Here is a 56,428-nt window from a genome sequence, read left to right as displayed (position 1 = left end):
ATCAATCCGAAAGGCTACGTGCCGACGCTGCAACTGGACAGTGGCGAGATATTGACCGAAGGCCCGGCGATCGTGCAGTACCTGGCCGACCAGAAGCCGGAAAGCGCCCTGGCACCGGCCAACGGCACGCTGCCGCGCTACCACCTGCAGGAAATGCTGGGCTACATCAACTCGGAGCTGCACAAGACCTACAGTCCATTGTTCAACCCGGCCACCTCCGCCGAAACGCGCGAGGAACGCAAGCAGTACCTGCGCAAGCGCTACGCGATGCTCGATGCCCTGCTGGCAAGACAGGACTGGCTGCTGGGCGGGAACTTCACCGCCGCCGATGCCTATCTGTTCACGGTCACCAACTGGGCGAAGCACGTGGATCTCGATCTGTCCGGGTTCACGTCGCTGGCAGCGTTCCAGCAACGCGTCGCGGCGCGGCCGATGGTGCAGGCGGCCTTGTCCGCCGAAGGCCTGCTCAAGAGTTAGTCATGATTTGCGCAAACCGTTCGAAGAAGCCGGCACCGCGAGGTGTCGGCTTCTCGTTTTCGGAGGACGCGTCTGTCGGGTGGCTGGATCGGGCAGTGACACGTCCCGGATACGGGGTGCCGACAAGCCCGGCGGGGCGGAGATCCTGAATCGCTTACCATGGCTTGTGCTACAACGTCGCGCAACCGTAAAATGGTCCGCTTTCGTATAAGGGAATCATCAACTTAGACGATCACACCGGCGGGGTGCGAGAGGTCGTGGCGGATTTGCTCAGGCAGTCCATGTTGGCCTTGCATATCAGTGGGTTGGGATCGTTTGACAAGGGTGGCAAGGCGAGAGTGGCGGAATTGGTAGACGCACCAGATTTAGGTTCTGGCGGTTAACCCCGTGCGGGTTCGAGTCCCGCCTTTCGCACCATGCCCCGTTGATTTCTTTAGTTTTCCGGGCGGCACGGCCGCCATGGCGCCTGTGCGGGCCCACAACAATCAGGTAGTACCAGGAGACGTCATGCAGGTTTCGGTTGAGAACATCGGCTCGCTCGAGCGCAAGCTCACGGTGAAATTTCCGGCTGAGCGGTTTGAGACGCAGGTCAGCGCCCGCATCGCGGAAATGGGCCGCACCGTTCGTCTGAAGGGTTTCCGTCCGGGCAAGGTGCCCACCACGGTGATCAAGCAGCGTTTCGGCGAGCAGGTGCGCGGTGAAGTGTTGTCGGATCTGATCGGCAGCACGCTGCGTGAGGCGGTGCAGCAGGAGAAGCTGCAGCCGATCGCGAATCCGGCCATCGACACCACCGGCAGGCCGGAAAACGGCGAGATCGCCTACACCGCCACGTTCGAGATCATGCCGGAGTTTCCGCAAGTCGACGTTGCCGCGCTCGAGATCAACCGCCCGGTTGCCGAGGTCAGCGACGCGGACATCGACAAGATGCTGGAGACCCTGCGGCAGCAGCGTCGCAGCTTCGACGAAGTCGACCGCGCTTCGGCCGAAGGCGATTTCGTGATGTTCGAATATGCAGCCAGCGCAGGCGACTATCGCTTCCCGGCCGAGGGCCTGGAGCGCGCCGGCAGCGTGCTCGGCTCGGGCACCCTGTTCAAGGCCCTGGATGAGGCCCTGACCGGCCGCAAGAGCACCGACAGCTTCGAGACCGAGGTGCTGTTTCCGGAGGATTTCCGCAACGAGCAGCTGGCCGGCAAGAACGCCAGGGTCAGCTTCAGCATCCTCAAGGTGCAGGCACCGAAGTTGCCCGACATCGACGCCGAATTCGCCAAGTTGTTCGGCATTGCCGACGGTGACCTGGAGACTTTCCGCAAGGAAGTGCGTGCGAATCTCGAGCGCGAACTGAAGGCTGCCTTGATGGGCCGGCTGAAGTCCGAAGTGGCCGAGAAGCTTGCCGTGACGCATGCCGAGCTTGATGTGCCGAAGCTGATGGTCCAGTCCGAAGCCCGCAACATGGCTGCCGGCAGCGTGCCGCAGGGCCAGCAGCCGCCGCCGCAGCTGATCGAGGCTGCCACGCCGGTGGCCCGCCAGCGCGTGATCGCCGGTCTGCTGATGGGCGAGATCGCCCGCAAGCAGGAGATCAAGATCGATCGCAAGCGCGTGGCTGAGCAGCTGGCCGCGATTGCCTCGACCTATGAAGAGCCGGAAAAGGTCATTGAACTGTACAACGGCGACCCCCAACTGATGTCAGGGTTGCAGAACCGCGTGATGGAAGACCAGGTGGCAGAGTGGGTGGCCGAGCACGCCAGGACCACGCAGCTGGATCTGACGTTCGACGAGGTGATGCGTCCGGCCGGGGCTTAAGCCCTTGGCCCGAGCCATCTGCCTGAGCAATTGCGCCAGGTTCATCAACGGAGAGCTGCAAACATGGCCATGGATCAGATCCAGAACCTCAATTTGGTGCCGATGGTCGTCGAGCAGACCGCTCGCGGCGAGCGCTCCTACGACATTTATTCACGCTTGTTGAAAGAGCGCGTGATCTTCCTGGTCGGCGAGGTCAATGACCAGGTCGCGAACCTGATCGTGGCGCAGATGCTGTTCCTCGAGTCGGAGAATCCGGACAAGGACATCAATTTCTACATCAACAGCCCGGGCGGTGCCGTCACCGCCGGCCTGGCGATCTACGACACGATGCAGTTCATCAAGCCCAACGTCAGCACCATGTGCATCGGCCAGGCTTGCAGCATGGGCTCGTTCCTGCTGATGGCCGGCGCCAAGGGCAAGCGTTTCGCGCTGCCCAACTCGCGCATCATGATCCACCAGCCCTCGGGCGGTGCGCAGGGTCAGGCCACCGACATCGAGATCCAGGCACGGGAGATCCTTTACATCCGTGAGCGACTGAACAAGTTGTATGCGGAACACACCGGCCAGTCAGTCGAGAAGATCGAGCTGGACATGGAGCGCGACCGCTTCATGAACGCGGTGGATGCCAAGGCGTATGGCCTGATCGATGAAGTGCTCGACAAACGTGCTGGCGAGACGGTGAAATCGGCCTGAGTTCCGTTTTCCAAACCACGGTCACGAGAGCGGCCCCGCGCCCGCAGGCAGAGGCGGGGCCCTGTGTTATTCTCGCGGCGCATCCAGATTCACCAGCGGGACCGACAGTATGAGTGACGACCGGCAAGGGCGTTCCAGCGACAGCGGCAAGATTCTCTATTGCTCTTTCTGTGGCAAGAGCCAGCATGAAGTGCGCAAGCTGATCGCGGGTCCTTCCGTGTTCATTTGCGACGAATGCGTGGAACTCTGCAACGACATCATCCGCGAGGAGCTGGAAGAAAAGGCGGCCTCCGGTCGCACCCAGTTGCCGAAGCCGCGCGAGATCCGTGAATCGCTGGATCAGTACGTGGTAGGCCAGAGCCGCGCCAAGAAGGCGCTGGCGGTGGCGGTGTACAACCATTACAAGCGGATCGAGTCGCGCCAGAAGAGCGACGACATCGAACTGGGCAAATCGAACATCCTGCTGATCGGGCCGACCGGTTCGGGCAAGACGCTGCTGGCCGAAACGTTGGCGCGGTTGCTCAACGTGCCGTTCACGATCGCCGACGCCACCACGCTGACCGAGGCGGGTTACGTCGGCGAGGATGTCGAGAACATCATCCAGAAGCTGCTGCAGAAGTGCGACTACGACGTGGAGAAGGCCCAGTCGGGCATCGTCTACATCGACGAGATCGACAAGATCTCGCGCAAGAGCGAGAACCCGTCGATCACGCGCGACGTGTCCGGCGAGGGTGTGCAGCAGGCCCTGCTGAAGCTGATCGAGGGCACCCTGGCATCGGTGCCGCCGCAGGGCGGGCGCAAGCATCCGCAGCAGGAATTCCTGCAGGTGGACACCAAGAACATCCTGTTCATCTGCGGTGGCGCGTTTGCCGGTCTGGAGAAAGTCATCCAGCAGCGCTCCGAGAACACCAGCATCGGCTTCTCGGCTGAGGTCCGTTCCAAGGAACGCACCGAGAACCTGGGCAAGGTGCTGTCCGATGTCGAGCCGGCCGATCTGGTGCGCTTCGGACTGATCCCGGAGTTCGTCGGGCGCCTGCCCGTGGTGGCCACGCTGGACGAGCTGGACGAAGCGGCGCTGGTGAAGATCCTCACCGAACCGAAGAACGCGGTGACCAAGCAGTTCAAGAAGCTGTTCGAGATGGAAGAGGTCGAGCTTGAGTTCCGCCCGGAGGCATTGCAGGCGATTGCCAAGAAGGCGCTCAAGCGCAAGACCGGCGCCCGCGGCCTGCGCACCATTCTGGAGCAGGTGCTGCTGGACACCATGTACGAGCTGCCTTCACTGGAACACGTCAGCAAGGTGGTGGTGGATGACGCGGTGATCGAGGGCCAGGCCGAGCCTTACCTGATCTACCGCGGCAACCTGCAGCAGCGTGTGGCGGGCGAGGCCGGCGACGCCGCCTGATCATCTGCTGTGCCAGCGGCATCGACGACGGCTCCGGTGATTTCGCCGGAGCCGTTTCCGTTTTGGCGACCGGTCGACCTTGACTAGGTTGACGCGCGCCTCCACTTGACGAGTTGGGATGCCCGGCGCAGTGTCGGGTTGAACGCACAACCGACCGAGGGACCCCTCTTTCATGGCCAAGAACTCCCCCCTTCCTGCTGCGCTGGACGCTTTGCCGGTATTGCCGTTGCGCGATGTCGTGGTCTATCCGCATATGGTGATTCCGCTGTTTGTCGGTCGCGACAAGTCCATGCGTGCGCTGGAACGCGCCATGGAGGGCGAGCGGCAGATCCTGCTGGTTGCGCAGAAGAGCCCGGACATCGACGATCCGGAGATTGCCGACCTGCACCAGATCGGCACGCTGGCTGGCGTGTTGCAGCTGTTGAAACTGCCCGATGGCACGGTCAAGGTGCTGGTGGAGGGCCAGTCGCGCGTCTCGGTCGAGGATTTCAGGGAGGAAGGCGGCATGCTGACCGCGCGCTCGCGCGTGATCGAGCCGGTCTACAACGCCAAGGAGCGTGAGCTCGACGTGGTTTCGCGCACGCTCATTTCGCTGTTCGAGCAACTGGTCAAGCAAAGCCGCAAATTGCCGCCGGAAGTGCTCGCCAGCCTGTCCGGTGTAGACGACCCCTCGCGCGTCGCCGATTCCATCGCCGCGCACCTTTCCGTGCGCATGGCGGACAAGCAGAAGGTGCTGGAGACCGCCGATGTCGGCCAGCGCCTCGAGCTGCTGATTGGCCTGGTTGATGGCGAGATGGACCTGCAGCAGGTGGAAAAGCGCATCCGCGGACGGGTCAAGTCGCAGATGGAGAAGAGCCAGCGCGAGTACTACCTCAACGAACAGATGAAGGCGATCCAGAAGGAACTGGGCGACAACGAAGAGGGCCCGAACGAAACCGAGGAACTGCAGAAGAAGATCGAGGGCTCGGGCATGCCCAAGCCGGTACTGACCAAGGCGCGGCAGGAGTTCAACAAGCTCAAGCAGATGTCGCCGATGTCCGCCGAGGCGACCGTGGTGCGCAACTATCTCGACTGGCTGGTCGGCGTGCCCTGGAAGAAACGCAGCAAGGTGCGCAAGGACCTGCAGCTGGCCCAGGAAGTGCTGGATGCCGACCATTTCGGGCTGGAGAAGGTGAAGGAGCGGATCCTCGAATACCTCGCCGTGCAGCAGCGCGTCTCCGTGATGAAGGGGCCGATCCTGTGCCTGGTCGGGCCGCCGGGCGTGGGCAAGACCTCGCTGGGCCAGTCGATTGCCAAGGCGACCAACCGGAAGTTCGTCCGGATGAGCCTGGGCGGCGTCCGTGACGAGGCCGAGATCCGCGGCCATCGGCGCACCTATATCGGCTCCATGCCCGGTCGCATCGTGCAGAACATCAACAAGGTGGGCGCGAAGAATCCGTTGTTCGTTCTCGATGAAATCGACAAGATGTCGATGGATTTCCGCGGCGACCCGTCGTCGGCGCTGCTTGAGGTGCTTGATCCCGAACAGAATCACGCATTCAACGATCACTATCTCGAGGTCGACCTCGATCTATCCGAGGTGATGTGGATCGCCACGGCCAACTCGCTGAACATTCCCGGTCCGTTGCTGGACCGCATGGAGGTCATCCGCATCCCCGGTTACACCGAGGACGAGAAGCTCGGCATCGCGCAGAAATATCTGCTGGCCAAGCAACTCAAGGCGAATGGCCTGAAGGTGGAGGAACTCAGTGTCACCGAGGAGGCATTGCGCGACATCGTGCGCTACTACACGCGCGAGTCCGGTGTGCGCAACCTGGAGCGGGAGATTTCCAAAATCTGCCGCAAGGTGGTCAAGGAGCTGACTCTGGGGCAGGTGAGGAAGGGCAGGAACAAGGTGCCGGCGAAGGCCGGAAAGGGCAAGGCGAAGTCCGCGCCAGACAAGGTCAGGGTGAACTCGGACAATCTCGATCACTACCTGGGCGTGCGGCGTTTCGATTTTGGTCGCAAGGAATTGCAGAACGAGGTGGGTCTGGTCACTGGTCTGGCCTGGACCCAGGTCGGCGGAGAGCTCCTGAGCATCGAAGCGTCAGTGGTGGCGGGCAAGGGCCGGCTGGTGCACACCGGCCAGCTTGGTGACGTCATGAAGGAATCCATCCAGGCCGCGTTGTCGGTGGTGCGCGCACGTGCCGACCAGCTCGGCATCGATCCCGAATTCCACCAGAAGCTCGATGTGCACATCCACGTGCCGGAAGGTGCCACGCCGAAGGATGGTCCCAGCGCGGGCATTGCGATGTGCACCGCGCTGGTGTCGGTGTTGACCAAGGTACCGGTACGCTCCGAAGTGGCAATGACCGGCGAGATCACGCTGCGCGGCCGGGTGCTGCCGATCGGCGGGCTGAAGGAGAAGCTGCTCGCGGCGCATCGTGGCGGGATCACCACGGTGATCATTCCGGAGGACAACAAGAAAGACCTCGCCGACATGCCTGCCAACATCACCTCGTCCATGCAGATTCATCCGGTGCGCTGGATTGATGAGGTGCTGGACATCGCGCTGGAGCGACCGTTGCTGCCGAACGCGGCGAAGAACGAGACTCCTGCAGCGATTTCCGAAGACTCGACGGAAGCGCCTTCGCTGACCCACTAGACAGGCGCGATCCGCACTGTCGGTGCCTGACCGCCAACGACGCCACGCACAAGCGTGGCGTCGTTGGTTGCACGTTATCGTCGGGCTGATTGTGCCTGGTCGTTCGACACTTGTTTTGCGAACGGATCGGCAAGTGCCGGATCTTGCGGAAACGTTGCTGTGACTTGTGTTGCGCCTTCCGGCAACGCACTGGTATAAAGGCGCTACCGCAGTCCCGGCGTTGCATCCCAGCGCAGCGTTGCGGGTTGCGTGATGGCATCCTGCGAGCCAACCATCCATGTCGACGCTGTCCCGTCTTCCGGCTGACCGCGTCGACGAAATCCGAACGAGGGAGTTTTCTCAATGAATAAAACCGATCTGATCAATGCCATTGCCGAGAAGGCCGAGCTGACCAAGGCTGACGCTGGCCGTGCTCTGGAAGCTTTTTTCGAGACCGTGCAGAAGTCGTTGAAGAGCGGTGAGGATGTCTCGGTTGTCGGCTTCGGCACGTTCACCGTGCGCAAGCGCGCTGCCCGTACCGGTCGCAACCCGCGCACCAACGAAGCGATCAAGATCAAGGCCTCGAAAGTGCCTGCTTTCAAGGCTGGCAAGACTTTGAAGGATGCCCTAAACTAAGCGGCTGACGCTTGGTTTCGGGTGCTTAGCTCAGCGGTAGAGCGTCGCCCTTACAAGGCGGTGGTCGTAGGTTCGATCCCTACAGCACCCACCAGATAGTGCGGAGTGGTAGTTCAGTTGGTTAGAATGCTGGCCTGTCACGCCGGAGGTCGCGGGTTCGAGTCCCGTCCACTCCGCCACAGTTCGCAAGGGCGCCCGTGTGGCGCCCTTGTCATTTGAGCGGTTCGCGTGCGTCCGGGATGGCTATTGCTGGACGGTGTGAGTCGGTTTGCTGACTTGAGCCATTCGCGCGCCATGCGCTTTCACCATCTTGCGGGAAGATTTCGATGCTGCAGGCAATGCGTAACAAGATGCATGGATGGCCGTCCATCATCCTTCTCGGGGTTTGCGTTTTCGCGATGTCGCTGTTTGGCATGGAGAGCTACTTCATGTCCCACGACGATGCCTACATTGCCAAGGTCGGCAAGCACGAGATCGATCAGCGTGCGTTCCAGGATCGGGTGAACCAGGTGCGGCAGCAGCAGGTCGCCGAGCAGGGCGAGCAGTTCGATTCCAGCGCATTCGAGAAGACCGAAACCAAGCTGCGTATTCTTGATGGCATGGTCGACGAACAAGTGCTGCGGCAGGCGAACGCGGATTGGGGCCTGCGGGTTTCCGATCTGGCGATGCGCAATTACATCGCGTCAATTCCCGCGTTCCAGGTCAACGGCCAGTTCGATGGAACCAGCTATCGCGCCTGGCTGACCAGTCAGTACAAGACCGCGGGCACGTTCGAAAACGAAGTCCGTTCGTCGCTGGCGATCCAGTTGCTGCCCTCGGCGATCACCGCCAGCACCATCGTCAGCGATGCCAGGCTCGACCAGTTCCTGAAGCTGCAAGCTCAGCGTCGCGACCTGCGCTACTTCGTGCTGCAGCAGCCGACGCTTCAGAACAGCGTGGTGAGCGACGCCGAGATCGAAGCCTGGTACAAGGCGCACCAGGCCGACTACATGAAGCCCGAAATGGTTTCGGTGAAATACATCGAAGTGGTCGGCGCGGACCTGCCCCTGGTGGCGCAGCCGAGCGACGATGATTTGCGCAAGCGCTATGCGAGCGAGAAACAGCGGTTCGTGCAGCCGGAACAGCGGCTTGTTTCGCACATCCTGATCAACGTTCCCGCCAACGCCACGCCGGAACAGCAGAAGGCCGCGCTGGCGAAGGCCGACAAGATCGCCGCTGAGGCCAGTCCCGCCGATTTTGCCAAGCTGGCCCAGCAGGATTCGCAGGATCTGGGTTCGCGCCGCCTGGGCGGTGATCTGGGCTGGCTGGAGAAGGGCGTCACCAACGAGGCTTTCGATTCGGCCCTGTTCGCGTTGAAGAAGGGCGAGATTTCCAAGCCGGTGCTGTCGACCGATGGTTACCACATCATCTGGTTGCGCGATATTCGCAGCGGCGAGTCCAAGCCGTTCGAGGAAGTGCGTGATCAGCTGGCCAAGGAAGCTACCGCGGCCGATCGCGACCGCAACTACAACGATGTCGCGGGCAAGATGTCCGACAACACCTATCAGAACCCCAGCTCGCTTGAGCCTGCTTCGGTGGCGTTGAAGCTGCCGATCAAGACCACTGGGCTGTTCTCGCGCCAGGGTGGTGAGGGTGTGGCAGCCAATCCCAAGCTTGTTGCCGCGGCTTTCAGTGACGACGTGCTGGTTCAGGGCAACAATTCCGCACTGATCGATCTGGGCAACAACCATTCGGTGGTGATTCACCTCGACCAGCACATCCCGGCCGCTGCCAAGCCGCTGGCCGAGGTGCGCGCCGACGTGAAGCAGAAGATCCTCGACCAGCGCATGGCCGTCGTCGAGAAGAAGCAGGCCGACGATGCCCTGGCGCGTCTGCGCAAGGGTGAATCGATGGACGAGGTGGCCAAGTCGCTGGGCGTCACGGTCACCACGGTGAGCGAGGCGGTCCGTCACGCCCAGGTACCGGCACCGTTGCTGACCCAGGCGTTCCTGCTGCCGCACCCGGTGGGCAACAAGCCGCAGTTTGCCGCGGTGGACATGTTGAACGGTGGTTACGCCTTGCTGGCGGTCGACAAGGTGCAGGAAGGCGATCTTTCCAAGCTGTTGCCGGAGCAGCGCGAAGCATTGCGCCAGCAGATGGCGCAGGCCTATGGCTACGAGGCGACTCGCGAGCTGATCGACCATCTGAAGTCCAAGGTCGAGATCAAGATCAACAAGCAACGCTTGTAGACATCGGCTGGTTCATGTCGCCGATTGAAAAGAAGGACGGCCGAGGCCGTCCTTCCTTTTCGTGATGAGGGATGGACGCTTCCGGACCGTCCTCGATCGCCAGTCACGAGGCTGGACACTCGCCACTTCCCGCGGTCAGTCGGGCGCGCTGATCAGCAAGACCTGGCCAAGCTTCAGCGGGTGTCCGCCCAGGTGATTCCAGCGCTTGAGCTGATCCACCTTGATCGAATGCGTGCGGGCAATCTGCCACAGGCTGTCGCCAGGTTTGACGACATGGGTCTTGCGTGAAACTCGTCGAGCCGAAGTATCGGCGGTTGACGGGTTCGTCGTGACAGCCGCCTGCAGCAAGTCGCCACTGTCACTGGCCACTCCCGGTCGGGCCTGGTTGAACTGACGTGCGTGCCCGGCCGGCATCATCAGGTAGGAAGCGGCTGCCGTGTCGATCACCTCGCCACCAAAGGCACCGTTCAATCGCCTCAAGGCATCAACGTTCATGCCGGCACGATCGGCCGCCTGCCTCATCGACATCGAATGGGGGACGTCGGTCTGGACCAGATGCTGCTCCCCGGGCAGGGATGGGAGATTGACGCTGAAGCGCGCCGGCTCGCGTACCACGCAGGCGATCGCCAGCAACTTGGTGAGGTGCTCGCGAGTCACCTTGCGCACGGGCAGCTCCGGTATGGCCGGTTGCCGAGGCGGCATGCCGTGTTTGGCGATGATCCGACGGACGGCGAACTCTCCGGCGTTGTAGGCGTAATCAGTGACGCGCCAGTCGCCGAACTGCTTGTGATACTGCTCCAGCAATTTCATGACGGCATTGGCCGAGGCCGGCACGTCGAGGCGGCCGTCATAGTGACGATCCACGCGCAGTCCGAGCGCTCCGGCGGTGACGGGCATGAGTTGCCACATGCCGGCAGGGCGGTGCTTGCGCGCCGCAATCGGGCGGAAGTGGCTCTCCACCCAGGGCAGCAGCACGAATTCTCCGGCCACGTCGTAGCTCTCAGCCACTTTCTGCACATAGACCAAACGCGGCAACACCGCCTGCAACTGGCTCTCGAACTGCTGCGGATGGCGGGTAAAGCGGCCGGCCCACTTCAGTACAGCCGGGTCGGCGTCGCAGCCTGGCATCGCAAAGCTTGCTCGCAGCCGCGTCCACACATCGGTCTGGGCCGCTTGTGCAGGGGCTTCGATGTCCGGCAGCGGGGCTTCCAGGGTGGGAACTGGCGCAGGGGGAGGCGTTCCGGCGGATCGAGAGGGTCGCTGCGCAGGCACGCTGGCGCATGCCGCCAACAGCGCAGACAGGACGGCCGGGAGGAGTCTGCTTGTCGGTCTCATCCGCGGAAATCATCCTTGGCGCGGCGCAGGGTGGCAAAGCGTTCGACGCGATCTTCGGCGCAGCCTTGTTGCCGCGCCCAGGCGACGACGCCGGCAGTGTCGATCCGCAGGAAGGGATTGCAGGCCAGTTCGCTGCGAAGCTGCACCGGCAGGCTTGGCTGGAGTTCTTCGCGCAAGCTGGTCACTTCCCGCATTCGCTTCGCCAGGTCGGCATTGGCGGGTTCGACCGTCAGCGCGAATCGTGCGTTTGCAGCGGTGTACTCGTGTCCGGCGCATACCAGCGTGTCGGCAGGCAATTGACGCAGACGATCCAGTGAAGCAAGCATCTGCGCGGGTGTGCCTTCGAACAGCCGGCCGCAGCCGAGACTGAACAGGGTGTCGCCGCAAAACAGCAGTCCGCTGCCCACGAAGGCGATGTGGCTGAGGGTGTGGCCAGGCACGGCGAGGACGTCGAAACCAATGGCCGGCGCGGTCAATGTGATTCGATCGCCGTGGCGTACCTGCTCGACGGGTGGCTCGATGTCCGGATGGGCCGGCCCGTAGACCGCCACGTGGTGGCGTTCCCGCAAGGCGGGCATGCCGCCGACGTGATCGGGGTGATGATGCGTCAGCAGGATGGCGCGCAAGCGCAGGCCGAGCGTCGCCAGGGCGTGCTCCACCACGCCGGCATCGCCCGGGTCGACCACCAGGGCATTGCCGTCGTCGTCATGCAACAGCCAGATGTAGTTGTCGGCCAGGGCCGGTAACGGAAGAAGATGCACGATGGGATCCGCTGCGTTGTGAAAGCCCCGCGGACACGGAAGCTTGCTGTGGAACAACAGACGCAGCCATCCCGGGCGCGCATGAGGCGGTCGACTATAACCGGCGGTGCGCCGGGCTCGTTAGAAGGACGTTAATGGCTGGAGCCACCATTCAGCTGTGTGCGGCAGTTCCGTCTGGATGGCGATCTGCGGAGCCATCGCATCAACCGTTACACTGTGCGGAGCGATCGAGGCCGGACCGGTTTTCATGCAACAACCCGACGACGAGGTCTACTCCAGTGCGCCCATGCTTCGCCTGCTGGACGAACAAATCCGGCTGCTGAAACCCGGCCTGCAGCGCTGTGTCGGCACGCATGGACTGTTGCTGGATGCCTCCTGCCAGCGCGCCGCTCCGGGGTTGCCGATGCTGGGTTGCTGGACTTCGCTGGCTCTGCGCAGCGATGGCTACCGGGGCGATCTGCTGGGCCTGGCGGACGAACCGCTGCCCTTTGTCGACGACGCGTTCGAACTGGTGCTGGTACGCCATGCGCTGGAGTTGGCCCCGCAGCCCGTAGCCTTGCTCGATGAAATCGTTCGCGTGCTGGCGCCCGGCGGTACCCTGGCACTGACCGGCATCCATCCAGTGGGGGGCTGGTCGGCATGGTTGCACTGGCACGCGCGCGGCAGAACGCCGGCGCTGCAGATGCCCTGGCGATTGCGACGTCAGCTGCAACGAGCCGGACTGATGGTGGAGCAGGTCCAGCGCTTCAGCAGCGTGTGGCCCGGTGCGGGAGCCGCACGGGAAAATCCTGCCAGCCTGCTGGGTGGCGGCTACCTGCTGGTGGCACGCAAGCGCCAGCGACCGGTGACCCTGCTGCGATCACGCCCGCCGCAGATGCGCGTGACGGCAGGCGGCCACCTGTCCCCGACGGCGCGCCGCGGTGCGTCGCTTTGATTTTTCCAAGGACCTGCAAAAGACGATGAGTGAAGTGGAAGCGTTTACCGATGGTGCATGCCTGGGCAATCCCGGGCCCGGTGGCTGGGCTGCGCTGTTGCGTGCCCAGGGCAGCGAGCGGATGGTCGCCGGCGGCGACCCTGCCACGACCAACAACCGGATGGAATTGATGGCGGCGATCGGCGCACTGGAGACATTGAAACGACCCTGTCAGGTCGTTCTCACCACCGATTCGCGTTACGTCATGCAAGGCATCGAGCAATGGATGCCGAAATGGCGCGCCAATGGCTGGCGTACCGCGGACAGGAAGCCGGTAAAGAACCAGGACTTGTGGCAACGCCTGTCGGACGCCGTCGCCGGCCATCAGGTGCGCTGGAAGTGGGTCAGGGGGCACAACGGCCACGCCGAGAACGAGCGCGTCGATCAGGCTGCGCGCGAGCAGGCCGAAGCACTCCGGGGCGGGGCATGAGGCAGATCGTCCTCGACACCGAAACCACCGGCCTTGAGGTACGCCAGGGACACCGGCTGGTGGAAATTGCCTGTGTCGAAATGGTCGAGCGCAGACTCACCGGCCGGCACTACCAGACCTACCTCAACCCCGATCGGGCGATCGACGAGGGCGCCCGCCTGGTAACCGGCATCGAGGATGAATTCCTGCTCGACAAGCCGCGTTTTCCCGACGTGGTGGACGACTTCCTCGCTTTCATCGATGGGGCGGAACTGATCATCCACAACGCCAGCTTCGATATCGGCTTCCTCGACGCCGAGCTGGCTCGACTGGGTCAGCGTGCTGGCAGGATCGGCGACCGTTGCACCGTGCTCGATACCCTGGCGATGGCACGCGAGCGCTATCCCGGCCAGCGCAACAGCCTCGACGCGCTGTGCAAGCGCCTGGGCGTCGACAATTCGCGGCGGGACCTGCATGGCGGCCTGATCGACGCCCAGTTGCTGGCAGACGTCTATCTGGCGATGACATCCGGGCAGGTAGCCTTCGATCTGGGTTTCGAGGGCGCCGCCGAGCAGCATGACGTGATGATTGTGGCGCCGATGGTGTTGCATGCGCGCCCACGGGTTCTGCATGCATCCCGGGAAGAGCTGGCCTTGCACGAGCAGCGGCTGGATGCGCTGGACAAGAGTGCGGGTGGGGTGAGTGTCTGGCGGACGGTTTGACTGTTGATGACAGCGGCGGAGCAGTAGTTGCGTTGTTGGTGCTGGTGGGAAAAGCAAAGCGGCTGCGAAGGATGGAGTGCTGTGAGTTAAGGGTGGGATTGTTCGGCCATCCTTGGGCCGAACCCCTTCGCTTCGCTGCGGGGCCAGCCTGCGGATGTCCAAATTCGCTCCCGGCGAATTTGTCGACGATGAAGGCAGGATGCCGTAGTCGAACATCGGCGCAGCCGATGGCCCGCAGGGCGAGGCACAGGATGTGCCGAGTAACCCGGGCGGTTTCTCACCCAGCCGTCACCAACAGAAAAGCAAAACGCCCCACATGGGGGCGTTTTGCTTTTCTGGCGGAGAGGGTGGGATTCGAACCCACGGTTGGCTTTCACCAACGCCTGATTTCGAGTCAGGTACATTCGACCACTCTGCCACCTCTCCGGTGCATTGCATGGTGGCTCATGCGAGCCGGGAATCATACGCGAGCGAACTTGCCGTGACAACAACCCGGTCTTCCGGCATGCTGCCGCGGCCAGCTGCCATTGAGTACCCATGATCGAATTCGGACACGGAACGCACGTCGGCCTGCGTCGCACGCGCAATGAGGACACCTACTACGCCGATGCTTCGCTGGGCCTGTTCCTGGTGGCCGACGGCATGGGCGGGCACCAGCACGGTGAAGTCGCCTCGGCGCTGGTGCGTGACGAGGTCGTGCGCCTGGTCAGGGAGGGACACAGCCTGATGGAGGCGGTGCGCGGTGCTGCCGAACGCCTGCTCAGTCGTGCCCGCGACAGCTTCGACATCCTGCCGATGGGCACCACCATTGCGGCGCTGAAGGTGGAAGGCGACAGCCATGAGGTGGCCTGGGTGGGTGACAGCCGGGTCTATCAGTGGACCCAGGGGCTGCGCCAGGTCAGTCATGATCATTCCCTCGTTCAGGCGCTGGTCGAAGCAGGTCAGCTGGACCCCGCGCAGGCCGCCGAGCATCCGCAGCGCAATGTGCTGACCCAGGCCCTGGGTGTCACCGCCATCGAGCAACTGCATATCGGCATGGCGCGCGGTCGACTCGAGCCCGGCATGGGCTTCCTGCTGTGCAGCGATGGCTTGACCGAAGGCGTCGGCGACACCGCCATCGCGCGCAAGATGGCGCGCACCGATCTGGCTGCGCAGGAATGCGTCGACCAGTTGCTTCTGTGCGCGCTGGACAGTGGGGGCGATGACAACATCACGGTCTTGATCGTGCGTTCGCGTTGAGTCGGTCCGACTGTCGGGCTACGCCGCAATGAATGAGGGCCGCTTTCGCGGCCCTCATTCATTCAACTGCCACAACCTTGATCAGAAACGATACGTACCGGTGAGGCTGACCACGTCGCCGTGGTCCTTGAATTTGCCGTCCATGGTGCCGTAACCGAGAGCCGCCGGGTTGGTCAGCTTGACCCGGGCGTCGCTGACGAACTGATGCTGGTAGCCGAGGTCGACGGCCAACTTGTCGGTGGCCTGGTAGCCCAGACCGAAGCCCAACAGGCGACGGGAGCCGTCGGGGATGCGGGGATCGCGGCTGATGATGTTGGACGGGGTTTCGTCGTAACCCACGCCGGCACGCAGCGTCCACTGCGAGTCCAGCTTGTAGTCGCCGCCGATCGAGTAGACCCAGGCATCCTTGTACGCTTGCGGCAGACTGACGAGGGTGGCTCCATTCGAGGTCAGCGTGAGCTTCTTGAAGTTGGACCAGTCAGTCCACTTCACGCCCGCTGCGATACTGAGGTTGTCACTGAATGCGTGCAGCCAGTCCAGGCTGGCGAATGCCGGCATGTTGAATTCCGCGCTGGCCTTGTCACCATCAGGATTCAGCGTGGGAAGGCCCGCGTTCGGGAAAACCACCGGAGCGAGGGCGAGCAGGTTCTTGCTGGACTGGCTGCCGTACAAGGCATACCTGCCGCTGAGGGTCTGCTTGATTTCCGAGTGGTAGCTGAAGCCGATGCTGTCACGCGTCGTCGGCTTGAATTCGAAGCCGGCAAAGTAGCCGAACGCGAATTTCTTCTTCACGTCCACATTGAGCTGCAGGTCGCCGCTCTGCGGCGCGCCAAGAATCGGGGCGCCCAGCAAGCCGGCGGCCGAGCCATAGGGATCAAGCATGCTGTTGAGCTGTGCCTTGGTGCGCTGACCGACCAGCCCTGCGCCGATCGAGAACTGGTCGTTGACCTTGAAGCCGGCTGAGAGGCTCACCGCGATCGACTGCACGCTGGTCTTGCTGCCGAAGTAGCGTCCCTGCCAGGTCGGGTTGTATTTGCTGACCAGACCGTAAGGTACGGTGATGCTGGCGCCGAGCGCCAGGCGATCGTTGACCTTGGTGGCGAAGGCCATGTTCGGGAAGGGAATGAACTTGCCGAAACCGTCCGGATTGTCACCGGTGGTGGGGTGGCCCTGCTGGTCGCGGAACGACCCTTCGAACTTGGCGCTGGGGCGAATGCCGGTGCCGGTCAGCTGAACCAGCGTACCGTCGAAGAATGCCATCGCGGCCGGGTTGTTGTAGACCGCGGTCGGATCGTTGGCGAACAGCGAGCCGCCGGCGTTGGCGCGTGCCCAGCCCGCGGCGTTGTCGGTGGGAAGCTGGAAGGAACCTGCCTGTGCACCCAGCGGCATGGCGAGCGCGCCGGCGACGGCCAGGGCGAGGCTGGCCTTGGTGCCGCGACGGGAGAGAGTTTGCAAAGTTTGACGGTCCACGTGGGTTCTCCTGTGACAAAAGATCCGGGATGGGTTACATCCGCAGCGATGACTTTCTGGTTTTGTGCGGTAACGATTGGGGCAGCATGTATCGGAAGATTGCACGGTGTTGCTTGATCAGGACACAGGTCTCCCATCCTGAATCCATAGAGGAGATGGCGGGGCGCCGCCAAGCCGGGAATCCGGATCGGCGGCGTGCGGTGTCGCGCTGGCGTCGGCGGTCACCCGGTCCTGGCGCAACACTTGTTCGATCACTTCGACTTGCTCCGGGCTTCCATGCGGCGCGGTGAGGATGGGGGAGACCAGCGAGATCAGTCGCGCCAGCAGCTCGGCATCGTTGATCGCCTCGCCCTTGCTGATGCTGGCGATCAGTTGCTGCATGTCTTCTCCGGCCAGCATGCCGGAGAGCGCCTTCAAGGCGAAATGCAGGCGCAGTCCGAGTTCGCCGCGTGGCAGTTCGGGCAGGGCGCGCGCGAACGCCTCGAAGAATCGCCCGGAAATCGATCGGTAATGCTGCTGCAGGTAATCCTGGATGAAGGGTGACGGGTCGCTGTAGACCCGTCCAAGCAGGCGCATGAAGGCCGGCCCCGATGCACTTCCGTGACCGAGCCTGAAAGCCGGCACAAACAGCATGGCCAGCACCGCGCGCGCGTCCAGGCCGTCGGGTTGCTGCCGTTCGCAGGCGGTCAGCAACTGCAGGCGCTCGCGGTTGAGTCGGTCCAGTCGCTGTGACAGCAGTTCCTGGACCAGCGCCTCCTTGCTGCCGAAGTGGTAATTCACGGCAGCAAGGTTGGCACCGGCCCGCGCGGTGATATGGCGCAGCGACATGGCCTCATAGCCACCCTCGATGAACAGCCACTCGGTCGCCTCGAGCAGTCGCTTGCGGGTATCACTGGGATTGGTGCGCTGCGTCGGACTCAAGAAGTCTGCCCCATGACGGCGCCGCTCCTGGAGCTGACGCCTGCTTCAAATCAAGGATTGAAACACGTGTATGGAAGCTAGCGTCGCGCCCGAAACCGGGCAAGCTGCAGTGCAAGGTGATCATGGGGTGCGGGCCTGGCCAGCTGGCCGGAGCCCGCAAACCCTGCTGGCCCATGATCCGGCTTGAATCGAAGCATGAAATGGAGAGCGTCAAACAGCAAAAGGGCCAGACGAATCCGGCCCTTTTGCTGCGGTGCATGGTGATTCTTGGCTGGTGCTTGACGGCAACGCCGTCAATTCGCCTTCTTTTTCGCCAGGCGCAGCCAGGTGTCGACCACGGTGTCGGGGTTCAGCGACAGCGATTCGATGCCCTGTTCCATCAGCCATTCGGCCAAGTCCGGATGGTCGCTGGGTCCCTGGCCGCAGATGCCGATGTACTTGCCCTTGGCGCGGGCGGTCTTGATCGCCATCGACAGCAGCTTCTTCACCGCCGGGTCGCGCTCGTCGAACAGGCTGGCCACGATGCTGGAGTCGCGGTCCAGGCCCAGGGTGAGCTGGGTGAGGTCGTTGGAGCCGATCGAGAAGCCGTCGAAGATGTCGAGGAATTCATCGGCGAGCAGGGCGTTCGAGGGCACCTCGCACATCATGATGACTTTCAGGTCGTGCTCACCCTGCTTGAGGCCGTTCTTCGCCAGCACCTCGATCACCTTGCGGCCTTCGCCGAGCGTGCGCACGAACGGGATCATCACCCAGACGTTGTCCAGGCCCATCACCTCGCGCACGCGCTTGACCGCCTTGCACTCCAGTCCGAAGGCCTCGGCAAAGCTGGGGTCGACGTAGCGGCTGGCGCCGCGGAAACCGATCATCGGGTTTTCTTCATGCGGCTCGTAGCGCGAACCACCGAGCAGGCCGGCGTATTCGTTCGACTTGAAGTCGGACAGCCGCACGATCACCGGCTTCGGATACACCGACGCGGCGATGGTGGCGATGCCTTCGGCCAGACGGTCGACGTAGAACTCGACCGGACCGGCGTAGCCGGCAATGCGCTCGTCGATCTTCGCCTTCGTCTCGGCGTCCTGCTTGGCGTATTCCAGCAACGCCTTCGGATGCACGCCTATGTGACTGGCGATGATCATTTCCAGGCGTGCCAGGCCGATGCCGGCATTCGGCAGCATGCCGAAATCGAACGCGCGCTCGGGGTTGGCCACGTTCATCATGATTTTCAGCGGTGCGTCGGGCATGTCACCGAGGTCGGCGGTAATCCGCTCGAACTTCAGGATGCCCTCGTAAATCGTGCCGGTGTCGCCCTCGGCGCACGACACGGTCACCTCGGCGCCATCGGGGATCAGCTCCAGTGCATTGCCGGTGCCGACCACGGCGGGCACGCCCAGCTCGCGCGCAATGATCGCCGCATGGCAGGTACGCCCGCCGCGGTTGGTGACGATGGCAGAGGCGCGCTTCATCACCGGCTCCCAATCGGGATCGGTCATGTCGGCGATCAGCACGTCACCGGCCTGCACCTTGTTCATGTCCGACAGCGAGCGGATCACGCGCGCCTTGCCCGCGCCGATCTTCTGGCCGATGGAACGGCCCTCGGCCAGCACCTTGCCCTTTTCGCTGAGGTGGAAGCGCTCGAGCTGGGTGGCGTGCGAGCGTGACTTCACCGTTTCCGGGCGTGCCTGCACGATGTAGATCTTGCCGGTGTGGCCGTCCTTCGCCCACTCGATGTCCATCGGGCGGTCGTAATGCTTTTCGATGATCAGCGACTGCCGCGCCAGCTCCTGCACATCCTCGTCGTTGATGCAGAACTTGTTGCGCAGGTCCGCCGGAGTGTCCTCGGTCCTGACGCGCTCGCCCGGTGCGCTGGAATAGACCATGCGCAACTGCTTGGCGCCGAGATTGCGACGCAGCACGGCCGGCTTGCCCTGACGCAGCGTGGGCTTGAATACGTAGAACTCGTCCGGGTTGACCGCACCCTGCACGACCATCTCGCCCAAGCCGTAGGAGCCGGTGACGAACACCACGTCGCGGAAACCCGATTCGGTGTCCAGCGTGAACAGCACGCCGGAGGCACCCACGTCCGAGCGCACCATCAGCTGCACGCCGGCGGAAAGGAACACCTCCTCGTGCTTGAAGCCCTGGTGTACGCGATAGGCGATGGCGCGGTCGTTGTACAACGAAGCGAAGACTTCCTTGACCTTGTGCAGTACGTCATCGATGCCGATCACGTTGAGGAAGGTTTCCTGCTGACCGGCGAACGAGGCGTCGGGCAGGTCCTCGGCGGTGGCCGACGAGCGCACCGCGACGGCGATGTCGGGATATTTTTGCGATCGTCCCTGATCGCCAGAATCAAAAACCGGTGATCCATCGCCGGACTTTTCAACAGGAGCGGCGTCCTTGCACAGCTTGATGTAGGCATCGCGGATCGCCTGCTCGAGTTCGCCGGGCAGGGCGGTGTCGACGATCCAGCCACGGATTTCCTTGCCGGCCGCGACCAGGGTGTCGACGTCGTCGACATCGAGGTGCTCCAGTCGATCCTGGATGCGCCTGGCCAGCCCGCTCTTCTGCAGATACTGCTGGAACGCGTCGGCGGTGGTGGCGAAACCACCCGGCACGGAGACACCCAGTTTGGCCAGGTTGCCGATCATCTCGCCCAGCGAGGCGTTCTTGCCGCCAACCTTGCCCAGGTCAGTCATGCGCAGTTGGTCGAGCCAAAGCACCAGATCGTTCAAGGGTGTCTCCTTTTGGGGAAGCGTTGCGGATAGTGGAATGGGCGCGACATGCAAGCCCGAAGCGGTTTGCAAAGAACTGGTATTGTCCGCTGCGGATGGTGCGCAGCACAAGAAGACCATTGCAGGCAGATGCCATTCCAACGGGATACCAGTCAGCTGGCAGTACATTTTGACCGCCGGATTTCCGACCTGTTTCCGGCCGGGTTGGCCCGCTTCATCGCGCACCTGAGGCGGCAGGATGGATCTCGCAACCTGCTAAGGTTTGGCCAGACGCCATCCGCCATCAGGGCCTCGCATGCAACGAACCGTATTCTTCATCTCGGACTCCACCGGCATCACGGCCGAGACCATCGGCAACAGCATTCTTGCCCAGTTCGAAGGCGTGCAATTCGACAAGCACCGGTTGCCGTTCACCGACAATGCGCACAAGGCGGAGACTGCCGCTCTGCGCATCAAGACCAACTACGCGCAGAGCGGCCAGCGCCCGATCGTGGTCAATACCATGGCCGATCGTGCCTTGTGCGACATCGTTGCCGCCAGTGGTGCACTGATGCTGGACGTGTTTGCGCCCTTCATCGGCCGGCTCGAGGACGAGCTGTCCACCAAGCGCTCGGGTGCGGTCAACCGCTCGCACGGCATGGTCGATTTCGACAAGTACGAGGCGCGCATCAACGCCACCAACTACGCGTTGTCGCATGACGACGGCATCGATGTGAACTACGCCGAAGCTGACCTGATCCTGGTTGGCGTGTCCCGCTCGGGCAAGACGCCCACCTGCCTCTACATGGCCTTGCATTACGGCGTCAGCGCCGCCAACTATCCGCTGACCGACGATGACCTCGAAAAGCTCGAACTGCCGGCCCGCCTGCGCCCGTACAAGGATCGGCTGTTTGGCCTCACCATTGATCCGGTGCGTCTTGCGCAGATCCGCGAACAGCGCCGTGCCGGCAGCCGTTACGCCACCCTGCAGCAATGTCGCTGGGAGCTGGAGCAGGCCGATCGACTGATGCGTCAGGCCGGCATTCCCAGCCTCAACACCACGCATGTATCGATCGAGGAGATTGCCAGCAAGATCTTCGACCGCTTCGGCATCGAACGCACCATGTTCTGACACCTTGGATCACCGAATGGAGTTCTCCTGCCCCCGATGAGCGCCGTACTGGACAATCGCCGCAACCTGCTGCCGGGACGATTCGAGTTCCTGATGGGGTTGTATGCGGAGAACTATCATCGCCTGACCCGGCTGTTCCAGCCGCAGCAACTGGCGCCTGGCCGCTACATATCGAACGTCGACGATGGCCTCGACGTACACCTGTCCGTGCAGGAGCGCCATCCGTACACGCTGGAGCTGGAACTCACCTACGATTTCGTCGACGCCGACACCGGCCAGCGCTCGCCCTCGGCGCAATTGCGCATGTATACCGACGCCCATGTGGCCGAAGCCCTGCATTGCCATCCCGGGCGGCATCTGTGGCAAGTGCTGGGGCCGTTCTCGCCAGCGCATACCGTGTTTCAGCATCGCCTGCGTATGAATGGCTTCCTGTCGCGCTGGCTGGAATACCTGGCCGAACAGGGACACTCCGCGGGCACGCTGACGCCGCAATCGCAGTTGTGCGAGGGTGGTCGGGAATAGGGGTTCCATTGAAGAGTGCAGCCATGGATCGCTGCTTGTTGATCTTTGCGCAGATGGAAGGGCGCACAAGGTCATGCCAACAAAAAGCCCGCGCAAGGCGGGCTTCTTGTTGGAATAGTGGCGGAGTGGACGGGACTCGAACCCGCGACCTCCGGCGTGACAGGCCAGCATTCTAACCAACTGAACTACCACTCCGCATTTTGTTGCATCTTCCAGCTTTGCGAGCCAACTTGGCGTCCCCACGGGGATTCGAACCCCGGTGTCCACCGTGAAAGGGTGGTGTCCTAGGCCTCTAGACGATGGGGACAATTCAAGTTGGTGGAGCCAGGCGGGATCGAACCGCCGACCTCCTGCATGCCATGCAGGCGCTCTCCCAGCTGAGCTATGGCCCCGCCGCTGGAAGCCGAGAAGAATAGGTGCGAGCCGGATATCCGTCAAGCTTTTTTTCACATTCTTGATCGGTAGTGTTTCATTCCCAACGCGGTGTTCAGCGAGCGGGCGAGTGCCGCGTGTCATTCGTTTAAGCTGGAGCGATCCATCGCGTTCCAGAAGAGTTGTCGAATGCACGAAATCGGCTTCATTCGCGATCTTGCCATCGTCATGATCGTGGCGGGCGCCACCACGGTGGTGTTCCAGCGGATGCGGCAACCGGTGCTGCTGGGATACATCCTGGCCGGTGTGCTGATCGGCCCCCATACGCCCGGCGTACTGGTGGGCGACGCGCGCGCCATCGACGACATTTCCAATCTTGGCGTGGTGTTGCTGATGTTCACGCTGGGTCTGGAGTTCAGCGTGCGCAAGCTGCGCGAAGTGGGCATCGGCGTGCTTGCGGTGGCAGTCGCCGAAGTCGCGCTGATGCTGTGGATCGGCTACGGCATCGGCGGCCTGTTCGGCTGGTCCGGCACGGATGCGCTGTTCCTCGGTGCGATCATCTCGCTGTCTTCGACCATGGTCGCCACCCGCACGCTGTCCGAGTCGGGCCAGCGCGAGCAGAAATTTGCGCAGCTGGTGACGGGCCTGCTGGTGGCCGAAGACATGCTGGCGATCGTGATGCTTACCCTGCTTACGGCGGTGGCGATCGGCGGCTCGGTGGAGGCCGAGACGGCGTTCACCCTGATCGGGCACCTGGGGTTGTTCGTGATCGTGGGCATGATCCTGGGACTGCTCCTGCTGCCGCGCCTGGTGGACTACGTCGCCAGCTTCGAGCGCGACGAGACGCTGCTGGTCAGCGTGCTCGGCATCTGTTTTGGTGCCAGCCTGTTTGCCGCGTGGATGGGTTTCAGCGTGGCTCTGGGTGCCTTCCTGGCAGGCGCCATCGTGGCCGAGTCGCGTAGCGTGAACCGCGTGCTGCATCTGGTGGAGCCGTTGCGTGACATGTTCGCCGCACTGTTTTTCGTGGCGATCGGATTGAAGATTGACCCCGCCATGCTGCTGCAATATGCATTGCCCGCCTTGCTCATTGCCGCGGTCGTCATCGTCGGCAAGACCGTGGCTTGCAGCCTTGGCGTATTCATCGTGGGTCACGACACGCGCACCGCACTGCGCTCGGGACTGGGCATGGCGCAGATCGGCGAATTCTCGTTCGTGATCGCCGCGCTGGGTCTTTCGCTCGGGGTGCTCAGTGACTTCATCTACCCGATCGCGGTGGCGGTTTCCGTGCTGTGCATGGCGGCATCGCCCTATCTGAACCGCTCCTCCGACCGGTTGGCCAACGGTTTGCGTCGAGTGACGCCGCGCTCATTGAGGCTGCTGGCGAGCAGCTACAGCGGCTGGCTGGAAAACCTCAAGCCGGTCAACGAGAACGCAGCCATCGCGGCCATTTTCCGGCGCCTGCTCTGGCACATCGGCATCAACATCCTGCTGGTGGTGGCGCTGTTCATCGTGGGCGCCTATATCAATGCGCACAACTGGAGCTGGTTCTCGATGCTGGGCATCGACCGGGACCTGCGTCATACCCTGATCTGGGCCTGCGCGCTGTTTCTTTCGCTGCCGATGCTCATCGCCGTGTACCGCAAGGCGGAGGCGCTGGGCATGGTGCTGGCTGAACTCGGCATCGGCGAGCGATTGGCCGGTTCCTATACACAGGCCATTCGCAACGTGCTGGCCAGGATCATCCCGCTGGCCACGCTGCTGGCGCTGGCGCTGCTGGTCAGTGCGCTCAGTTCGGCGATCCTGCCGCCGCGAGGAATTGCGCTGTCGCTGGTGGCGCTGGTCGTGGTGGTGGCGGTGGTGTTGTGGCGAGGACTGGTGAGGATGCATGCCCGGCTGCAGGCGGCGCTGAAGGAAACCCTCGAGAAGCCTGATCCATGAGCTTGCGCGCACCATCGTCAACGGGCGTGGCGGGCGGGGTGATCGACCCTCCGCCGTGGTGCCGGAATGAACCTTTATCGCAAATGACGGTCTGATCGCCGGATCGTTGCCAAGATCCGACAAGCACCGCACAATGCGAGGCCTGCCTCCATCGGGGGGGCCCGGCCGGCAACGTCGGCACATCCATACATGAGGGAGTTACGAATGAAGCACTTTCTGCGTCCCACGCTGACAGCGGTCGCGATGGCCGTTGCGCTGGGCATGACGGCCGGCGTTGCCGCTCAGACGGCTGGCGCTGCCGCCCCCGTCGACAAGGCCAAGGCCAGCTACGTTGTGGGTTGGGAGATTGCTTCCCAGGTGCCACCGATCATGCGCGACGAGCTGGATCCGACGGCCGTGGCGAATGCCGTGAAGGCGGCCCTGTCCGGCCAGAAGCCGACCATGACCGACGCTGAAGCCAAGCAGGTGCACGACGCCTTCATGGCCAAGATCCAGGCCAAGTACCAGGCCGAGATGGCCAAGCTGGCGGCCAAGAACAAGGCCGAAGGCGATGCTTTCCTGGCCAAGAACAAGTCCGCACCGGGCGTGAAGACGACCGCTTCGGGCCTGCAGTATCAGGTGATCAGCCAGGGCACCGGTGCCCGTCCGGGTCCGAACGACACGGTCGAGATCAACTACACCGGCACCTTCGTCGACGGTCAGGTGTTCGACGCGTCGGCCAAGCACAACCCGCCGGGCCCGGCGAAGATTCCGCTGGCCGGCGTGATTCCGGGCTTTCGCGAAGGTCTGCAGTTGATGCAGGTGGGCGGTCACTACAAGCTGTTCATTCCGTCGTCCATTGCCTACGGTGCCGAACCGCAGCCGCCGATGCCGCCGAATGCCACGTTGATCTTCGACGTGACCCTGGTGAAGACGGGTCCGACCCCGGCAGGTGCCGCTCCGGGCGGCAAGTAATCGTCACCGGGTAATCGCCAGGGACAAACTGGCGCAGGTTTTCCGAAGGGGCGCGAAGCGATTCGCGCCCCTTCGCGTTTGCAGAATTCGCGATGACCGATTCGAAGCGGTCGCGCCGGCGGTTAGAATGGACGTCCAACTTTTGCGGGAATCGTCACGACGATGATGAATGTCACTATCTTCGGTACCGGTTATGTCGGCCTGGTCACCGGTGCCTGCCTGGCGGAAATGGGCAACAAGGTGGTTTGCGTCGACATCGACGCGGGCAAGGTCGAGCGTCTGAAGCGCGGCGAGATCCCGATCTTCGAGCCCGGGCTCGAAGCGATCGTGCAACGCAATCACGCCGGGGGCCGGCTCGATTTCACCACCGACGCTGCACCGGCGATCGCGCACGCCGAATTGATCTTCATCGCCGTCGGCACGCCACCGGACGAGGACGGCAGCGCCGACCTGCAATACGTGCAGGCGGTGGCGCGAACCATCGGCCGCCATCTCGATCGCTACGCGGTGGTGGTGAACAAGTCGACCGTGCCGGTGGGCACCGCCGACCGCGTGCGTGAGGCCATCGATGGCGAATTGAAGGCGCGCAACGCGGCGGTGGAGTTCGACGTGGTTTCCAACCCGGAGTTCCTCAAGGAAGGCGCGGCGGTGGAAGACTGCCTGCGCCCCGATCGCATCGTCGTGGGAGCTTCCAGCGCGCGCGCGGTGGCGCTGCTGCGCAAGCTGTATGCGCCGTTCAACCGCAACCACGACCGCATGGTGGTGATGGACGAGCGTTCGGCCGAGCTGACCAAGTACGCCGCCAACGCGATGCTGGCGACCAAGATCAGTTTCATGAACGAGATCGCGAACATTGCCGAGCGGGTAGGCGCCGACGTGGAACTGGTGCGGCAGGGCATCGGCTCGGATCCGCGCATCGGCTACAGCTTCATCTACCCGGGCGCCGGTTACGGCGGTTCATGTTTTCCCAAGGACGTGCAGGCGCTGGAACGCACCGCTCACGCGCACGGTTATGACGCCCGCCTGCTCGGTGCGGTCGAGGCGGTCAATCGGCAGCAGAAGGGCAAGTTGTTCGAGCTGATCTCGCGGCACTTCAACGGTCACCTGGCGGGCCGCACGATCGCGCTGTGGGGCCTGGCGTTCAAGCCGAACACCGACGACATGCGCGAGGCCTCCAGTCGACGGTTGATGGAATTGCTGTGGGAAGCCGGCGCCAAGGTGCGTGCCTTCGATCCGGAGGCACGCGAGGAAACACAGCGGCTGTATGGCGCGCGCGCGGATCTGGTCCTGTGCGAGAACGCCATGGAAGCCCTGCAAGGTGCCGACGTGCTGGCGGTGGTCACCGAATGGAAGGCGTTCCGCAGCCCTGACTTTGCCGCCATCCATGCCGCCTTGAGCGAACCGGCGATCTTCGACGGCCGCAATCTGTATGATCCTGCCGTGGTGGAGGAGGCTGGCCTGGCCTATTACGGCATCGGGCGCGGGCGCAGCCTGCAGACGGCGCGATGAACGGAACGGACGACATGCTCGGGCAGCGGCTGGACGAGATGGAGGTCAAACTGACCTTCATCGACGAGGCCGTGCAGGCGCTGACCCACGCGGATGCCGACCAGTCGCAGCGGATCGCGGCATTGGAGCGTGCATTGCGCGACCTGCGGGGAGAGATGGCCTCGATGCGCGTCGCGCAAGGCAGCGACGCGCATGACGAGCCACCGCCGCCCCACTACTGATTTGAACTTGCGTCCCACGAATACGGAATACCCGCATGGCCGATTCCCTGCGCGATCAGCTGCTCAAGAGCGGCATCGTCAAACAGGTTCAACCCGAGCGTCCCCGCGAGCCGCGGCGCGCGCCGCCGCCCGGCCAGCCGGCGCGACGTGGCGGCAAGGCGTCCGCGCCTCCCGCGGCGGGCCGCAGCCAGCAGGATATCGACCTGGCCAAGGCGTATGCGCTGCGCGCGCAAACCGAGACGCGCGAACGCAAGCAAGTCGAACAGGAGGCGGCGGAGCAAGCCCGGCTGCGTCGTGAACGCAAACAGAAAATCCAGAAATTGCTCGAAGGCAAGGCGCTGAACAAGGCCGAGGCCGATCAGGCGCGCAATTTCGAATACGGCGGCAAGATCCGGCGCGTGCACGTCGATGCGGCACAGCTGGTAGCACTCAACGCCGGCGAACTGGGTGTGGTGCAGCACGCGGGTCGCTACCTGCTGGTAAGCGGCGAGACGGCCCGGCAGATTCGCGACATCGACCCGCAGCAGCTGGCCTTGCTGGTCGATCCGAATGCCTCCGGCATCGGTGACGACGGCGTGCCGGATGACCTGATGTGGTGATGCGCACACGGACGAAGGACCCGGCGGGCCGGGCGCTTCGTCCATGTCATTTGCCGGTGCTCAGCTGGCCGGGGCGGGCGGGAATTCGAAGCCGCTTTTTGCCAGCGCCGGATCGTCCCAGCCGTTCTTCGGCTTGAAGCGCTCGCCGTAGCGTTGCGCGAGCTCTTCGAGCCTGGCCTTGAGCTTGTCCACGCCCTCGCTGCGCACGTACTGGATCGGGCCGCCGCGGAACGGGGCGAAGCCGGTACCGAAGATCACCCCGGCGTCGAGCAGGTCGGCGTCGTCCACCACGCCGTCGGCAAGGCAGGCCATCGCCTCGTTGACCATCGGCAGGATCATCCGGTCGGCCAGATCGGGCGGCGTCACGTAATCGTCAGGGACCTGCGGCTTCTGCGGCTTGCCATCCTGCCACACGTACAAGCCCTGGCCGTCCTTCTTGCCGCGCTTGCCCGCCTCCAGCTTGTCGTCCAGGCCCGGCGGCAGTTCCAGGCCAAGGAACGGCGCCAGCTCGCGACCGACCGAAGCGCATACGTCCAGCCCCACGGTGTCGGCCAGTTCGATCGGGCCCATCGGCATGCCGAATTTCTTCGCCTCGCGATCCAGCACTGGGCCGGGAACGCCCTCGCTGTAAAGGCGCAGGGCTTCCAGCAGGTAGGGCATCAGGATGCGATTGACCAGGAAGCCCGGCGTGCCCTTGACCGCCACCGGCAACTTGCCGATGGCCTTGCAGAACGCCAGCGCGCGCTTCTCGATCAGCGGGTCGAGCCGGTCGTGCCGCACCACCTCCACCAGCGGCATCTGCGCCACCGGATTGAAGAAGTGCAGACCAAGGAAGCGCTGCGGTGCCGCGAGGTTCTTGCGCAGCTCGTCCAGCGGAATGCTCGAGGTATTGCTGGCCAGGATCTGCTCGGCCTGGAACTGCGGCTCGATGCTGGCGTAGAGCGCTTCCTTCGCCTCGGCGTTCTCGTAGATCGCCTCGATCGCCAGGTCGGCGGTGGCCACGCCGCTGCCACTGACGTCCGCGCGCAGCCGAAGCATCGCCGCTTCCACCTTCTCCGGCACCTTCAGTTTTTTCTCGTAGAGCGTGCGGGCGCGATCCAGCGCAGGCTGGATGAATTTCATCTCGCGATCCTGCAGGGTCACGTCGAACCCCTTGAACGCGGCCCAGGCAGCGATGTCGCCACCCATCACGCCGGCGCCCACCACGTGCACATGCCTGATCTGCGCGTCGGTGCCGCTGCCCTGGCTTTTCAGTCGCTCCTGCAGGAAGAAGATCCGGATCAGGTTCTGCGCGGTCGGCGTGTTCGCCAGCTTCGCCACCGAGCGGGCCTCGAGCTTCAGGCGCTGGCCGATGCCCGAGCCACCGCGCTTCCACACCTCGATCATCGCGAATGGCGCGGGGTAATGTTCCTTGCGCACCTTCGCGGCGGTCTGTTTCAGCATGATCGGTGCCAGGATCTGCCGTGCCAGCCAGGTGTTGCCGGCCCAGGCCTTGGCGCGGCGGGCGAACGGGCGGACCGCCGGACGGCGCAGCAACACCCGCGCCTCGCTCAGCAACTCCTCGGCGCGCGCCAGCCGGTCGACCACGCCCAGGCCCAGCGCGCGCTTCGCCGACAGCGACTTCCCGGTCAGCATCACCGGCAGCGCCTCGGTGGCGCCGATCAGCCGCGGCAGGCGCGCCGTGCCACCCCAGCCCGGATGGATGCCGAGCATCACTTCCGGCAGGGCGATCCGCGTTTTCTCGTCGTCGACGGCGATACGCTGGCGACAGGCCAGGATCAGTTCGGTGCCGCCGCCCATGCAGGCGCCGTGCACCGCCGCAACGGTGGGGCAGGGCAGGCGTGCCAGCGCCTCGTAGACGCGCTGGCCGTGCTCGATGTTCTCCAGCACCGTGTCATGTCTGGCGTACTCGATGAATTCCTTGACGTCGGCACCCACCGCAAACCCCGCAGGCTTGGCCGAATGGATGATGACCCCGGCGGGTTTCTCGATGGCCAGCCGTTCGACGATCTGCTCGAGTTCGTCCAGCACCGCACGGGAGATCGCATTGACGCTGCTGCCGGCACGGTCGAGAGTCAGCGTGACGACGCCATCCTCGCCCTCGCTGGTCTTCCAGTGGTTGAAGCGCAATCCTTCGAACATGGGGAGATACGGTGTGATGGAGGAGGCCTGAACCATACCGTCCTGACGCCATGATTGCGAGATGTGATACATCTGCTTGACCCTGCGTCGGCGCCGGTGTGAAATCGGGGACGCTTGCGTGGAAACGCTTGTCGCAGAGGGTCTGCCACCCCCGGCGTGCAAACAGGCGGCGTCACCGGACGGGCGATCGCAGGGACAGGGAATGATCCATCGAGCTTCAACGAACGCCGCCACCGCTGCACTTGACCCCGCTTGCCATCCGGGCAGTCGTGTCCGGGTGAGCTCCACCGTTTCATCGCCGCTGCACGGGGACGCAATGATTTCAACAATGGCCTCGGTCCCAGCGCAAGCCGGCAATGAGATCTTCGAACGTATCCTGGCCGCGCCCGGTGGACTGGTCGTGCTGGACAGCAAGGACGTCCATGCGCTGATCGAGCAGTTTCGGGCGATTGCGCGGCACACCGGCCAGGCGGTCTATCTCTGGCAGCCCGATACCGGTCTGGGCAGCCTGCGCGATGCCCACGTGCGCGTGCCGGATTGCCAGCGGCTGGGCAATGCCCTGCGATACATGCAGCAAAGCATGCATTTCGGCGTCTACTTCCTGCTTGGGCTGGAGCTGCCGCTGTCGGCGATGGATGCCACCTTGCTGCGCCAGCTCGCGCGCGCACCCAAGGGACACTTGCGACGGGTGGTGCTGATTGATGCACCCGCCGCCTTGGCCGAACACCTGGGTGATCTGGCGATGCACATCGGCAGCGAAGACAGTCAGCCGCGGCGGTTGCGCCTGCGTGACGGTCGCTGGCTGGTCTGAGGCAGGTATCACGATGAATTCCGGCATTCTGGTCGTCGCCGCGCAGCGTGAATTGCGCCGCAACCTGTTCGATGCGCTCGACCAGGCGGGCTACCCGCAGATTTACAGCGCTCGCGATGTTCCGCATGCGGCCATCCTGCTGGAGGGGCGGCCGCCGTTGCCGCCCCTGCAGTTGATGGTGCTGGTGCTGGCGGGCGACAAGCAGCAGGCGCGTCAAGCCTGTGAGCAGATGCGGCACCTGCCGGGCGCCACCGAGACACCGTTGATCGTCGTGCTGGCGGACGAGGCCACCTTCGGTCCCGACGACCTTCCGGGCGGAATCGCCGACTGGCTTTCCGCGTGGAACATCTCCGACGAACTCATTCCGCGCTGGCGGCGTTCGCAGGCCAACGATCGTTCGGCTTCACGAGCCGCGGGTCCCGTGGCGGAGCTTTCGGCTCAGCGCGACGATTATCAGTTCATCTTCGAGGAGGGCGACAGTGAATGGTTGATCGCCGACCTCGCGAGTGGACGTCTGCTGGAAGTCAGCCCCACGGTGGCCCGGCACAGCCGGATTCATGCCGAGCAGTGGAAGGGCCTGCCCCTGACGCAGGTGTTGCGCTTCGAGGGCATCACGATCAGCCAGGTGCTGGCCGAGGCCAACCGCAACTGGTATCCGTGCCAGCGCAAATCGGCGCAGGGCGCGGATACCGGCCAGGCCAGCGTGCGGCGCATCCGGCACGCCGGTCGCGACGCGCTGGCCCTGATCTTCCGCAGCGACCGTGCCGACCTGCGGGCCGAAGCAGCGCTGTCGCTGCTTTCGCGCATCTTTGCCTCGACCAGTGGTGTCGACGCGCAGACCGCGGCAAGCCGGTTGTTGTTCGACGAGCTCGGGCTGGATTATCTGGCGGTCTGGTCGGCGCGGCACGAAGGCGTCGACGCGCCCAGCCAGCTGCTGCAGTTGTGGAGCGGCGAAGAGCTGACATGGCCGCCGGTACAGTTGCAGACCTCGCTGCAACTGGTGCTTGCCGGCAAGCCGATCCTGTATCGCGCCGATGCCAAGCGGCTGGCGCCGATCGACCCCTTGCTGCAGCAGCTTGAGCTGGCCGGTTTTGCCGGTATTCCGCTGTACGACGAACGCCACACCGTGCTGGGCGCGATGCTGGCTGGCAGCCGCCGCGGATTCGGCGAGATGAGCATCATCGAGCCGGTATTGCGCTGCGCTGCCGCGCGCTTTGCGCAGATCCTGGAACTGGGCCGCACGCGCGAGCAGGGTCGTGCCGAGGGCCTGGTCGATGCGCTGACCGGACTGCCGAACCGTCTGCTGTTCAATGATCGACTCGACACGATCATCCGCGAGGCGACCCGCAACGGCGAATGCTTTGCGGTGCTGTTCGTCGACCTCGACCGTTTCAAGGCGATCAACGACACCTACGGCCATGACGCCGGCGACCAGGTGTTGCGCACGGTCACCCAGCGCCTGTGCGGAAGCGTCCGCGCTTCCGATACGGTGGCGCGCTATGCCGGCGACGAATTCACCGTGGTGCTGCGCCACATCGTCAAGAACGACGACGTGATGCGCGTGGCCGAAAAGATCGTGCAGGTGATGGAGACGCCACTGTACCTGGAGGACGGCACCGAGCTGCAGGTGACCGCTTCGATGGGACTGAGCTTCTTCCCGGATGACGCCGGTGACACGGCGACCCTGCTCAAGCATGCCGACGAGGCGATGTACGCGGCCAAGCACCAGGGTCGCAATACCTTCCAGATCTATGAAATCAGCCCGGAGTACGCCCAGCAACATGGCATGGCGCTGAAGACCCGGCTGCGCCACGCCGAAGGCAATGGCGAGCTGCGCGTGGTCTATCAGCCGCAGGTCAACACCGAGACCGAGGACATCGTGGGGATGGAGGCGCTGGTGCGCTGGGAGCATCCCGAGCTGGGCATGATCAGCCCGGCGGTATTCATCCCGCTGGCCGAGGAGTCCGGACTGATCGTCTCGATCGGCGAATGGGTGATGCGTACCGCCTGCCGCCAGGCGAAGGAATGGGAGCAGCGCTACGGCCTGCGCCTGCGGCTCGGGGTGAACCTGTCCGCGGTGCAGTTGATGGAACCGCAATTGCTGGAGACGGTGGCCGCGGTGCTGCGCGATACCGGGCTGGATCCCACCTTGCTGGAGATGGAAGTCACCGAGAGCATCAGCATCAAGGAGGCGCCCAACCTGGTCGAAAATCTGCATGCCCTGCACAGACTCGGCTGCCGCATCGCGATCGACGATTTCGGCACCGGCGCGGCCTCGCTGGATTACCTGCGGCGGTTGCCGGCCGACCGCATCAAGATCGACCAGAGCTTCGTGCGCAACATCGGCGTGGACCCCGACGACGAGGCGATCGTGCGCGCCACCATCGAAATGGCGCACCGGCTGAATCGGGAGGTGGTCGCCGAAGGCGTGGAAATCGAGCAACACCTGCAGTTCCTGCGCACCCACGGCTGCGATGAACTGCAGGGTTATCTGTTCTGTCGCCCCTTGCAGCCCGTCAGCTTCGACAAGCTGCTGGCCGAACGGAAGCGGCTGCTGGAAGGGCGCGCGGCCGAACTGGCTTGAGCGGGCGCGCGGCGCCCCCATGAATGGCCAGAGCGCATCGCTGCTGCAGGGGAACTGGTTCGGCGTGACAACCAGCCAACGCGTGGTGCGCTAAGGTTGAGGCAGTACTCTGGTTCCAGGTGAACTTGGGCGCCGGATCATGGTCTGAGCGCCGCGTTCAGTTCAAAACAAAGCTCCCGCAGTGGAAGACGGCATTGACGACGGATACGGCCCGCATGGGCGAAAACGAACTGGATCGCGCGCTGGTCGAGCGGGTCCAGCAGGGAGACCGGCGGGCCTTCGACCTGTTGGTGCGCAAGTACCAGCACAAGGTGATCGGGCTGGTTTCGCGCTATGTGCGCAGCCATGCCGAATGCGAGGACATCGCCCAGGAGGCCTTCATCCGCGCATGGCGTGCGATCGGCTCCTTCCGTGGCGACAGCGCCTTCTATACCTGGCTGTACAAGATCGCGGTGAACACGGCCAAGAATCACCTGGTGGCGATGGGGCGGCGGCCGCCCGCCGGCGATATCGACGTCGATGACGCGGAATTCATGGCTGGCGGCGAGCGCATGCATGACAGCGCCACCCCCGAGCGCGAGCTGATGCGCCAGGAAATTGAACAATCCGTGTTTTCCACTGTCCAAGCACTGCCCGAAGAGCTGCGGACTGCCATTACGCTGCGCGAAGTGGATGGCCTCAGCTACGATGAAATCGCCGAAGCGATGGGCTGTCCGATCGGTACGGTGCGTTCGCGCATCTTCCGGGCGCGCGAGGCGATTGATGAAAAGCTGCGGCCGCTTTTGTCGGACCGCGAGGATCAGACATGAATCAGGCAGACATGAATCAGGCTGGCACGGATCAGCAATTTCGGGAAAATCTTTCCGCGGGCATTGATGGCGAATTGTCGAAGGAGCAGCTGCGGTTCCTGCTGCGTCGACTCGACCACGACGCATCGCTGCAAGGCGCCTGGTCCCGTTATCACGTCGTCGGCGACAGCTTGCGCCGTGAATTTCCGGCGGTGGCCAGCGCGGGTTTCACCGCTCGCGTCATGCTTGCGATCGAGCAGGAAGCCGCCGCGGCGGTGGTGGTGCCCGCGCGGCGCAGCCACTGGCTGCGCTGGTCCGCCGGGGGCGCCATCGCGGCCAGCGTCGCCGCTGCTGCCTTGATGGTCGGCCAGCCTCGGCCCGGCACCGATCTCGACCAGGTCACGGCCTCGGCCAACACCCGTGAAGCCAGTACCGTCAGCAGCCTTGCGCTGACCGACAAGCCGGCGGCACCGGCGGCCGTGCCGCCGTGGCTCAGCGGCAATTCGGCCGGCTTGCTCAGCCAGCAGGCGTCGGCCACGCTGGGTTCGCCGTTCAGTCAGAACCCAGCCAGCTATTCGCGCCGGCTGTCGGCTTATCCATCGATGCCGCGCTACCGCACTTTGGAAAACAACGACGGCAGCTACCTGCTGCTGCTTGAGCCGGATCAGCGGGCGTTGCCGGATTCGTCGCGCAGGGCGTCCGCCGTCCCGCAGTAAGACCAGTCCGCGTGGAACCCCCGCGGACCACTCCATCAATGCCAAGGCCGCTTCCCAAATCGCCGGAGCGGCCGGGATGTGCGCGATGCCTTCGGGCGAGCTTGCGCCGCCCATTGCTTGATCTGCGTGATTACCCTTTCCGGGCCAGTTCGGCTTGAGTCAACCTGAGGAGGAGCCATGAATCATTCCATCCTGCGCAGCCTGGCGTGTTGCGCCTTGCTGGGCGTTGCCAGTGTCGGCGTGGTGCAGGCACAGACCCCGCCCAGCGTGGCCTTGCCGGATTTCACCGGCATCGTGCAGCAGAACGCGCCGGCGGTCGTCCATGTCGAAGCGAAATACAGCGGCGAACCGATGGCTGGCGGTGGCCGTGCCGGTTCCCAGATGATGCCCGGTCAGGGCGCGCCCGACGATCCGCAGGCCGAGATCCTGCGCCGTTTCTTCGGCATGCCGATGATGCCTTCGCCGCAACAGCAGAAGCACACCTCGCTGGGTTCGGGCTTCATCATTTCGCCTGATGGCTACATCCTTACCAACAACCATGTGGTCGACCACGCCGACAAGGTCACCGTGCGCCTGCAGGATCGACGCACGCTGACGGCCAAGGTGGTCGGCACCGATCCGACCTATGACATCGCCCTGCTCAAGGTCGATGCCGGCAGCGATCTGCCGGCGGTGACCCTGGGCAATTCGCGCAGCCTGAAGCCAGGCCAGTGGGTGCTGGCGATCGGCTCGCCGTTCGGCTTCGACTACACCGTGACCCAGGGCATCGTCAGTGCGGTGGGGCGCAACCTGGGCCAGCGCGACCAGCCGTACACCTCGTTCATCCAGACCGACGTGCCGATCAACCGCGGCAATTCCGGCGGCCCGCTGTTCGACTTGCAAGGTCGCGTGGTGGGCGTCAATTCGCAGATCTATTCCAACACCGGCGATTACCTCGGCGTGTCGTTCTCGATCCCGATCGATGTGGCGATGAGCGCGGTGCAGCAGTTGAAGACCAAGGGCTACGTATCGCGTGGCCAGCTCGGCGTGATGATGGGGCCGGTCAGCGACGATATGGTCAAGGCGTTCAATCTCGACAACGGCGCGGGTGCGGCGGTGGTCGAGGTCACCCCGGACAGCGGCGCGGCCAGGGCCGGCATCCAGCCCGGTGACATCATCCTCAGCTACAACGGCCAGCCGTTGCAGCAGGCTTCGGATCTGCCGCCGCTGGTCGGCATGACCAAGCCGGGCAGCAAGGTGCCGGTGGAAATCCTGCGCAACGGCAAGAAGCAGACGCTGGAGGTCGCCATCAGCGAGGCAAAACGCGATCACAACGCGGTCAACAACCTCGCTTCGTCGCCTGCGGCCAGCCAGGGCGGCTCGAGCGCCCTGGGCCTGACCGTGCAGTCGATCGACAGCGACACGCGCAGCCAGCTGGGCCTGCAGGCCGGGCAGGGCGTGGTGATCGATGAAATCACCGGTCCGGTGGCGGCGCAGGCCGGCCTGCGTGCCGGCGACGTGATCACCATGGTCAACCAGCAGAAGGTCGGCAGCGTGGCTGCGTTCGAGGCCGCCACCAAGAACGTGAAGGCCGGCAGCACCGTGCTGCTGCTGGTGCGTCGTGGCGATCAAAGCAATTTCGTGGGTTTGACCGTGCCGGCGGCTCGATGAATCATCGTTTCCCGGCTGGCTGAACCGGCCTTGCGGCGCCATCCTTCCGGGGGTGGCGCCGCTTTCCTCCACGCGCCCTGATGGCACCTGTTTTCCATGCGATAATGCCGGGTTAGCGTTGCCTCACGGCAGCGCCGCCGCGCCGGTGCGTGGTGCCCAGCCCCAGCCCGACCACAGGCCGCCAGCGCTCCATGGAATTGATCCGCAACTTCTCCATCATTGCCCATATCGACCACGGCAAGTCCACCCTGGCCGATCGCATCATCCAGATCTGTGGCGGCCTGGCCGATCGCGAGATGGAAGCGCAGGTGCTGGACAACAACCCGATCGAGCGCGAGCGCGGCATCACCATCAAGGCGCAGTCGGTGTCGCTGCCGTACACCGCGCGTGACGGCAAGACCTATCAGCTCAACTTCATCGACACGCCCGGTCACGTCGACTTCTCCTATGAGGTCAGTCGTTCGCTGGCGGCCTGCGAGGGCGCGCTGCTGGTGGTCGACGCGGCGCAGGGCGTCGAGGCGCAGTCGGTGGCCAATTGCTACACCGCCGTGGAGATGGGCCTGGAAGTGGTGCCGGTGATCAACAAGATCGACCTGCCCACCGCCGATGTGGAAAAGGTGAAGCTTGAGATCGAGGCCGTGATCGGCGTCGATGCCACCGACGCGGTGGCGATCAGCGCCAAGACCGGGCTGAACGTGGTCGAGGTGCTGGAGGCGATCGTCGCCCGCATCCCGCCGCCGCAGCCGCGCGATACCGATCGCCTGCAGGCGCTGATCATCGATTCCTGGTTTGACAACTACCTTGGCGTCGTGTCTCTCGTGCGCGTGATGCAGGGCGAGATCAAGTCGGGCGACAAGCTGCTGGTGATGTCGACCGGGCGTACCCACGAAGTGGGCGATGTCGGCGTGTTCACGCCCAAGCGCAAGAAGCTGGACAAGCTTGGTGCCGGCGAAGTGGGCTGGATCAACGCCTCGATCAAGGACGTGCACGGCGCGCCGGTCGGCGACACGCTGACTCACGCCGGCAAGCCCGCCGACAAGGCCTTGCCCGGCTTCCAGACCATGCAGCCGCGCGTGTTCGCCGGCCTGTTTCCGGTGTCCTCGGACGATTACCCGGCGATGCGCGAGGCGCTGGACAAATTGCGCCTCAACGACGCGGCGCTGTTCTTCGAGCCGGAGTCATCGGAGGCGATGGGCTTCGGCTTCCGCTGCGGCTTCCTCGGCATGCTGCACATGGAGATCGTGCAGGAACGGCTGGAGCGCGAATACGACCTGAACCTGATCACCACCGCGCCGACCGTGGTGTACGAGGTGCTCAAGACCGACGGCTCGATCCTGATGCTGGACAACCCGGCCAAGCTGCCGACGAACTCCAGTCTGATACAGGAAATCCGCGAGCCGATCATCATCGCCAACATCCTCACGCCGCCGGAATACATCGGCAACGTGATCACCTTGTGCGAGGAAAAGCGCGGCATCCAGCGCTCGATCCAGTACCTGGCCAGTCAGGTGCAGATCAGCTACGAGATGCCGCTGGCCGAAGTGGTGATGGATTTCTTCGATCGCCTGAAATCCGTCTCGCGCGGCTACGCCTCGATGGATTACCACTTCGATCGTTTCGAGGCCGGTCCGTTCGTGCGTACCGATGTGCTGATCAACGGCGAGCGCGTCGATGCGCTGAGCCTGATCATGCACCGCACGCACGCCGAACGCCGGGGCCGTGAACTGGTCGAGCGGATGAAGGATCTGATTCCGCGCCAGCAGTTCGACGTGGCGATCCAGGCGGCCATCGGCGCGCAGATCGTCGCGCGCTCCACGGTGAAAGCCCTGCGCAAGAATGTGCTTGCCAAATGCTACGGTGGCGACGTCAGCCGCAAGAAGAAGTTGCTGGAGAAGCAGAAGGAAGGCAAGAAACGCATGAAGCAGGTGGGCCGGGTGGAAATTCCGCAGGAAGCCTTCCTCGCCGTACTCAGAGTGGATAAATAACCCGCGATTTGGAATGCGGGATTCGAGATTCGGAAAAGCGGCAGATCGCCCTTCGAATCCCCAATCCCGAATCTCGAATCCCGGCTCCGAAGGAGCAACACATGGATTTTGATTTTTCGGCGATTCTGCTTGGCCTGACCGTGCTGTTCGGCGTGGTCTGGGGCCTGGACCGCCTGTTCCTCTACAAGAAGCGCAAGGCGCGGCTGGATGCGGCGGGCGAGGACTACCACGAGCCAGTCGCCGTCGACTGGTCGCGTTCGCTGTTTCCGGTGGTACTGGTGGTGCTGTTGCTGCGCTCGTTCGTGGCAGAACCCTTCCGGATTCCCTCCGGTTCGATGATGCCGACGCTGGACGTGGGCGACTTCATCCTGGTCAACAAGTTTGCCTACGGCCTGCGCCTGCCCGCGTTCAACAACAAGTTCGTCGACCTGGGCGAGCCCGAACGTGGCGACGTGGTGGTGTTCCGCTTCCCCGGTTATCTGTGCCGGGACGGCGGCAGGCTGGTGCGCAGCGGCGACATGAGCTGCAACGATCCGCATGCGGCGGTGCCGTCGCAGAACTGGATCAAGCGGGTGATCGGCCTGCCCGGCGACAGCATCGAAGTGCATGGCGACGAGTTGCTGATCAACGGCAAGCCGGTGACCGCCGACGTGATCGGTCCCTACGTGGGCAATCCCCGCCGCACGGTGGACGAGACCATGCTCAACATGGGTGCCACGGTGTGGACCGAGCATCTGGGCAAGGTCAACCACATGATCGCGCGCATGCCCGCCTACAACACGCCAAACTCGATCCCCAATGACCGGGTGCCGTCCAAGGTGCCGGCAGGCTGCTATCTGGTGATGGGCGACAATCGCTACGACAGCCTGGACAGCCGCTGGTGGGGCTGCATGCCGGAGCAGAACCTGGCCGGCAAGGCGTTCCTGATCTGGATGAGCTGGAAGGGCTGGGGTACCGGCGGCGTGGACTTCTCGCGGATCGGTACGGTCATCCACTGAAGGCCGGCGGGTCAAAGCGTGACCGGATCGAACCCTCGCACATGCAGGCGTCAACAGTGCGAGAATCCGCAGGCATAATCGGCACGCCGGCGCGGGGACACCGGGCGCTGCACAGGTCATCATCATCCATGCAAGGCACGCCGTTTGAAGCGGCATAGCGAGGGGACTATGAAATCGAAACAGACGGGCGTCACCCTGGTCGGGTTCCTGTTCATCCTGGCGGTGTTCGGCTTCTTTGCCTACATGGCGATGAAGCTGGTGCCGTCGTATTCCGAGTACGGTGGCGTGGTCAAGGCGATGGAGCAGCTCGCCAGCGAGGGAACCACCGGCAAGTCGCTGGACGAGATCCGTCGCGATCTGCTGCGCAAGATGGATTTCCAGTACGTGGATGACGCGGTGGTCCGTCCGGAAGACATCACCATCAAGAAGGACGCTGGTGGCGCCAGCCAGCTGCAGGTGGCCTACGACAAGGACATCCCGTTCATGTACAACATCGACCTGCTGCTGCACTTCTCGAAAAGCATTCCGCTGCAGGGCAACGTGGGCGAGTAACTTTTGGAACTGAATTACCGCTTCCAGGATCCGGCGCTGGCCCGACTGGCGCTGACCCACCGCAGTATCGGCAAGCCGAACAACGAGCGGCTGGAATTTCTCGGTGACGCGCTGCTCGGCGCGATCATCGCCGAGATGCTGTACGAGGCTCACCCCAAGGCCAGCGAGGGCGAGTTGTCGCGGTTGCGCGCGCAGCTGGTCAACGGCCAGGCGCTGGCCGTGGTGGCGCGTGAACTGGAGCTGGGCGACGAACTCCAGCTCGGCCCGGGCGAGTTGAAAAGCGGCGGCTTCCGCCGCGAATCAATCCTCGCCGACGCGTTCGAGGCCACGATCGCCGCGGTCTATCTCGACGGCGGTTTCGACGCCTGCCGCGATACCGTGCGCGGGCTGTTCGCCGAGCGGATCACCGCGCTGCGGCGTTCATCGAAAGACGCCAAGACGCGGCTGCAGGAGTGGCTGCAGGCCAAGGGCTGGCCGTTGCCCCAGTACGAGCTGGTGGCCAGTCACGGCGAAGACCATGCCAAGACCTTCGACGTCAGCTGCACCATCGTCGAGCCGATGGCGTTCATCGCCGAGGCCCACGGCGGCAACCGGCGCGCGGCCGAGCAGGACGCCGCCGAGATGGTGCTGAACCAGCTGCTGGAGCAGCAGCGCTCCGCCTGACGCCGTTTTCCCGCTGCAGACGCGGTCCCGACCCAGCCATGCGGCGGGTTCGGCGTCGTCACCCGCTTGCCGTTTGCGGCGAAGCACTACACTTGCCATCCGACTTGTCGAGACCATCAGTCATGAAGCACGAACTGGACCCCGCCGGCGGCATCCTGCCGCACGAGAATTTCCGCTGCGGCATGGTCGCGCTGGCCGGACGCCCCAACGTGGGCAAATCGACCCTGCTCAACGCGCTGATCGGCTTCCGCCTGTCGATCATCAGTCCGCGCCCGCAGACCACCCGCCATCGCATCCTGGGGATCAACACCAGCGAGGCCGGGCAGATCATGTATGTCGACACGCCCGGCCTGCACCGCGGCGCCAAGCGTGCGATGAATCGCAGCCTGAATCGCGCCGCACGCTCGGCGATCAGCGACGTCGACCTGGTGGTGCAGGTGATCGAGGCCGGTCGCTTCACCGATGAGGACGAGGCGCTGTACGCCGCCCTGGTCGAGCAGTCCTCGCCGCGCCTGCTGGTGATCAACAAGGTCGACCTCAACAAGGACAAGACGGTGATGCTGCCGTTCGTGTCCGAACTGGTGGCCACGCACAGCTACGACGAGATCCACTACGTCAGCGCGCTGAAGAAGCAGGGCCTGAAGGAACTGGAGCAGGCGATCCTCAAGCGCCTGCCGGTGCAGCCGCCGGTGTACGGCGAAGACGAGGTCACCGATCGCAGCGAGCGTTTCCTGGCTGCCGAAATGGTGCGCGAGCAGTTGATGCTGCGGCTCGACCAGGAACTGCCGTACGCCACCACCGTGGAAATCGAGCAGTTCAGCGACCGCCCCGACGGAATCGCCGAGATCCACGCCATCATCTGGGTCGAGCGCGATGGCCAGAAGGCGATCGTGATCGGCAACGGCGGCGTCCAGCTCAAGGCGATCGGCAGTGCGGCCCGGCGGCACATGGAACGCATGTTTGAACGCAAGGTGTTCCTGAAGCTGTGGGTGAAGGTGCGCGAAGGCTGGGTCGACGACGAGAACATGCTGAAGAAGTTCGGCTATACGGATTAGAGCGAGGAGTGAGAAAGGAGGAGTGAGAAGTGAGAGAAAGGCTAACGACCGCTGTTACCTTCCCGCTTTTCTCTCACTTCTCACTCCTCTCACCTCACTTCTGATTTTCCATGCGCATCGAACAGCAGCCCGCTTACGTCCTGCACGCGCGTCCTTATCGCGAGACGTCGCTGCTGCTGGAATGCCTGAGCCGCGAGCATGGCCGGCTCGGCGTGGTGGCGCGCGGTGTGCGCGGCGAACGGGCGCGGCTCAAGCGAGCCCAACTGGAGCCGTTCCAGCCGTTGCGCATGGACCTGCTGCTGCGCGGCGAGATGGCCACCTTGACGGCGGTCGAGTCCGTCGGCACGCCCACGCGCCTGAGCGGCGATGCCGGGCTCGCCGGGCTGTATCTCAACGAGCTGGTGGTCCGTCTTACCGGACGGCAGGACCCTTCGCCAGCGCTGTTCGATGCCTACGCGCTGACCCTGCAACGGCTGGCCACGGATCCGTCGCTGGCCTGGACCCTGCGCCGGTTCGAGCGCGATCTGCTGGAGTCCACCGGTTACGGCCTGCAGCTGCAGTACGACGCGGTCTCCGGCGAGCCGCTGGACGCGCAGGCGAGCTATCGCTACGAGGTCGAGCAGGGTGCGGTGCGCTGCGCTGCCGGCAGTCCGCATGCGATTCGCGGCGGCGACCTGCTGGCGCTGGAAGAGGACCGCATGCCCGATGCCAGCGGACTGAAGGCGCTGCGCGACATGGTTCGCGGGGTCGTCCGCTTCCATCTGGGTGGCGGCGAACTGCGCGCCTGGCGGGTGCTGGCGATGGCGGTGTCCCGACGCCCGTCGGGCTCCGAGCCGGCGCCGGCGGAGCCGCTGCCTCCGCTTCCGGCCGACTAGCCGAGTGCCTGCAAGGTGGCCAGCAAGGTCTGGCGAAACCGGGTCAGCGCGGCGGCACTGGCCTGGCGTTGCAGCAGTTGCTGCTGCAGCAGCATCGTCTGTCGCGACAGCGCGCTGGCGCCACAGAAACCGCAGGAAGAACGCAGGCGATGCAGGCGGTCGCTGAAGTTGACCCGATCGAGGCTCAGCGTGTCGAGGTCCTGCTGCAGCAACACCAGCTCCTCGCGCAGCAGCGAGCGCAAGGCGCGCATGGTGGTGGCGTCGCCGGTGGTGTTCAGCGCGGCCTGGTCATCCAGCACGCTGGCGCCGCGCTCGTCCATCGGCACCAGCGCCAGCACCCGACGCAGCTCGGTCAGCCCGCAGGGTTTGAGCAACACCTCGCTGAAGCCGGCGTCGAGCAGCGCCCGGCGATCGCTGGGTGCCAGTTCGGCGCTGGTGGCCACCGCGATGCTGTCGGCCGAGCGTGCCTGCACGTCGTCGCGCAGCGCCTGCAGGATCTGCAGCGCGCCGGCACCGGGCATGCGGCAGTCCAGCAGCAGCAGGTCGAACGATTCGCTGCCGGCCCGCGCCAGCGCGGCCTGGCCGTCCATGCACGCTTCCGCATCGGCGCCCATCGAGGCCAGTCCATCGCACAGGAATCGGCAGCTGCCCGGGTCATCATCGGCCACCAGTACGCGCGGGCGGGGCAGGTTGTCGGGTTCGGAGGCGGCGCTGGCGAGGTCGCTGATCATGACGAATTCCATATCGTTCATCTTGATTTGGCAGAATGGCCTGACATGCGCCCGACTTCAAGCCATCTGCTGCTCTGTTGCTGCCTGCTGCTGTGCATCGGCTGGGCGCTGCCTGCACGGGCAGACGTGCTGTTGACGGCCAAGTCGATCAAGGCGCCAGGCATCCACCTGCAGACGGTGACGCTGCGCATCGGCGAGGACGCCGGCGGCGGGCTGCACCTGCAGATGAACGCGGCCCAGGCGGATATTCCGGCAATGGGCTGGCGACGGCTGGGCCTGAGCGTCGATGGCAACCTGCAACGCGATGTCCACCTGCGCTGGACGCTGGACGGCAAGGTGCGTCTGGCCGATGCCCCCGGCGGCGCGCTGAGCGATGCCCACGTGAACGTGCAGGTCAGTGCAGCGGCCAATACCCTGCTGGTCGACATCCAGCAAGGCAAGGCGAAGGCGAGCGCCTGGCTGCCGCTGGACCAGCCCACCCACGCGCAGATCAGCGTGGACAATCTGCCCACCGGCTGGCTCCACGGCCTGCTTGGCACGGTGTGGTCAGGACGCCCCACCGCGGGCAAGCTCACCGCCGAACTGGCGCTGGACCTGCGCGACCAGGGCCTGCAGTCCTCGGGCGAGTTCACCCTGACCGATACCGGCTTCGACACGCCTGCCGGCACCCTGGCCGGGCAAGGCCTGAATGGCAGCGGCCGCTACAGTCTGGATACCACCAGCGGCCCGGCCAGCATCGACCTTGATGCCAGCCTGCGCGGCGGCGAACTGCTGCTGGGTCCGCTCTACGCCAAGCTGCCGGATCATCCGGTGCAGATCGGTCTGCATGCGAATGCCCAGCACGGCGCGTTCGAACTGAGCCGCTTGCGGGTGAACGATGCCGATGCCCTGCAACTCGATGGCGCGCTCGCGTTCGATGCCAAGGGTGAGCTCAACAGCTTGCGGCTGGATCGTCTGCATGCCAGTTTCCCGGCCGCCTACCAGCGTTATGGTCAGGCCTGGCTGAGTTCGCTGGGCCTGCGCGACATGCGCATCGACGGGCAGCTGAATGCCAGCCTGGATTTGCGCGCGGACGGTCCGCACAGTTTCGCGTTCAATGCCGACGGCATCGACCTGGCCGATGCCGACGGCCATCTGGCGGTCGATGGCCTGCAAGGCGGGCTCGACTGGGCACTGGATGGCGAGCGTCCGGCCACCAGCCTGGCCTGGCGCAGCCTGCAGTTCTATCGGGTACCCAACGGCGCGGCCAAGTCGCGTTGGCAGAGCCGCGCCGGCATGCTGGCCCTGCAGCAGCCGCTGCAGATCCCGGTGTTGCAGGGACAATTGCAGATCGGCCAGCTGGATTGGCGGCCGGCCGCGGCACGAGGTCAGCGGCTGGCCGCGTCGATGGTGGTGACCGGCGTCGACATGACCGCCTTCAGCAAGGCCATGGGCTGGCCGGCGTTCCCCGGCACGCTCGGTGGCGCGATCCCCTCGCTGCGCTGGGTCGACGATCGCTTCGAGCTGGACGGCGGACTGTCGGCGAACCTGTTCGGTGGCTTTGTCGACATCACCCGGCTGTCGCTGCAGCAGCCGTTCGGCGCCACGCCCGTGCTGACCGGCGACATCGCGCTGAAACAACTGGACCTGGCCGCGATCACCAGCGTGTTCGATTTCGGCAGCATCACCGGACCGCTGGATGGTTCGATCGACCAGCTGCGCCTGGTCAACTGGACGCCGGTGGCGTTCAAGGCCAGCCTGCTGGCCGGCGAAGGCGGCCGGATCAGCCAGCGCGCGGTGAACAACCTCACCTCGGTAGGTGGTGGCGGCATCGCCGCCGGCCTGCAGGGCGCCGTGCTGAAGCTGTTCAAGACCTTCGGCTACAAACGCATCGGCCTCAATTGCACCTTGCAGGGCACGGTCTGCCGGATGAGCGGGCTGGACGCCACCGGCGACGGCTACACTATCGTCGAAGGCAGCGGCCTGCCGCGACTGCAGGTGATCGGCCATCAAAGCCAGGTCGACTGGCCAACCCTGGTCCAGCGTCTGCAGGACGCCATCCACGGGGAAGCCCCGCAGATCCGCTGAGCCGGGCGGGTTGCCACCCATCCATCCCCCATCACTACTGGAGTTCATCATGCGCAAGCGCGTCTACGTCATCCTGACCTCACTGGCCGTGGCGTTGGTCGGCTGCGTCACGATCAACGTGTATTTCCCCGAGGCCGCCGCGCAGAAGGCCGCCGACCAGTTCATCGGCCACGTGCTGGACCAGGCCACTCCGGCGGCACCCGCGCCGAAGACGCCCAAGCCGGAAGCCGGCAATGGCGGACCGCAGCCGTCGGCGATGCTGCTCGACCTGCTGGTGCCGGCCGCCCATGCCGGCGACGTGCCGGACATCCGCATCCAGACCGCGGCCACCGAGGCGATCCGCGCGCGCATGCATGCGCGCTTCCAGGGCGCGCTGGGCGAGCTGCTCGACAGTGGCGCGGTGGGCTTCACCCGCGATGGCATGGTCGCCATGCGCGACGCCGCCAAGGTGCCGCTGAGCGCCCGCGCGCAGGCCAATGCCAGCGTGGCCGACGAGAACCGCGACCGCACCGCGCTGTATCGCGAAATTGCCAACGCCAACAATCACCCGGAGTGGGAAGCGCGGATCCGCGCCACCTTCGCCAAGAGCTGGATCGAGAAGGCGCGCGCCGGCTGGTATTACCAGGATGCTTCCGGCGCCTGGCAGAAAAAATGAGCCGGGCAGGGCGTCGCGGGGCGTGAGGCTGGCCGATCTGGGATAATCGGCGGCCAGCCCTCAGCCAACGCGACGCCATGTCCCGATCCAATTCCGTTTCGCCCAAGCCCTTCGAAGCCCACATCACCGACCTCGGCCACGATGGTCGCGGCGTGGCCCGGATCGACGGCAAGACGGTCTTCGTCAGCGGCGCGCTGCTCGGCGAGCAGGTGATCGCGAAGTTGCGCAAGCGCCATCGGCATTTCGACGAAGCGGACGTGGTCGAGGTGCTCAGCGCCTCGCCGCACCGGGTCGAGCCGCGGTGCCAGCACTTCGCGCTGTGCAGTGGTTGTTCGCTGCAGCATCTGGACGCACCCTCGCAGATCGCCGCCAAGCAGCGCGTGCTGGCGGAGAATTTCGAGCGCATCGGCAAGGTCACGCCGGCGGCATGGCTGCCGCCGCTCACCGCCGAGCCGTGGGGCTACCGACGCAAGGGTCGCTTGTCGGTGCGCAACGTGGCGAAAAAGGGCGCCGTGCTGGTCGGCTTCCGCGAAGAGCAGAACCCGCGCTTCGTCACCCCGATCCAGCGTTGCGAGGTGATGCACCCGTCACTCGGGCCCAAGGTCGGCCTGCTGGCCGAACTGCTCGCCACGATGGACGCGGCCGACACCATTGCGCAGATCGAATTCGCCGCCGGCGACGAGCTGATGGCGCTGGTGTTTCGCCACCTGCAGCCGCTCAGCGAACGCGACCAGGCCGCGCTCACCGCATTCGGCCAGCAGCACGGTTTCGCGATCTACCTGCAGCCCGGCGGTATCAGCAGCGTGCATCCGCTGTGGCCGGAGCAGCCGAGGCTGGCGTTCCGCATTGCCAGCGACGACGCGCGTTTTGCCGACGTGGAACTGGAATTCCAGCCGCTGGACTTCGTCCAGGTCAACGCCGGCATGAACCAGTTGATGATGGCGCGCGCCATGGAGCTGCTCGACCCGCAGCCGACCGATCGCGTGCTCGACCTGTTCTGCGGGCTGGGCAATTTCACCTTGCCGATCGCGCGTCGGGTGGCCGAAGTGGTCGGCGTGGAAGGCGAGCACGGACTGGTCGAGCGTGCCGCGCAAAACGCCGCGCGCAATGGCATCGACAACGCGAAGTTCCATGTCGCCAACCTGTTCGAGGACCAGCGCCACGCCGATTGGGCGAAGCAGCCATGGGACAAATTGCTGCTGGACCCGCCGCGTGCCGGTGCCGACAAGGTGCTGGAGTACCTGCCGCACAAGCAGACCCGGCGCATTGTCTACGTGTCCTGCCATCCCGCCTCGCTGGCGCGCGACGCCGGCATCCTGGTCAACCAGCACGGCTTCCGGCTCACCTCGGCCGGCGTGATGGACATGTTCCCGCATACTGCCCATGTCGAATCGATCGCGCTGTTCGAGAGGTGACATGGCTATAGAAATCGAAAGAAAATTCCTGCTTGCCGACGACAGCTGGCGCGCAAGTGTCGAGCGCAGCGAGCCGATGGCGCAGGGCTACGTGGTCGGCGCGCAGGCCTTGCGCGAAGGTCACGCACGCGCGTCGGTGCGGGCACGCCTGGCGGGCAACAAGGCCTGGCTCAACATCAAGGCGGCCACGCCCGGCATCGCGCGGGCCGAGTTCGACTATCCGATACCGGTGGCCGATGCGCGCGCCATGCTGGCGAGCCTGTGCGACGGTGTGCTGGAGAAGATCCGCCACCATGTCCGCGTCGAGGGCGTGCTGTTCGAGATCGACGAATTCAACGGCGACAACCACGGCCTGATCGTCGCCGAAGTCGAATTGCCTGCGGTGGATGCATCGTTTCCGCGGCCGTCGTGGCTGGGCCGCGAGGTGAGCGCACTGACGCGCTACTACAACGTCAACCTGATCGCGCATCCGTACCGGCAGTGGTCGCCGGCCGAACGCGCCGCCGAGGATGCTGCATGCTGATGATCGGCGTGGCCGCGCTGGAACTGGCCGAACACGAGAAGTCCTGGTTGCGCGCCCCCGGCGTCGCCGGCGTGCTGCTGTTCGCGCGCAACTATCGATCGCGCGAACAACTTATCGCCTTGTGCGAGTCGATCCGCGAAGTCGGTGGCGATCATCTGCTGATTGCGGTGGACCAGGAAGGCGGGCCGGTGCAGCGCTTCCGCGACGGTTTCACCCGGCTGCCGCCGCTGGCGACCATCGGCGCGGTGTACGACCGCGATCCGGCCGAGGCGATCCGGCTGGCCGAGGAGCACGCCTGGGTGATGGCCAGCGAGCTGCGTGCCAGCGGCGTCGATTTCAGTTTCGCGCCGGTGGTCGATCTGGCCCGCGGCAACGCGGCGATCGGCCTGCGCGCGTTTCACGCCGATCCGGCCGTGGCCGGCGAGCTGGGCCAGGCCTATGTGCGCGGCATGCACCTGGGCGGCATGGCCGCGGTGCTCAAGCATTTCCCGGGGCATGGTTCGGTGGTCGGCGACACCCACAAGGTGGCGGCGATCGACCCGCGCAGCCTGGCGCAGATCCGCCATGACGACCTGCGCCCGTTCGCCGAATGCATCGAGGCGCGCGTCGAGGCGGTGATGATGGCGCATGTCATCTATCCCGCCGTGGACAGCCAGCCCGCCGGCTATTCGAAGATCTGGATCGAACAGATCCTGCGTGGCGAGCTGGGCTTTGCCGGCGTGGTGATCAGTGACGACATCAGCATGGCCGCCGCCGGTGCGGCCGGCACGGTCGGCGAGCGGGTGCGCGCGCATCTGGATGCCGGCTGCGACCTGGTGCTGGCCTGCTTCCCCGAGGTGGTCGACGAAGCCATCGCCGCGATGCCGGCCGACCTCGCCGCGATGCCATCCTTCCTGGCCGCACTGCGCGGCGCCATCGGCCCGAGCTGGGCCGGCCTCATCGACAATCCACAGCGCGACCGCTTCGTTGCGCGCATCACGGCGCTGCATGCCGATCAAGGAGCCGCATGAACACTGCAACCCACTCCCTCGCCGACGCGCTGGCGCAGGCTGACCTGCTGTACGGGCGCGACGCGCTGGAGCCGGTGATTGCCGACATGGGTGCGCGCATCGACGCCGCGCTCGACGGCGAGCGTGCGGTGTTCCTCACCGTGATGAACGGCGCGCTGATCTTCGCCGGCCAGCTGGCGCTGGCGATCCGCACCGACATGGAATTCGACTACGTGCACGCCACCCGCTACCGCGGCGAGACCACCGGCAGCGAGTTGCATTGGCTGCGCGCACCGATCGTGCCGCTGACCGATCGCGTGGTGCTGCTGGTCGACGACATCCTCGACGAAGGCCACACGCTGAAGGAAGTGCGCGAAGACTGCTACAGGCGCGGCGCGAAGAAAGTCCTGATCGCCAGCCTGTGCACCAAGCGGCACGACCGCCTGGTCGAAGGCGTCGCGTCGGACTTCAACGGCGTCGAACTGCCCGACCGCTTCGTGTTCGGCTACGGCATGGATTACTACGAGCAGGGCCGCAATCTGCCGGGGATTTATGCGCTGAAAGACGAAGCCTGAGAACAGGGCAGCGCGCGCTTTGCTCCTCCCCCTGCGTGCCCCAAAGGGACTTCCTTCGGTCGCAGGGGGAGGTTGGCGACCGCAGGGAGTCCTTCAGGTGAGGGGGTGAAGCTTTTGATCTGGCCTTCCCACCCCACCAAGAGCGACCCCACCCCAACCCTCCCCTGCTGCGCAGGGGAGGGAGCAAGGCCGGCGAGCAGAGCCGGCGAGCAGACTCATCAGCAACGGATTACCACCATGCCCAACCCCGACCACCCCTCCATCGACCTGGCCGTCATCGGCGGCAGCGGCCTGTACAACTTCCCGGGCCTGGAAGACACCGCGCGTCATCGCGTGGACACACCCTACGGCCCGGCCTCCGGCGACATCGTGGTCGGCACGTTCGCCGGCAAGCGCATTGCCTTCCTCGCCCGCCACGGCGAGAGCCACACGCTGCCGCCGCATCGGGTCAATTACCGCGCCAACCTGTGGGCGCTGCACAGCCTGGGTGCGCGGCGGGTGCTCGGCGTCAACGCGGTCGGCGGCATCCGCAGCGACATGGGCCCGCGGGTGCTCGTGGTGCCCGACCAGCTGATCGACTACACCCACGGCCGCACCACCAGCTACTGCGACGTCGACGGCGCCGAGGTGAAGCACATCGACTTCAGCGAGCCGTATACCGAATCGCTGCGTCAGCATCTGCTGGTGGCGTCGCGCAAGGCCGGCATCGAGGTGATCGACGGCGGCTGCTACGGCGCCACCCAGGGCCCGCGACTGGAAACCCGCGCCGAAATCGCCCGCATGAAGCGCGACGGCTGCGACCTGGTCGGCATGACCGGCATGCCCGAGGCGGTGCTGGCACGCGAGCTGGGGCTGGCATACGCCTGCCTGGCACTGGTCGCCAATTTCGCCGCCGGTTGCGGCGACGAGGCGGAAATCAGCATCGAGGAAATCTTCGCCCACCTGGCCGCCGCCACCGCCGAGGTGCCGCGCATCCTGGCCGAACTGTTGCGGGGCTGAAGTCCGCCAGCGGAGTTTGTGCACCCACACGACATTTTCGTATTGCAATGCGCCTTCACATCTTGCTATTTTCCCGGCGGTCAGGGCGGCGAACCGGGGGGATCAGCCGCGCATAAACCTGGCGTACTCACTCCATGTATCCAGAGGTTCTCGCAATGAGTTTCGGTACGGTCAAGTGGTTCAACGATGCCAAGGGGTTCGGGTTCATCGCACCCGAGGATGGCAGTGCGGACGTGTTCGTCCATTTTTCGGCGATCAACACCAAGGGCTTCCGCAGCCTGCAGGAAGGTCAGCGCGTTCAGTTCGAAGTGACCCAGGGCCCGAAGGGCGCCCAGGCGTCGGCGGTTGAAGCTGCCTGATCTGCCCGGCAAACGTTGCATAGCAAGAACGAAACCCCGCATCCTGTGCGGGGTTTTTGCTTTGTCGAGCCGGAGATAGTCATGACTGATCGCAGGCGTTTCCTCCAGGCCTCCCTGCTGGGAGTTTCCGCGTCGATGCTGGGCTGGGGCGGCAAGCTCGCTGCCGCGCCGATCGCCAACGGCATCAAGGCCACCGGCGCGCGGGTGGTCTCCACCTGGGATTTCGGCATCGCCGCGAACCAGGCGGCCTGGGCCATCCTCGGCCGGGGCGGCCATGCCCTCGACGCGGTGGAAACCGGCGTGCAGGTGCCCGAGTCCGACCTCAGAAACCACAGCGTCGGCAAGGGTGGCTACCCCGATCGCGATGGCCACGTCACGCTCGACGCCAGCATCATGGACGCCGACGGCAACTGCGGCGCGGTGGCGGCGATCGAGCACATCGAGCATCCCATCTCGGTGGCGCGGCGGGTGATGGAACGCACGCCGCATGTGCTGCTGGTCGGCGAGGGTGCCTTGCAGTTCGCATTGGAGCAGGGTTTCAAGAAGCAGGAACTGCTGACACCGGAAGCTGAAAAAGCCTGGCACGAGTGGCAGAAAACAGCGAAGTACCAGCCCTCGATCAACAGCGAAGTGCACGACTACGGCAAGGGCGGCAGCCCCGGCATGCCCGGCGGTGCCCACAACCACGACACCATCGGCATGCTGGCGCTCGACGCGCACGGCCGCCTGGCTGGCGCCTGCACCACCAGCGGCATGGCGTGGAAAATGCGCGGCCGCGTCGGCGACAGCCCGATCATCGGTGCCGGCCTGTACGTCGACGGCGAAGTCGGCGGCGCCACCTCCACCGGCGTCGGCGAGGAAGTGATCCGCAACGCCGGCAGCTTCCTGGTGGTCGAGCTGATGCGCCAGGGCCGCTCGCCGCACGAAGCCTGCAAGGAAGCGGTGATGCGCATCGTCAACAAGCGTCGCGAAGCCTCCAAGACCATCCAGGTGGGTTTCCTCGCCATGAACCGCGCCGGCGAAGTCGGTGCCTATGCGATCCAGCACGGCTTCGCCTACGCCGTATGCGATGCAACGACGCAGGACAAGCTGATTCCCTCGCAAAGCGTCTACACCACGAGCTACTCGTGATACTGGAAATCGCCGCCAACTCGGTCGCCTCGGCGCTGGCCGCCCAGGCCGGCGGAGCAGGGCGGGTCGAACTGTGCACCGCGCTGGAGCTGGGCGGCCTCAGCCCGTCGCAGGCGCAGATCGCGCTGGCCCGCGAACGCCTGCACATTCCGCTGCACGTGCTGATCCGCCCGCGTGCCGGCGACTTCCTCTACAGCGACCTCGAGTGCGAAACCATGCGGCGCGACATCGAAGCCTGCGTGGCGCTGGGCTGCGACGGCGTGGTGCTCGGCGTGCTCGATGCCGATGGCAGGGTGGACAGCGCGCGCTGCCGCCCGCTGATCGCCGCCGCCGGCAGACTCGGCGTCACCTTCCACCGCGCCTTCGACCTCAGCCGCGATCCCGCGCAAGCGCTGGAAGACATCGTGGCGCTCGGCTGCCAGCGCATCCTGACCTCAGGCGCGCAGGCCAGCGCTTTCGAAGGCAGCCCACTGATCCGTGAACTCGTCCAGCAAGCCGGGGATCGTATCGTCGTGATGCCCGGCGCCGGCATCACCGCGCAGAACCTCGCCGCCTTGGCAGCGGCCACCGGCGCGCGCGAATTCCACGCCTCCGCCAAATACCAGTTGCCTTCCGGCATGCAGCATCGGCGACCGCTGCTTGGCGACATGCAAGCTGGCGAGCTGCGCAGCGATGTCGAGCAAGTCCGTGAGCTGGTGATGGCACTTCAGTCGGTGCCGCTTTCGACGGCCCATTGATCAACGCACAAACCGGCTGCTCGCGCTCTTGTTCCTCCCCCTGCTTGCCCCAAAGGGACTTCCTTCGGTCGCAGGAGGAGGCCAGGAGGGGGTAAAGCTCTTGACCTTGGCTCAATCATTCACCGTGCAACAGCGAGTTGAATGCATTGGAATGAAACGCTTTCCAGCTTCCAGCCCGGACAGGATCCGTCGCATGGGCGCCAAACCGTCCCTACGGCAGCGCATGGCTGCCCCGCTTGGTTACTATGGCGAATTGCCGAAACAGCCGCAGGAGCAGCGAGTGATCATCAAGCCCAAAGTCCGTGGATTCATCTGTGTCACCGCCCACCCGGTGGGTTGCGAACGCAACGTGCTCGAGCAGATCGAGATCACCAAGGCCGCCGGCCACGACAAGGCCAAGGGACCCAAACGCGTGCTGGTGATCGGCGCCTCCACCGGCTACGGGCTGGCCTCGCGCATCACCGCCGCGTTCGGCTACGGCGCCGCCACGCTCGGCGTGTTCTTCGAAAAGCCCAGCAGCCCGGAGAAGACTGGCACCGCCGGCTGGTACAACGCCGCGGCCTTCGACAAGGCCGCCAAGCAGGCCGGCCTGATCGCCAAGTCGATCAACGGCGACGCGTTCTCGCACGAAACCCGCGCCAGGGCGATCGAGATCATCAAGAACGACCTCGGCGGCCCGATCGACCTGGTGGTCTACTCGCTGGCTTCGCCCGTGCGCAAGATGCCGGACACCGGCGAGTTGGTCCGCTCGGCGCTGAAGACCATCGGCGAGCCGTTCCACAACACCTCGGTCGACACCAACAAGGACACCGTGATCGAGGCCACCGTCGAGCCGGCCACCGAGCAGGAAATCAAGGACACCGTCACCGTGATGGGCGGCGAGGACTGGGCGCTGTGGATCGACGCGCTGAGCGCCGCCGGCGTGCTCGCCGACCACGCCAAGACGATTGCCTACAGCTACATCGGCACCGAGATCACCTGGCCGATGTACTGGCACGGCACCCTGGGCCAGGCCAAGCAGCACCTGGACAACACCGCCAAGCAACTGCGCAGCCGCCACCCCGGCCTCGAAGCCTACGTCGGCGTGATGAAGTCCGTCGTCACCCAGGCCAGCGCCGCCATCCCGGTGATCCCGCTGTACGTGTCGATCGCCTTCAAGATCATGAAGCAGAAGGGCATCCACGAGAATCCGATCGAACAGGCCAACCGCCTGTTCCATGACCGGCTGTACCGGGCAGATGGCGCGGCTCCGGCGCTGGATGATGAAGGCCGCCTGCGGCTGGACGACTGGGAGCTGCGCGACGACGTGCAGGTTCCCTGCCAGACGATCTGGCCTGCGGTCACCACCGAGAACCTGCGTGAGATCACCGACTACGCGGGGTACAAGCACGAGTTTTTGAAGTTGTTCGGGTTTGATCGGGGGGATGTGGATTATGAGGCCGAGGTCGAGGCGGATCGGCGGTTTGATTGCGTCGAGTTTTAAGATCACTTAAGTCATTGATAGGTTAGTAGTTGGGCTGCGTTGAAAAGGAGCAAGCATTCGTGGCGTCAAATCTGGAGCGATACAAGGATGACCTCGACCGCCTGATCAAGGACGGAGGACAAGTACACAGTGCTCTTGCCCTCGACGCATATGGCGATGAGTTCGAAGAAGCTGTACTTGAGAAGTTTGGTGGAGACAAAAAGAAGGCTAAGGATTTCATTAAAGAAATCCCGCAGTTCAAGATGGCGTATCAGCCGTGGTATTCCGAAGCCTTGACGCTCATCAAACAACTGTTACCTGATCGAGCTCAAGACTTCGTGCGCCTCTATGAGAAGCCTAAAGGGCGTAAAGACATCGGCTTCGAAAATTATCGGATTGAAGACGCGCTTCAGGGTCTGCGTATTAGTCGCCTTGGCGAGGTTCTTGCCGATCCAAAGTCGGCAATTTCTCACCTCGAACAGCAGCTCGCTATCGCTCGCTCTATCAAGCGTCGCTTCGAGAGCACTCTCTTCGAAATCAAGCAGCTTGTACAAGCTGATCTCTTCGACTCCGAGGTCGACGCAGCTCGGGAGCTGCTCAAGAACAAATTTTATAGAGCTGCCGGCGCCGTTGCTGGCGTCGTTCTTGAAAAACACCTCGGCCAAGTCTGTGAGAATCACAGGGTCAAGATCGCAAAAAAACATCCGACCATTGCTGACTTCAATGAATCGCTGAAAGGGGCTGACGTTATTGACGTGCCGCAGTGGCGCTTCAATCAACATCTCGCTGATATCCGGAATCTGTGTGATCACAACAAGACGTCGGAACCAACTGCGGAACAGGTGAAAGATTTGATAGATGGTGTCGCGAAGGTGACCAAGATACTCTATTAGCATGCGGCCCAATCGACACCACTTCGTGGTACGGCTTAACTCAAGAAAAACTCGATTCGGTGACGAGTCCAAAAAAAACTGAGCTCAAAAAAACTCTGATCCTGGTTCCTGCGGTGGCGTCTACCGTCGTGAGAAAGTGAACTGACTCTGTTCTTCCTCTTGGGTGCAAAGGATGTCGTCCATGGCTCGACGTAAGCGCCAAAAAAAGCAACGTCCGGGCCGCCTTAAGAATGGGACTCCAACTGGATACGTTACAAGGGTGATCTCGGGGAAAGAAAAGCGGCGGATGCGCAAGTCGGCGATAAAGGAGGCCCATAAGGCGGGTGCTCAGCTTCCAGGAGCAATTCGCCAACTCCGAGAAGCTATAACGACGTTCGATCCGGTCGAGCTCGTCATGACGATATCCGGATGGGCAATGTATGTTGCAGTGGGTGACGACCATGTCCGTGATCGTTCGTTTCTGCCAGACGTCCAGCAGGCGGATATCGAGTTTCTTCTGGGATTGATGGCTTGTGTTGCGGCGGACAACTGGGGGCGAAATATCGTCGGGCCAGAAGTGACCGGGGACGTCGTAGACGCGTTGAAGATTGCTCGCCAAGCATTTGCATCCGTTCGAATGAACCAGATGGGCGTGTCCCGAGACGAGGAACAGCATGCTGTCCTCGCACTCCAAGAGCGTATGCGGCTACACACGCAAATTGTTCGCAACTGGGGCTACTACGACAGCGTTGTTGGGCTGTCCTTGGAGCTTTATTCAGCGCTTGATGGAGACTTGTTTGCGACGTTCGGTTTTCGTTGTTCTGATGTTATCGGCATATATCGGTCGCTTGGCGAGCTTAGGCAGGAGCAATATTCGAAGCGGATGAGTCGCATGCGACATGTCATGCTTGCTGATACAGCGGAGGCCGCTGTTTACGCCTACTACCGCGAGCACACGGACCTAGTTGGAACTCCTGACGAGTTCATTGAGCGTATGCCGAACGGGGTGGATCGGCGAGATGTCCAAGCTAGATTGATGGCGCATTCGGATTTTCGGATGTCGGTGCTGGCGTACATATCGGTGGAGGAGATCTCCGAACGGACTGGCATAGCAGCCGACGTTGTCTCCAAGGTGCTCGTCGCCACCACTGTTGCTCCCGTTGCTCAGGGCGACGAAGCCATAGATCGAATTTTCCTAGACAACCCTGTTTGGGAGTTCTCAGGGCTTCAAGCCGATGACCGCTTTGTCATCCCCGTACCTCAGATCTTCTTCAGTCACGTTCACAAGGTGATGAATCGCATCTTTAAAGAAGTGGAGTTGGGTTCTACCCCGAAATCACGGACGGTTGTGAAAGGGTGGAAAACTTCAAATCCTGCCTTGCGGTTCTTCGCCGCATCCTTGGGTTGTGGTGCCGCTCGATGTATTCGAACACATCCGCTCTCGCCG

At 64.2% G+C, this 56,428-nt stretch carries 48 protein-coding genes, 7 tRNA genes and 1 pseudogene (1 of these 56 cut by a window edge); 44 read left to right on the top strand and 12 right to left on the bottom strand.

The features are described 5' to 3' along the window. From gstA to ACQGNJ_RS10055, 10 genes are all read left to right on the top strand, one after another. Positions 1–477 carry the 3' portion of a glutathione transferase GstA gene (gene gstA / locus ACQGNJ_RS10100; RefSeq protein WP_426689115.1) on the top strand. 135 nt of this gene lie to the left of the window's left edge, so only the last 477 of its 612 coding nucleotides appear in the window; the start codon falls outside the window, past its left edge; the stop codon is at positions 475–477. Positions 478–809: 332 nt separating this feature from the next. Further along, positions 810–894: transfer RNA gene (locus tag ACQGNJ_RS10095), tRNA-Leu, on the top strand. 90 nt (positions 895–984) lie between these two features. Continuing rightward, positions 985–2,277 carry a trigger factor gene (gene tig / locus ACQGNJ_RS10090; protein ID WP_426689114.1) on the top strand — a complete coding sequence of 431 codons (1,293 nt, stop codon included), beginning with the start codon at positions 985–987 and terminating at the stop codon, positions 2,275–2,277. 63 nt (positions 2,278–2,340) lie between these two features. Continuing rightward, positions 2,341–2,970: an ATP-dependent Clp endopeptidase proteolytic subunit ClpP gene (clpP, locus tag ACQGNJ_RS10085; protein WP_426689113.1), complete on the top strand. Its 630-nt coding sequence runs from the start codon at positions 2,341–2,343 to the stop codon at positions 2,968–2,970. A gap of 109 nt (positions 2,971–3,079) precedes the next feature. Then, positions 3,080–4,372 (top strand): ATP-dependent Clp protease ATP-binding subunit ClpX, encoded by a 1,293-nt coding sequence (gene clpX, locus ACQGNJ_RS10080; protein ID WP_426689112.1) that lies wholly within the window; start codon positions 3,080–3,082, stop codon positions 4,370–4,372. A gap of 172 nt (positions 4,373–4,544) precedes the next feature. Further along, complete coding sequence (gene lon, locus ACQGNJ_RS10075) at positions 4,545–7,016, top strand: endopeptidase La (protein ID WP_426689111.1); 2,472 nt, start codon at positions 4,545–4,547, stop codon at positions 7,014–7,016. Between the two features lie 342 nt (positions 7,017–7,358). After that, complete coding sequence (locus ACQGNJ_RS10070; RefSeq protein WP_426689110.1) at positions 7,359–7,631, top strand: HU family DNA-binding protein; 273 nt, start codon at positions 7,359–7,361, stop codon at positions 7,629–7,631. A 19-nt stretch (positions 7,632–7,650) separates the two neighbouring features. Continuing rightward, positions 7,651–7,725 (top strand) — tRNA-Val (locus ACQGNJ_RS10065). 8 nt (positions 7,726–7,733) lie between these two features. Next, positions 7,734–7,810: transfer RNA gene (locus tag ACQGNJ_RS10060), tRNA-Asp, on the top strand. 147 nt (positions 7,811–7,957) lie between these two features. Beyond that, positions 7,958–9,859: a SurA N-terminal domain-containing protein gene (locus ACQGNJ_RS10055; protein ID WP_426689109.1), complete on the top strand. Its 1,902-nt coding sequence runs from the start codon at positions 7,958–7,960 to the stop codon at positions 9,857–9,859. A 135-nt stretch (positions 9,860–9,994) separates the two neighbouring features. Here ACQGNJ_RS10055 and ACQGNJ_RS10050 read toward each other — a convergent pair whose 3' ends face one another. Both ACQGNJ_RS10050 and gloB read right to left on the bottom strand, forming a co-directional pair. After that, entirely contained in the window at positions 9,995–10,987 is a 993-nt protein-coding gene (locus tag ACQGNJ_RS10050; RefSeq protein WP_426689108.1) for a transglycosylase SLT domain-containing protein, read from the bottom strand. A 203-nt stretch (positions 10,988–11,190) separates the two neighbouring features. Next, complete coding sequence (gloB, locus tag ACQGNJ_RS10045; RefSeq protein WP_426689107.1) at positions 11,191–11,955, bottom strand: hydroxyacylglutathione hydrolase; 765 nt, start codon at positions 11,953–11,955, stop codon at positions 11,191–11,193. 247 nt (positions 11,956–12,202) lie between these two features. Between gloB and ACQGNJ_RS10040 the strand changes: the two genes are divergently transcribed. From ACQGNJ_RS10040 to dnaQ, 3 genes are read left to right on the top strand one after another with little or no spacing between them, the layout of a single operon-like run. Further along, positions 12,203–12,889: a class I SAM-dependent methyltransferase gene (locus ACQGNJ_RS10040; protein ID WP_426689106.1), complete on the top strand. Its 687-nt coding sequence runs from the start codon at positions 12,203–12,205 to the stop codon at positions 12,887–12,889. A 25-nt stretch (positions 12,890–12,914) separates the two neighbouring features. Beyond that, complete coding sequence (gene rnhA, locus ACQGNJ_RS10035; protein WP_426689105.1) at positions 12,915–13,358, top strand: ribonuclease HI; 444 nt, start codon at positions 12,915–12,917, stop codon at positions 13,356–13,358. Further along, positions 13,355–14,059 (top strand): DNA polymerase III subunit epsilon, encoded by a 705-nt coding sequence (dnaQ, locus tag ACQGNJ_RS10030; RefSeq protein ID WP_426689104.1) that lies wholly within the window; start codon positions 13,355–13,357, stop codon positions 14,057–14,059. The genes rnhA and dnaQ overlap by 4 nt, the downstream gene beginning before the upstream one ends. Before the next feature lie 336 nt (positions 14,060–14,395). On the opposite strand, the gene ACQGNJ_RS10025 is transcribed toward dnaQ, so the two are convergent. Then, positions 14,396–14,485: transfer RNA gene (locus tag ACQGNJ_RS10025), tRNA-Ser, on the bottom strand. A 111-nt stretch (positions 14,486–14,596) separates the two neighbouring features. On the opposite strand from ACQGNJ_RS10025, the gene ACQGNJ_RS10020 reads away from it, so the two are divergent. Then, positions 14,597–15,298 (top strand): PP2C family protein-serine/threonine phosphatase, encoded by a 702-nt coding sequence (locus ACQGNJ_RS10020; protein WP_426689103.1) that lies wholly within the window; start codon positions 14,597–14,599, stop codon positions 15,296–15,298. 81 nt (positions 15,299–15,379) lie between these two features. Here the strand turns inward: ACQGNJ_RS10020 and ACQGNJ_RS10015 are convergent, their stop codons facing one another. The 3 genes from ACQGNJ_RS10015 to ppsA all read right to left on the bottom strand — a co-directional run bounded on the left by ACQGNJ_RS10015 (position 15,380) and on the right by ppsA (position 20,421). Continuing rightward, a complete protein-coding gene (locus ACQGNJ_RS10015) occupies positions 15,380–16,768 on the bottom strand; it encodes an outer membrane protein transport protein (RefSeq protein WP_426689102.1) in 1,389 nt (462 codons plus the stop codon). Positions 16,769–16,885: 117 nt separating this feature from the next. Beyond that, entirely contained in the window at positions 16,886–17,689 is an 804-nt protein-coding gene (locus ACQGNJ_RS10010) for a TetR/AcrR family transcriptional regulator (protein ID WP_426689101.1), read from the bottom strand. Between the two features lie 293 nt (positions 17,690–17,982). Next, positions 17,983–20,421 (bottom strand): phosphoenolpyruvate synthase, encoded by a 2,439-nt coding sequence (ppsA, locus tag ACQGNJ_RS10005; RefSeq protein ID WP_426689100.1) that lies wholly within the window; start codon positions 20,419–20,421, stop codon positions 17,983–17,985. A 295-nt stretch (positions 20,422–20,716) separates the two neighbouring features. Between ppsA and ppsR the strand changes: the two genes are divergently transcribed. Both ppsR and ACQGNJ_RS09995 read left to right on the top strand, forming a co-directional pair. Then, a complete protein-coding gene (ppsR, locus tag ACQGNJ_RS10000) occupies positions 20,717–21,532 on the top strand; it encodes a posphoenolpyruvate synthetase regulatory kinase/phosphorylase PpsR (RefSeq protein ID WP_426689099.1) in 816 nt (271 codons plus the stop codon). Positions 21,533–21,568: 36 nt separating this feature from the next. After that, positions 21,569–22,054, top strand: a complete 486-nt coding sequence (locus tag ACQGNJ_RS09995) for a DUF1249 domain-containing protein (RefSeq protein ID WP_426689098.1) — start codon at positions 21,569–21,571, stop codon at positions 22,052–22,054. Positions 22,055–22,172: 118 nt separating this feature from the next. Here the strand turns inward: ACQGNJ_RS09995 and ACQGNJ_RS09990 are convergent. The 3 genes from ACQGNJ_RS09990 to ACQGNJ_RS09980 form a co-directional block, all read right to left on the bottom strand. Next, a tRNA-Asp gene (locus tag ACQGNJ_RS09990) sits at positions 22,173–22,249 on the bottom strand. A gap of 36 nt (positions 22,250–22,285) precedes the next feature. Beyond that, a tRNA-Glu gene (locus tag ACQGNJ_RS09985) sits at positions 22,286–22,361 on the bottom strand. A gap of 9 nt (positions 22,362–22,370) precedes the next feature. After that, a tRNA-Ala gene (locus ACQGNJ_RS09980) sits at positions 22,371–22,446 on the bottom strand. A 169-nt stretch (positions 22,447–22,615) separates the two neighbouring features. On the opposite strand from ACQGNJ_RS09980, the gene ACQGNJ_RS09975 reads away from it, so the two are divergent. From ACQGNJ_RS09975 to ACQGNJ_RS09955, 5 genes are all read left to right on the top strand, one after another. After that, on the top strand, positions 22,616–24,364 hold the full coding sequence (locus ACQGNJ_RS09975) for a cation:proton antiporter (protein WP_426689097.1): 1,749 nt from the start codon (positions 22,616–22,618) through the stop codon (positions 24,362–24,364). 204 nt (positions 24,365–24,568) lie between these two features. Continuing rightward, positions 24,569–25,318, top strand: a complete 750-nt coding sequence (locus ACQGNJ_RS09970) for an FKBP-type peptidyl-prolyl cis-trans isomerase N-terminal domain-containing protein (RefSeq protein ID WP_426689096.1) — start codon at positions 24,569–24,571, stop codon at positions 25,316–25,318. Between the two features lie 165 nt (positions 25,319–25,483). After that, positions 25,484–26,827 (top strand): UDP-glucose dehydrogenase family protein, encoded by a 1,344-nt coding sequence (locus ACQGNJ_RS09965; RefSeq protein ID WP_426689303.1) that lies wholly within the window; start codon positions 25,484–25,486, stop codon positions 26,825–26,827. Then, positions 26,824–27,048, top strand: a complete 225-nt coding sequence (locus ACQGNJ_RS09960; RefSeq protein WP_426689095.1) for a SlyX family protein — start codon at positions 26,824–26,826, stop codon at positions 27,046–27,048. Before ACQGNJ_RS09965 ends, ACQGNJ_RS09960 begins: the two co-directional genes overlap by 4 nt. Positions 27,049–27,083: 35 nt before the next feature. Next, a complete protein-coding gene (locus ACQGNJ_RS09955) occupies positions 27,084–27,647 on the top strand; it encodes a DUF2058 domain-containing protein (protein WP_426689094.1) in 564 nt (187 codons plus the stop codon). Positions 27,648–27,707: 60 nt separating this feature from the next. Here the strand turns inward: ACQGNJ_RS09955 and ACQGNJ_RS09950 are convergent, their stop codons facing one another. Further along, complete coding sequence (locus tag ACQGNJ_RS09950; protein ID WP_426689093.1) at positions 27,708–29,789, bottom strand: 3-hydroxyacyl-CoA dehydrogenase NAD-binding domain-containing protein; 2,082 nt, start codon at positions 29,787–29,789, stop codon at positions 27,708–27,710. Between the two features lie 316 nt (positions 29,790–30,105). Here ACQGNJ_RS09950 and ACQGNJ_RS09945 point away from each other — a divergent pair, with 316 nt between their 5' ends. From ACQGNJ_RS09945 to recO, 11 genes are all read left to right on the top strand, one after another. Beyond that, positions 30,106–30,600, top strand: a complete 495-nt coding sequence (locus ACQGNJ_RS09945) for a hypothetical protein (RefSeq protein ID WP_426689092.1) — start codon at positions 30,106–30,108, stop codon at positions 30,598–30,600. Positions 30,601–30,613: 13 nt separating this feature from the next. Further along, on the top strand, positions 30,614–33,184 hold the full coding sequence (locus ACQGNJ_RS09940) for a putative bifunctional diguanylate cyclase/phosphodiesterase (RefSeq protein ID WP_426689091.1): 2,571 nt from the start codon (positions 30,614–30,616) through the stop codon (positions 33,182–33,184). 215 nt (positions 33,185–33,399) lie between these two features. Beyond that, entirely contained in the window at positions 33,400–33,993 is a 594-nt protein-coding gene (gene rpoE / locus ACQGNJ_RS09935) for an RNA polymerase sigma factor RpoE (RefSeq protein ID WP_426689302.1), read from the top strand. Continuing rightward, a complete protein-coding gene (locus ACQGNJ_RS09930; RefSeq protein ID WP_426689090.1) occupies positions 33,990–34,688 on the top strand; it encodes a sigma-E factor negative regulatory protein in 699 nt (232 codons plus the stop codon). Before rpoE ends, ACQGNJ_RS09930 begins: the two co-directional genes overlap by 4 nt. A gap of 177 nt (positions 34,689–34,865) precedes the next feature. After that, positions 34,866–36,338 carry a Do family serine endopeptidase gene (locus ACQGNJ_RS09925; RefSeq protein WP_426689089.1) on the top strand — a complete coding sequence of 491 codons (1,473 nt, stop codon included), beginning with the start codon at positions 34,866–34,868 and terminating at the stop codon, positions 36,336–36,338. A 191-nt stretch (positions 36,339–36,529) separates the two neighbouring features. Beyond that, entirely contained in the window at positions 36,530–38,323 is a 1,794-nt protein-coding gene (lepA, locus tag ACQGNJ_RS09920; RefSeq protein ID WP_426689088.1) for a translation elongation factor 4, read from the top strand. 101 nt (positions 38,324–38,424) lie between these two features. Next, positions 38,425–39,321 carry a signal peptidase I gene (gene lepB / locus ACQGNJ_RS09915; protein ID WP_426689087.1) on the top strand — a complete coding sequence of 299 codons (897 nt, stop codon included), beginning with the start codon at positions 38,425–38,427 and terminating at the stop codon, positions 39,319–39,321. A 168-nt stretch (positions 39,322–39,489) separates the two neighbouring features. Then, positions 39,490–39,873 (top strand): DUF4845 domain-containing protein, encoded by a 384-nt coding sequence (locus tag ACQGNJ_RS09910; RefSeq protein WP_426689086.1) that lies wholly within the window; start codon positions 39,490–39,492, stop codon positions 39,871–39,873. Between the two features lie 3 nt (positions 39,874–39,876). Then, complete coding sequence (gene rnc, locus ACQGNJ_RS09905) at positions 39,877–40,536, top strand: ribonuclease III (protein WP_426689085.1); 660 nt, start codon at positions 39,877–39,879, stop codon at positions 40,534–40,536. Between the two features lie 122 nt (positions 40,537–40,658). Continuing rightward, on the top strand, positions 40,659–41,591 hold the full coding sequence (gene era / locus ACQGNJ_RS09900; RefSeq protein ID WP_426689084.1) for a GTPase Era: 933 nt from the start codon (positions 40,659–40,661) through the stop codon (positions 41,589–41,591). 110 nt (positions 41,592–41,701) lie between these two features. Then, on the top strand, positions 41,702–42,466 hold the full coding sequence (recO, locus tag ACQGNJ_RS09895; protein WP_426689083.1) for a DNA repair protein RecO: 765 nt from the start codon (positions 41,702–41,704) through the stop codon (positions 42,464–42,466). On the opposite strand, the gene ACQGNJ_RS09890 is transcribed toward recO, so the two are convergent. Further along, on the bottom strand, positions 42,463–43,197 hold the full coding sequence (locus tag ACQGNJ_RS09890) for a response regulator (RefSeq protein ID WP_426689082.1): 735 nt from the start codon (positions 43,195–43,197) through the stop codon (positions 42,463–42,465). The genes recO and ACQGNJ_RS09890 overlap by 4 nt on opposite strands. 45 nt (positions 43,198–43,242) lie before the next feature. On the opposite strand from ACQGNJ_RS09890, the gene ACQGNJ_RS09885 reads away from it, so the two are divergent. From ACQGNJ_RS09885 to ACQGNJ_RS09830, 12 genes are all read left to right on the top strand, one after another. Continuing rightward, positions 43,243–45,264 (top strand): hypothetical protein, encoded by a 2,022-nt coding sequence (locus ACQGNJ_RS09885; protein ID WP_426689081.1) that lies wholly within the window; start codon positions 43,243–43,245, stop codon positions 45,262–45,264. A 49-nt stretch (positions 45,265–45,313) separates the two neighbouring features. Next, the gene (locus tag ACQGNJ_RS09880; protein WP_426689080.1) at positions 45,314–45,919 is read left to right on the top strand and encodes a YdbL family probable chaperone protein; all 606 of its coding nucleotides are present in this window, start codon (positions 45,314–45,316) and stop codon (positions 45,917–45,919) included. A gap of 77 nt (positions 45,920–45,996) precedes the next feature. Next, complete coding sequence (gene rlmD / locus ACQGNJ_RS09875; protein WP_426689079.1) at positions 45,997–47,334, top strand: 23S rRNA (uracil(1939)-C(5))-methyltransferase RlmD; 1,338 nt, start codon at positions 45,997–45,999, stop codon at positions 47,332–47,334. A gap of 1 nt (position 47,335) precedes the next feature. Further along, positions 47,336–47,857 (top strand): CYTH domain-containing protein, encoded by a 522-nt coding sequence (locus ACQGNJ_RS09870; RefSeq protein WP_426689078.1) that lies wholly within the window; start codon positions 47,336–47,338, stop codon positions 47,855–47,857. Then, complete coding sequence (gene nagZ, locus ACQGNJ_RS09865; protein WP_426689077.1) at positions 47,851–48,867, top strand: beta-N-acetylhexosaminidase; 1,017 nt, start codon at positions 47,851–47,853, stop codon at positions 48,865–48,867. The genes ACQGNJ_RS09870 and nagZ overlap by 7 nt, the downstream gene beginning before the upstream one ends. Then, positions 48,864–49,421: a hypoxanthine-guanine phosphoribosyltransferase gene (locus ACQGNJ_RS09860; RefSeq protein ID WP_426689076.1), complete on the top strand. Its 558-nt coding sequence runs from the start codon at positions 48,864–48,866 to the stop codon at positions 49,419–49,421. Before nagZ ends, ACQGNJ_RS09860 begins: the two co-directional genes overlap by 4 nt. Before the next feature lie 237 nt (positions 49,422–49,658). After that, a complete protein-coding gene (locus ACQGNJ_RS09855) occupies positions 49,659–50,420 on the top strand; it encodes an S-methyl-5'-thioinosine phosphorylase (RefSeq protein WP_426689075.1) in 762 nt (253 codons plus the stop codon). Between the two features lie 155 nt (positions 50,421–50,575). Then, positions 50,576–50,779, top strand: coding sequence for a cold-shock protein (locus tag ACQGNJ_RS09850; protein WP_007805352.1), 204 nt, complete (start codon positions 50,576–50,578; stop codon positions 50,777–50,779). An 81-nt stretch (positions 50,780–50,860) separates the two neighbouring features. Next, positions 50,861–51,910, top strand: a complete 1,050-nt coding sequence (locus ACQGNJ_RS09845) for a glycosylasparaginase (protein WP_426689074.1) — start codon at positions 50,861–50,863, stop codon at positions 51,908–51,910. Beyond that, on the top strand, positions 51,907–52,647 hold the full coding sequence (locus ACQGNJ_RS09840; protein WP_426689073.1) for a copper homeostasis protein CutC: 741 nt from the start codon (positions 51,907–51,909) through the stop codon (positions 52,645–52,647). Before ACQGNJ_RS09845 ends, ACQGNJ_RS09840 begins: the two co-directional genes overlap by 4 nt. Before the next feature lie 280 nt (positions 52,648–52,927). Continuing rightward, the gene (fabV, locus tag ACQGNJ_RS09835) at positions 52,928–54,130 is read left to right on the top strand and encodes an enoyl-ACP reductase FabV (protein WP_426689301.1); all 1,203 of its coding nucleotides are present in this window, start codon (positions 52,928–52,930) and stop codon (positions 54,128–54,130) included. A gap of 59 nt (positions 54,131–54,189) precedes the next feature. Further along, on the top strand, positions 54,190–55,002 hold the full coding sequence (locus ACQGNJ_RS09830) for a hypothetical protein (protein WP_426689072.1): 813 nt from the start codon (positions 54,190–54,192) through the stop codon (positions 55,000–55,002). Between the two features lie 1,304 nt (positions 55,003–56,306). Here the strand turns inward: ACQGNJ_RS09830 and ACQGNJ_RS09825 are convergent. Then, positions 56,307–56,428 (bottom strand): annotated as a pseudogene (locus ACQGNJ_RS09825) (IS3 family transposase); the annotation flags it as partial.

The sequence above is a fragment of the Rhodanobacter ginsengiterrae genome (genome assembly GCF_050026815.1).
GTDB classification, from domain to species: Bacteria; Pseudomonadota; Gammaproteobacteria; order Xanthomonadales; family Rhodanobacteraceae; genus Rhodanobacter; species Rhodanobacter ginsengiterrae.
This window is presented reverse-complemented; position numbering and strand designations above follow the sequence as displayed.

What these genes read in the sequence shown, in the direction of transcription:
- tig (WP_426689114.1), top strand. Translation starts at nt 985, where the DNA reads ATGCAGGTTTCGGTTGAGAACATCGGCTCGCTCGAGCGCAAGCTCACG.
- clpP (WP_426689113.1), top strand. Translation starts at nt 2,341, where the DNA reads ATGGCCATGGATCAGATCCAGAACCTCAATTTGGTGCCGATGGTCGTC.
- clpX (WP_426689112.1), top strand. Translation starts at nt 3,080, where the DNA reads ATGAGTGACGACCGGCAAGGGCGTTCCAGCGACAGCGGCAAGATTCTC.
- lon (WP_426689111.1), top strand. Translation starts at nt 4,545, where the DNA reads ATGGCCAAGAACTCCCCCCTTCCTGCTGCGCTGGACGCTTTGCCGGTA.
- ACQGNJ_RS10070 (WP_426689110.1), top strand. Translation starts at nt 7,359, where the DNA reads ATGAATAAAACCGATCTGATCAATGCCATTGCCGAGAAGGCCGAGCTG.
- ACQGNJ_RS10055 (WP_426689109.1), top strand. Translation starts at nt 7,958, where the DNA reads ATGCTGCAGGCAATGCGTAACAAGATGCATGGATGGCCGTCCATCATC.
- ACQGNJ_RS10050 (WP_426689108.1), bottom strand. Translation starts at nt 10,987, where the DNA reads ATGCCAGGCTGCGACGCCGACCCGGCTGTACTGAAGTGGGCCGGCCGC.
- ACQGNJ_RS10040 (WP_426689106.1), top strand. Translation starts at nt 12,203, where the DNA reads ATGCAACAACCCGACGACGAGGTCTACTCCAGTGCGCCCATGCTTCGC.
- rnhA (WP_426689105.1), top strand. Translation starts at nt 12,915, where the DNA reads ATGAGTGAAGTGGAAGCGTTTACCGATGGTGCATGCCTGGGCAATCCC.
- dnaQ (WP_426689104.1), top strand. Translation starts at nt 13,355, where the DNA reads ATGAGGCAGATCGTCCTCGACACCGAAACCACCGGCCTTGAGGTACGC.
- ACQGNJ_RS10020 (WP_426689103.1), top strand. Translation starts at nt 14,597, where the DNA reads ATGATCGAATTCGGACACGGAACGCACGTCGGCCTGCGTCGCACGCGC.
- ppsR (WP_426689099.1), top strand. Translation starts at nt 20,717, where the DNA reads ATGCAACGAACCGTATTCTTCATCTCGGACTCCACCGGCATCACGGCC.
- ACQGNJ_RS09995 (WP_426689098.1), top strand. Translation starts at nt 21,569, where the DNA reads ATGAGCGCCGTACTGGACAATCGCCGCAACCTGCTGCCGGGACGATTC.
- ACQGNJ_RS09975 (WP_426689097.1), top strand. Translation starts at nt 22,616, where the DNA reads ATGCACGAAATCGGCTTCATTCGCGATCTTGCCATCGTCATGATCGTG.
- ACQGNJ_RS09970 (WP_426689096.1), top strand. Translation starts at nt 24,569, where the DNA reads ATGAAGCACTTTCTGCGTCCCACGCTGACAGCGGTCGCGATGGCCGTT.
- ACQGNJ_RS09965 (WP_426689303.1), top strand. Translation starts at nt 25,484, where the DNA reads ATGAATGTCACTATCTTCGGTACCGGTTATGTCGGCCTGGTCACCGGT.
- ACQGNJ_RS09960 (WP_426689095.1), top strand. Translation starts at nt 26,824, where the DNA reads ATGAACGGAACGGACGACATGCTCGGGCAGCGGCTGGACGAGATGGAG.
- ACQGNJ_RS09955 (WP_426689094.1), top strand. Translation starts at nt 27,084, where the DNA reads ATGGCCGATTCCCTGCGCGATCAGCTGCTCAAGAGCGGCATCGTCAAA.
- ACQGNJ_RS09950 (WP_426689093.1), bottom strand. Translation starts at nt 29,789, where the DNA reads ATGTTCGAAGGATTGCGCTTCAACCACTGGAAGACCAGCGAGGGCGAG.
- ACQGNJ_RS09945 (WP_426689092.1), top strand. Translation starts at nt 30,106, where the DNA reads ATGATTTCAACAATGGCCTCGGTCCCAGCGCAAGCCGGCAATGAGATC.
- ACQGNJ_RS09940 (WP_426689091.1), top strand. Translation starts at nt 30,614, where the DNA reads ATGAATTCCGGCATTCTGGTCGTCGCCGCGCAGCGTGAATTGCGCCGC.
- rpoE (WP_426689302.1), top strand. Translation starts at nt 33,400, where the DNA reads ATGGGCGAAAACGAACTGGATCGCGCGCTGGTCGAGCGGGTCCAGCAG.
- ACQGNJ_RS09930 (WP_426689090.1), top strand. Translation starts at nt 33,990, where the DNA reads ATGAATCAGGCAGACATGAATCAGGCTGGCACGGATCAGCAATTTCGG.
- ACQGNJ_RS09925 (WP_426689089.1), top strand. Translation starts at nt 34,866, where the DNA reads ATGAATCATTCCATCCTGCGCAGCCTGGCGTGTTGCGCCTTGCTGGGC.
- lepA (WP_426689088.1), top strand. Translation starts at nt 36,530, where the DNA reads ATGGAATTGATCCGCAACTTCTCCATCATTGCCCATATCGACCACGGC.
- lepB (WP_426689087.1), top strand. Translation starts at nt 38,425, where the DNA reads ATGGATTTTGATTTTTCGGCGATTCTGCTTGGCCTGACCGTGCTGTTC.
- ACQGNJ_RS09910 (WP_426689086.1), top strand. Translation starts at nt 39,490, where the DNA reads ATGAAATCGAAACAGACGGGCGTCACCCTGGTCGGGTTCCTGTTCATC.
- era (WP_426689084.1), top strand. Translation starts at nt 40,659, where the DNA reads ATGAAGCACGAACTGGACCCCGCCGGCGGCATCCTGCCGCACGAGAAT.
- recO (WP_426689083.1), top strand. Translation starts at nt 41,702, where the DNA reads ATGCGCATCGAACAGCAGCCCGCTTACGTCCTGCACGCGCGTCCTTAT.
- ACQGNJ_RS09890 (WP_426689082.1), bottom strand. Translation starts at nt 43,197, where the DNA reads ATGATCAGCGACCTCGCCAGCGCCGCCTCCGAACCCGACAACCTGCCC.
- ACQGNJ_RS09885 (WP_426689081.1), top strand. Translation starts at nt 43,243, where the DNA reads ATGCGCCCGACTTCAAGCCATCTGCTGCTCTGTTGCTGCCTGCTGCTG.
- ACQGNJ_RS09880 (WP_426689080.1), top strand. Translation starts at nt 45,314, where the DNA reads ATGCGCAAGCGCGTCTACGTCATCCTGACCTCACTGGCCGTGGCGTTG.
- rlmD (WP_426689079.1), top strand. Translation starts at nt 45,997, where the DNA reads ATGTCCCGATCCAATTCCGTTTCGCCCAAGCCCTTCGAAGCCCACATC.
- ACQGNJ_RS09870 (WP_426689078.1), top strand. Translation starts at nt 47,336, where the DNA reads ATGGCTATAGAAATCGAAAGAAAATTCCTGCTTGCCGACGACAGCTGG.
- nagZ (WP_426689077.1), top strand. Translation starts at nt 47,851, where the DNA reads ATGCTGATGATCGGCGTGGCCGCGCTGGAACTGGCCGAACACGAGAAG.
- ACQGNJ_RS09860 (WP_426689076.1), top strand. Translation starts at nt 48,864, where the DNA reads ATGAACACTGCAACCCACTCCCTCGCCGACGCGCTGGCGCAGGCTGAC.
- ACQGNJ_RS09855 (WP_426689075.1), top strand. Translation starts at nt 49,659, where the DNA reads ATGCCCAACCCCGACCACCCCTCCATCGACCTGGCCGTCATCGGCGGC.
- ACQGNJ_RS09850 (WP_007805352.1), top strand. Translation starts at nt 50,576, where the DNA reads ATGAGTTTCGGTACGGTCAAGTGGTTCAACGATGCCAAGGGGTTCGGG.
- ACQGNJ_RS09845 (WP_426689074.1), top strand. Translation starts at nt 50,861, where the DNA reads ATGACTGATCGCAGGCGTTTCCTCCAGGCCTCCCTGCTGGGAGTTTCC.